Here is a 43,841-nt window from a genome sequence, read left to right on the forward strand (position 1 = left end):
ATTGCAACCCGTTTGCAATAACCTCTTGACAAAAATCGCGGTTTTTTCTCAAATTCTTTTAAAATTTAAAATTAGAATCGCATAAATATAATTTCTTATTATAAAACCGAAGCGATTAGACTCCCTACCCTACCCGGAGAAGACAGAAACTGCTATAATTTAACTAAATGAAGTCGTTATGAGTTTTAGATAAGAAAAATGACAAACCCAACCGTTGAAAACCTGGTAATTATTGGTTCTGGGCCTGCGGGCTACACTGCGGCGATTTATGCTGGACGCGCGAACTTGAAACCCGTTGTGTTTGAAGGCTATCAACTGGGGGGAATTCCGGGGGGTCAGTTAATGACCACCACAGAAGTCGAGAACTTCCCTGGTTTTCCCGAAGGCATTACCGGGCCAGAATTAATGGATCGGATCAAAGCTCAAGCTCAACGGTGGGGGGCGGAACTCTTTACCGAGGATGTGATTTCCGTTGATTTGAGTCAACGTCCCTTCACCGTTAAATCTGAAGAACGGGAACTCAAAACCCATGCTATTGTGATTGCCACAGGGGCGACGGCGAAACGGTTACATCTTCCTCATGAAGAACAATTTTGGAATGCGGGAATTTCGGCTTGTGCCATTTGTGATGGAGCCAGTCCGATTTTTAAAGGTGTAGAATTAGCGGTCATTGGGGGAGGAGATACGGCTACTGAGGAAGCGGTTTATTTAACTAAATATGCCACCCACGTTCATTTATTAGTGAGACGTCATGAACTGCGGGCGAGTAAAACCATGCAGCAAAGAGTTCTGACGCATCCTAAAATTACCGTCCATTGGAATACCGAAGTGATTGATGTTTATGGCAATGATAAATTAGGCGGGATTAAAATTAAGAATAACCAAACGGGAGAACAACAGGATTTACCTGTACAGGGGTTATTTTATGCCATTGGTCATACTCCCAATACCCAAATCTTCCAAGGACAATTAGATCTCGATGAAGTGGGATATATTGTTACCAAACATGGCACGCCTGAAACCAGCGTTGAAGGGGTTTATGCGGTTGGGGATGTGCAGGATCATGAGTTTCGTCAAGCCATTACAGCCGCCGGAAGTGGTTGCATGGGAGCGATGTTAGCTGAACGTTGGTTATCAATGAATGGGTTAGCGCAGGAAGTTCAACAAACAGAAACGGCTGAACCGGAAGCAGAAACAACCGCTTCAACCCAACCTCAAATTACCACTTCTGAAAATTTCGATATCCAAAATACCCGCCATACGGGGGGTTATGCCTTGCGGAAACTTTACCATGAAAGCGATCGCTTAATTATGGTAAAATATGCCTCACCCACCTGCGGGCCTTGTCATGCGCTTAAACCGATTTTAGATAAAGTGGTTGGCGAATTTGAGGGTAAAATTCATTATGTCGAAATTGACATTGAAGAAGATCCTGAAATTGCTCAAAGTGCAGGGGTAGTTGGGACTCCAACGGTGCAGATGTTCAAAAATAAAGGTTTAATTCAAGACCTCAAAGGAGTTAAACCCAAGAGTTTATATCGAGAATTAATTCAGGAGAATCTATAGAACCAGAAACCCGGTTTCTTCCAGAAACCCGGTTTCTAAGTTTGGATAAATTAAAATGCCATTTGCTGCATACTGCCTAATAAAGCAATAATAATTTGAGAGCCAAATTGCAACGCAAAAATCGCAATAATTGCTGAAAAATCAATTCCTCCCAAGGGGGGAATAAAAGACCGAAACAGATTGAGATAGGGGTCAGTTAATTGACTTAAAATTGAAAAGGGTGGATCATACCAATTAATGGTGGGAAACCAGCTTAATAAAATCCTGATAAATAGGATTAACATATAAATGTTCAGGAACTGTGCCAGGGTATTAGCGAGTAAACCTAAAGGAAGTGCCATAAAATTTTTTTGATGTTTAACTCAATTTGACTGAATTTGAGATAAAGGGATGACCCTTAGTGTATCACATTTCAAGAAAGGGGCAGAGGTCAAAAGCAATACTAAAACCGATTAGTCGTAAGTTTCCGAGTTACTATTGCTATTGACAGTTCCTAATTGCTGACGCACATCATCAATCGCTTGATTGAGTTGAGCAATTTTATCCTCCAAACTCAAACGAGCCGTTTCCATGTGATCTTCTGGCAATTTAGCTGACTTGACTGATTTTGCTGATGTTTCTGGCAACAGATCCACTGACTCTTGCTCCCTCATGCGGGAAGCTAATACGACCCCCAATACTCCGCCAACTAACCCTCCAAGGGTTGCACCGAGGAACAAACCACTGGTAAAGCCATCTCGATTACTCATAATTTACCACTCTGTCATAATAGCTTGATTTTATAGTAGGGAACAGGGAACAGGGAACAGGGAACAGTCAGGAAAAAAGGGATACAGATTTACTGTTGTGACAACCTAGAAATCTATTCGGTGGGGAGACGGTCGAATGTGCCAAAAGTTCGATCTCCTGCATCTCCGAGTCCTGGTACAATAAAGCCATGTTCATTCACTTCAGGATCAATAATTGCGGTATAGATTTGCAAGCTGGGATAAGCTTGACTTAATTTTTGTAACGCAGGCGGTGCGGCGACAATTGAAATAATCCGGATCAAAGCGGGGTCAAGATGACGTTGGGTGAGTTCTTTCATCACCGCCATGATGGTTACCCCTGTTGCTAACATGGGTTCACTGATAATCACCCGCGTTTGGGGATCAAATTGGGTCGGTAAATTATTCAGGTAGCAACTCGCCTCTAAGGTTTCCTCGTTGCGTATCATCCCGATATGATAAACCGAAGATAAGGGAACCACGCTTTGAATTCCTTCCATTAATGCTAAACCCGCCCGTAAAATCGGAATCACCACTAAGGGAACTTCAGGATTAACAAAGGTGGCGGTACATTCGGTTAACGGGGTTTGTACGCTGGTTTCCAGGGTTGGTAGCCAGTCTCTGGCGGCTTCGTAGGTTAACCAGCGTCCTAACTCGGTCATTGCTGTGCGAAATAAAGCCGGAGGAGTCGCTTGATCACGAGCTACTCCTAACCAATGTTTAATTAGAGGATGGGGCGGGACATAAATACGCAGTTGACTAGCCATAAGCAAAGGATTAGAAACTTTTAACTATCATCCCATAGTTCATCAAACCCTAGACAAATCGATGGGAGAACTTTAACTCTGATTTGGGTGTCCTCAGTGCCAAAGCATCAGGTTTGATCAATCGTTTCTCAGACTGGCGATATAATATTCAACAATGGCTTGGAATTAAATTATGATGAAAATTATTAAACCATTTCTGATTGTTTTTTGTGCTTTATTTTTATTGAGTGGTTGTGTTCGATATGATGTGGGAGTCAATTTTCAAGATCAAACTCACGGTCAAATTGTTCAGAAAATTCAATTAGGAGAACGATTAACCAGCTTTAATCGAGATGTTATTAATGAATGGGTGTCAACTTTAGAACGACGAGTTAAACAGTTAAAAGGCAGAACCCAGAAGCTTTCTAAACAAGAAATATTAGTGACCATTCCTTTTTATAATGGCAAGGATTTAGAAGATAAATTCAATCATTTTTTTAATCCGGCTGAATTTAACCTAAAAAAATCAAAGAAAGAAACTGAGGTAAAACTTCCTGAATTTGCTTCCCATCTTAATCTTAAACAAAATAATTGGATTTTTGCTTTACGCAATCATATTAGTTTAGAATTAGATTTGCGATCGCTGTCTCTACTCTCCACCTCAGAAAATGTATTAATCAGTTCCGGTAACTTATTAGAACTACAATTTGTGTTAACCACGCCTTGGGGAGCAACTATTGTTAATCCTGTGAATCTTTCTGAAACCTCGGAAGAACCTTCATTAGTTAAGGTAGAGTCCGATGGAAAACAAGTAATTTGGACGCTCCAACCCGGAGAAATTAATCAATTAGAAGCCATTTTCTGGGTTCCCAGTCCCATTGGAATTGGAACTCTGATGATTGTTGGGTTCACCGCTTTAGGAATGTATCTGAAGTCCAATTTTTCCCCATCGGTTAAAAAGGGTCAAGCTTCAATTCCAACAAAAGTTTAACGAGATTCAAAATCCCCAAAAAGCCTTAAAATTAAACTAGGCTTGAACGACTCATTTATTTTCCCGATTGGATAAAATTATAATGCGAGCACTCAACTTTTTGTTTATTTTTATTGTTTGTTTAGGATTAGTGTTCTTTAGTTTAGAAAATACCAATCCAGCAACGGTGCAACTGATCGAAGGCATTAAAATCCAAGCTCCCCTTTCAATTGAATTAATTATAGCCGCCGGGTTTGGTGCATTCTTAGCTTGGATTTTCAGTTTATGGTCAAGATTGCAGCGAATTTTATCCAATCGGGAAACGGCTCGTCAAATACGACAACAAGAAAAACGAATTGAAGAGTTAGAAAAAAATTTACAAAAGCAACTCAAGGACTATCAAACCTCCCTCGAAACGCAACAAAAAACCTTGATTCCGACCGTCGAAGTCTTAACCCATACTCCTGAAGTCCTCCCCAACGAGTAACCCGCCGTCGAAGGAATCGTGCAGTCACAACAGAAGGTTTTGGTTTACAATAGGTAGACATTGAGCGAACTACTGAGTGTTGTACCTTCAGTGATTTCAGGCGATTCTATCCTTTCTAGTCCTGATCCCCTCTCCAACTTTCCCCTAAGTGTGGCGACTCCTCAAGATGCCTTAACGGCTTTATCTGAGGGAATTGCACTCTTAATTGACTTGGCACAACGGGGAGAGATTGATCCTTGGGATGTTCAGGTGATTGATGTCATTGATCGTTATCTCAGTAAACTAACCCCTCCCGAAGAATCAACCTCCAGCAATAATTTTACAGAATTGTCGCAGTCGGGCCAAGCCTTTTTGTATGCCTCCATGCTCGTCTTACTGAAAGCCGATAGCTTGATGGCAACGGAAACTGACCCGAATGAAGCTTTACCCGAAGCCGAAGAATTCCTAGAATTGGAAGACGGAGGCAATGGGATTCAACGACCCCAACAACTTGAACGACAACTGCGTCGGCGCGCGGTGGCTAAAATTCCCCAGAAACGGCGAGTCACGTTGCAAGAACTGATTGAACAGTTGCAACTGATGGCGGCTACCATTGCCGCTCAAAAAGCTCGTCCTCGCCCCCGTCCGAACACTGCTAAAACTAGAGCCACAACCGCCAAGGCTATTGCAGAGTTAGCCCATCAGGAAAACCTAGTGGAAATGGCGGCGGAAGTAGAACGACTCTTGAACCTGCAAGAATCACAACACCGTCAAGAATGGTTGGAGCTTGACCAGTTATTAACCCTTTGGTTACAGAGGAAGCAACCCCAACCGCCTCCGGTGTCGGAAGAAAATCCGGTTCACTTGAGTCCGAATCATGATCGGGTGGGGGTATTTTGGGCATTGCTGTTATTATCGGCGCAATCCAAAGTTGAGCTTGCTCAAGAGGAATTTTATCAAGATCTTAAAATTCGCTCTCTGAGTGAACCATCGCCAAACTCTTAAAACCTGGTTCATTCAAGATCTCAAGAACTTCACGGATCAATCATAGTAAACCTTGATAGGCTATTAATTGATCAAGACTCTCTCATCAGATTGTCTAATCAGGCCATTTTTCTGTTAAAAAGCGTTGTCAACGCAAAACTATTACTGATTTTGATCCCTGAGTTCCATCTCATGTGATTAGTTTAAACATTGCTTAAGGTTGAGGAAGTGAATATGAAAGCTATGATTCTTGCTGCTGGAAAAGGAACTCGTGTTCGTCCGATTACTTACACAATTCCTAAACCTTTAATTCCGATCTTACAAAAACCAGTGATGGAATTCTTGGTGGAATTACTGCGAATGCACGGGTTTGATGAAATTATGGTTAATGTTAGTCATTTAGCCAATGAAATTGAAAACTATTTCCGAGATGGTCAACGGTTTGGGGTGCATATCTCCTATTCTTTTGAAGGCAGAATTGAAGATGGAAATTTAATTGGACAAGCCTTGGGTTCCGCCGGAGGGATGAAACGAATTCAAGACTTTAATCCGTTTTTTGATGATACTTTTGTGGTGTTATGTGGGGATGCTTTAATTGATTTAGACTTAACAGAAGCAGTCAAATGGCATCGAGAAAAAGGCTCTATTGCTACTATTGTGATGAAATCGGTTCCTAGGGATCAAGTTTCTAGTTATGGCGTGGTTGTCACCGACAAAACGGGTCGTGTGAAAGCGTTTCAAGAAAAACCTTCAGTCCAAGAAGCTTTGAGTACGGATATTAATACAGGGATTTATATTTTTGAACCTGAGATTTTTAAATATATTCCTTCCGGGTGTGAGTATGATATTGGTAGCCAATTATTTCCCCATTTAGTTAAAATTGATGCGCCTTTTTATGGAATTTCAATGGATTTTGAATGGGTGGATATTGGGAAAGTCCCCGATTATTGGCAAGCGATTCGCAGTGTGTTATTAGGATCTATTAAAAACGTTTCTATTCCCGGTCAACAGGTGCGTCCAGGGGTCTATACTGGATTAAATGTGGCGGTTAATTGGGATAAAGTTAATATTCAAGGCCCGGTTTATATTGGAGGGATGACTCGCATTGAAGAGGGTGCAAGTATTATTGGCCCTACTATGATCGGCCCTAACTGCTGGATTTGCAGTGATGCCTATGTAGATAATAGCGTGATTTTTGAATATTCTCGTTTAGGCCCCGGAGTCCGTTTAGTGGATAAATTAGTGTTTGGGCGCTATTGTGTAGATAAGCTTGGCGCTTCTATTGATGTGCAAGCAGCGGCCTTAGATTGGTTAATTACAGATACCCGTCAAGTGTTTAATTCTGATTCTACTGAACGACAAGCGATTGTCGATTTATTAGGTAATCCTTAATCTCCAGGGTGTCGGTGTCCGGTATTTCCGATCCGCAACCCGTCACCCTTCTCCCCGTTAATACTCAACAAAAATGGCTCATGTCTGTTTTGACTTGTAATCAATCTCGGTTAATTGTTGCTGAATCTGGCGCATCTTATCATCAAGAGCATTCGGATGATTCTGTTTTGGGTTCAGAACGATTTGTTGAAGTATTAGTGGATGTTCCTTATGGGTTTAATACAGAAGAACAAGAGGAACAAAAGTTATTTATTTATCGAGTTCCTTCAGATTTAAGGGTAAAGCCTGGAGATATTGTGAGTGTTCCCTTTGGAACTCAACAAATAGGAGGAATTGTAATTCAGTTTCTCGATCAACTGTCTCCTGATTTACCAGAACATCGAGTCAAAGCCGTTGAAGATATTATTTGTAACGGTTTCTTCCCTTCAACTTATTGGCAACTGTTACAACAGGTTTCTAATTATTATCAAACCCCTTTAATTTCAGTCATTCGGACTGCTTTACCCCCTGGATTATTAGGAAAAAGTCAACGTCGCATTCGTTTAACGTCTGAACCCATCCCCAAGGATGTTCAATTATTTTTAAATCCGGCTGCTGCTTCTCTTTTAAATCTTTTACAATCTTCAGGAACAAAAGATTTTACTTGGAAATATTTAAAACAAAATGTCATTAATGCTCAACGAGGATTGAAAGATTTATTACAGCGAAAATGGGTTGAAAGTTATTTAGAACCCCCTAGCCCCCCTCGCCCTAAATTAAAACAAGCTGTTACATTAGTTGATGATATTATCCCTTTAGATTTAACCCCTCGTCAGCAGGAAGTTTTAACCCTGGTGATTAAAGTTCTCAAGCAACAAGGAGGAGAACTTTGGTTCAATGATTTAATTAAAATTTGTAGTACCAGTTCTAGCTTATTAAAAAATTTAGCAGAAAAAGGCTGTATTATTATCACGGAAAGAGAAATTTTAAGGCAAAATCAAGGCATTTTTCAAACTCCTGATCAGCCTAAAATTTTAAATCAATATCAAACTCAATCTTTACAAACCATTAACTCTTTATCCAGTTATGCTCAAGTTTTATTACATGGGGTGACAGGTTCAGGAAAAACCGAAGTTTATTTACAAGCGATCGCACCTATTTTAAATCAAGGAAAATCCGCCTTAGTATTAGTTCCTGAAATTGGCTTAACCCCTCAATTAACCGACCGATTTCGTGCCCGTTTTGGCGATCAAGTTTTTGTTTATCATAGTGCCCTTTCCGATGGAGAACGTTACGATACCTGGCGGAATATGACTTTGGGTTTACCCCAAATTATTATCGGGACTCGTTCAGCAATATTCGCACCTTTACCGAAATTAGGATTAATTATTCTTGATGAAGAACATGATAGCAGTTTCAAACAAGATCAACCTCCTCCCTGTTATCATGCTCGAAAAGTTGCTCAATGGCGAGCGGAATTAGAAAATTGTCCCTTAATATTAGGTTCAGCAACTCCATCCTTAGAAACTTGGTTAGAAATTAAACAGAAAAATCAACAAAATCGATTTTATTTATCCCTTCCCGAACGCATTCAAGCGCGACCCCTTCCTCCGATTAAAATCGTTGATATGCGTCAAGAATTGCGTCAAGGAAACCGATCAATTTTTAGTTATGACTTACAAACTGCTTTAAATCAACTCCAAGAAACTCGTCAACAAGGAATCTTATTTATCCATCGTCGAGGACACAGTACCTTTGTTTCCTGTCGCAGTTGTGGTTATGTGATGGAATGTCCCCATTGTGATGTGTCCTTAGCATATCATCATGAACATCCGAATGCGGCGCAACTGTTAAGATGCCATTATTGTAATTATAGTCAATTGTATCCCCAGCGTTGTCCTGATTGTGACTCTCCCTATTTTAAACATTTTGGGAGTGGAACTCAACGGGTTATTGAAGAATTAAATCGCTTATTTCCTGAGTTAAAATCAATTCGATTTGATAGTGATACCACCTCTCGAAAAAATGCTCATCGTACCTTATTAACTCAATTTGCAAATAAAGAAGCAGATTTATTAGTGGGAACCCAAATGTTAACCAAAGGGTTAGATTTAGCTTCTGTTAGTTTAGTCGGAATTGTATCCGCCGATGGGTTATTACATTTATCTGATTATCGTGCGAGTGAACGCGCCTTTCAAACCTTAGTTCAAGTCGCAGGACGAGCCGGAAGAGGGAATGATCCAGGGCGAGTGATTCTACAAACCTACACCCCCGAACACCCGGTTATTCAAGCGGTACAACGTCATGATTATGAATCCTTCGTCGCCACAGAATTACAACAGCGACAGGAGTTAAATTATCCGCCTTATGGTCGTTTAATTTTATTAAGATTAAGTAGTTTTAATCAGAAAAATGTTGAAGAAACTGCCAAAAAATTAGCAGAATTATTATTAGAAAATAATCCCGATTCTAATTTTGAATTATTAGGCCCCGCTCCTGCGCCTATTCTTCGGGTTGCAAATCGTTATCGCTGGCAAATTTTAATTAAAACCTCTCAAGACTCTTCTATTATTTTACCAAAATTCTCTGAGTTTAACTCCGGTTCTGTTTATATTACCATTGATATTGATCCTTTGCATTTGTAGAGACTTTATTAAAAATTAAGCGATCGCATTCATAAAAAATGACGATAAATATGTAATGGCAGTTGAGTCCGTTTTTTAAAATCTAGGAAAGACTTATAACCTCCTCGTTGTTGACGTTCTAAAACGATAATTTTAGCGGCATTCATATTTAACCCTAATTCCACTAATTCATCCATTGATAATACATTTAATCGTCGCCAAGAATGATGAATTTCTTTATTAATATCAAACCCAAAGGTTACTAACGGTGTAATCCGTTTGATCGTTGCTTCAGGAATCCCAATTAATTCAGCAAGTTCTTCTAAACTGGTGAAATTATAGCCTTCTCGTTTCAAGTCTTCAATTTCATTCGCATAAACAATCGGTAAATCTAATCCATGAACCAAATCATGTTTAGAACAAGTATTAATATCAATTTTATCGTGATATTGAGCCACTAATTGGGTGAGATGAGACTCATGTAAATTAGATAAAGGATGGGGAAAAGTTTTAGCTAAAAATTTATTCCGCAATGCGATCGCAGTAATAATTTGACCCATCCAAACCAAGCCTGCAAAGGAGGTATCCGAGAAAATAAAAGCCGCTGCTACAAACCCTAAACCGATATAAATCCAAGGTTGAGTTTTGGTTTTATTTCCAGCATAGACAATCGCAAATCCCCCGAATACAGGTAATAAAGACCAATATAACCATTGGGGGACTTTCTGAAACCATTTAGATAGATTAGACACCTTCAAGGTCACTCCGATTGAGGTTTACAGTTCTTTTAATAATTTGCGACGTTTTTCTTCATATTCTTCTGCGGTAATTGCACCTTGATCATAAAGGCTTTTGAGTTGAGATAAACCGACGGTAATATCCTCGGCTGAACGACTTCCATTTAATGCTGAATAAGCAACACCTGGATTAAATTTAGCATTGAAGGCTTGATCCGACATTAACAATAAGCCTAAAAAATCAAAAAACGCTAAAATTGCTGGAATAAATGTCCAACAAAATAATAAATAAAGAATCCCGCCAAAATTTTCTCCTAAATAGAACTTATGAACTCCAAAACCACCTAAAAAGAAAGCGAGTATCGCGGCTGCAAATTTATTCTTCATGGGTTTTTCTCCTAAATTTTAGGCATTTAGTCTGGATTAGCGATTCAGTTTACGGTTCCGGCTTTTGGAAAGCCTAGCTATTAAAAAGTATAACAAAATGATAGAAGTTTGTGCTTCAATCACCGTTAGGTATCCTTTAACAAAAAAATTAGAATCCCAAGTCGAATTAAAATAAAAAATCAAAACCCCTACCACAGCGTAGGGAAGAAAACGAAATCGACTCCAGAACGCTCTGGTTGGCTCGGTCTTAGCAGGAGTCATGTTAAATTTCTCATCCTTGTGAGTCAGAACAAAAACTTGATAAGAATTACAAATACTCTATATGAGTTTAACACATCAAACTGGAAAGATTCCTGATCATTGAGCCTCTAATTTCCATTCTGTCTTGAGATCTATACCCTTTGTCGTCAAAACTCGTATCCTATGCTACACCATCTTTCAAAAGATTTGCTATCTTCAGAATAGACATCTCTTTAGAAGAGAATGGACAATTTGTCAAACAGTTGTTACACTTGTTAACAATACTACACAACTGATAGGAGCGAACCATGAACCAACCTGTAGAACTCTCTTTGGAACAACAATTTAACCTCAGTTCCTTCAAGCTGCAAGTGGGTCAAATGAGTCGAGAACAGGCACAGGAGTTTTTAATCAATCTCTATGAACACATGATGGTGCGAGAAAATATGTACCAACATTTTCTCAAACACCATTGGGGCTTGGAACCCAATTTTGTGCAGGAATAATACTAGAAGATGTCGCAGTCAGCGACCTCTATCTCTCACTTTTTTCCAACAGTTGGAAACAGGTTAGGGGTAATGGGGCGCAACCTGCTTCTTCGATGAAACGCTTTTTATGAAAGTTAAATCAACCCGATTCAATTAAGATTTACGTTCTAAAGTCGCTTCCATCACACTAATTAAATTCAGCGTGTGTCCTGCCATGATTCCACTTGAATAATAGTAATGGTTGGAATCAACTTTTCTCAAAGTTTCAAATCCATTCCGACGTTGACGTTCATCTCCTAAAACTCGATAACGTTGGACAATCGACTCAAGGCTAATTAATCCTTCCCCTTCGATTTTGCCTAATTGACTGTGTTGTAAAACAAAGGTATATTCTCGTTCATTACTATCTAATCGTCCCCGATACTGTAAGATAATATCCTCGTGATCGTGACCGGGAAAGACTAATTTTGTCACCATACTAAACCAGTCACTTTGATTCCATGCAACAACTGTTTTTCCTCGGACGGCAATTGGCAGTTCATTCCGATTAAGCCAACTTCCTTCTAATAACCATTGACCAGATTCCATTAAAAATGTATGAGCCACAGTGCTACCCTTATTTTCTGCACCTCACCTAAACTAAAAATTCTGAGTCCTAGAAAACTCAAAACTTTTCTCTTGTCAGATCGACTAAGCTCTACAGATTATCTCTTCAAGCGATTTGTTGTTATGGTATCACGTTGTCGTCCAGGCGGTGTGAATTTGTCCCAGTAAAACCTCAGAATTTGCTCCTGTGACCGTCGGTAAATTTCCAGGGATACCTAGCTGTCGCCAATAAGCTAAAACCGCAAAGGTAATGGCTTCTTTAAAATCAGCATTTAAGCCTATTTCTGAGGTAGAAAAAACCGGAATTGGAGCAAATAAAGTTTCTAATCGATGTTTTAAATAACGGTTATGGCTTCCTCCTCCACATAATAAAATCTGATCCGGTAGGGAAGGTAAAAATTGACAATAACTGCGATAGATTGACAGGGCTGTCAATTCCGTTAGTGTTGCTAAAACATCTGCCGGACTTAAATTGTAGGGTTCTGCTTCCGCTAAACAAAATTGTAAATAGTTTTTTCCAAATAATTCTCGCCCCGTTGATTTCGGGGGAGGTTGCTGAAAAAAATCTTGCTGTAACCACTCTTCAACTAACGGGATACAAGGAGTACCAGTGGCAGCCCACACACCATCCTGGTCGTAGGTTTGTGTCCCTTGAGAAAAATATTGTACCGCTAAATCAAGTAAGATATTTCCTGGCCCAGTGTCCCAGCCTAAAATCGGTGGGGGGAGGGGGGTGTCATTGAGGTTCGTTTGAGGCAAATAGGTGACATTACTAATTCCCCCAATATTTTGAACACAGCGATGATATTCAGGATGACGAAGAAGATAAACATCCAGAATTGGAACCAGGGGAGCACCATGACCTCCAGCCGCAATATCAGCGACTCGAAAGTTACTGACCGTTGTGATCCCGGTTAAATGGGCGATCAGTTCTCCCCGCCCCAGTTGGACACTGTAACCGAGTTGTTCTTTTTGGGGAGGGCGATGAAATACCGTTTGACCCTGAGAACCGATTAATTCCGCAGGTTCAGAGGACTGTTGCAAAGTGATGGCTGCTTGAGCAAAAGCCTGAGCGATCGCATCATCCAGGTCAGACCATTCAGCCATTGATAAAGCCATGCCACCACAGACCTGCAAAATTTGCGATCGCAACGCCTCAGAATAGGGATAAGTCGCCCCCGCCAAGAATTGCACTTTGAGATCCCGTTGACAACCTGTAATCTCAACCAAAGCCGCATCAATGCCATCAACGGAGGTTCCACTGATCAAACCGATTACACGCATAGGAAATAGGATTAACCCTCTAACGATCCAACCGCGACCACAATAACTGTAATATTGTCTCGCCCTTCCCGGTCTTTTGCCTCTTGGACTAACGCCTTCGCTGCGGCTTCACAAGCTCGAATTGATTTGAGGTTAGCGGTGATGATTGTATCTGAAAGTTCTTCGGTCAACCCATCACTACACAACAGCAACCGATCTCCCGGCTGTACATCCATCTGATCAATACTAATGTCTGAGAGATCTTCACGTCCTAAACACTGAGACAGAACATGACGCCAAGGATGAATGCGAGCTTCATCTGGGGTTAAGGCGTTGCGTTTCACCGCTTGAGCCACCCAAGTTTGATCTTCTGTAATTTGTTGTAAGGTATGTCCCCGTAAACGATATAAACGAGAATCCCCCACATTGGCAAACCAAGGGTTCTCCTCATCTTCTCGGAATAAAGCCACAACCGCCGTCGTCCCCATATCCGAGCGTTCGGGATGTTGTTGCTGATCCTGCAAAATCGCTTTGTTTGCCGCGATCAACGCATTCTTGAGTAGAGTCTGGGATTGTTCGGGACGATCCCAATGGTCAAGAATGTAATCTTTAATGGTTTGAGTGGCAATCAGACTTGCCTCTTGACCCCCTGCGTGTCCACCCATTCCATCCGCGACAATGAAAAAACGGCCATTAGGATCGATGTAGTAAGCATCTTGGTTGACGTTGCGAACCTTACCTGTATCCGTCATCCCAGCAAAAAAACGTTTCATAAACAAATATGAGTTATCCTCTAACTCCCCAAGGGGTTTCTATTTTAAATTTTCCAATATTTGCTGATCAGGATGGGTGAGAAAGGCTGCGGACGGTTAACATTCCTTAACTTTAAAAGTCAGGGTTATGTGACTATTTCCATCAAGGATTTACATCATGCGATCGAGACGGTCAATCCGTCGTAACAGTCTTAAGAAAGCAATCCCCATAGCAAACGCTAAGAAGAGTACAATCAACGCTAACCCCACCTTATCACTAATCAATAACAGTGTAGCCGATAGGGTGAAGGCACTGATCAGCACAGCGTAATTTGTGCCCATTTGGACATTACTCACCCGTCTTAATACCCGGTCAGTTTCTGCAAGACGAACCCGCATTCGGATATCCCCTTGTTCGAGTTTTTCCAGGGTATCTTCAATGCGTCCGGGTAAGCCTAACGCCGAGGAACTGACTTGCACCGCTTGGCGACCCAGTTCATTAAAAATACTATTGGCAGTATTGGGAAGATTTCCATTAGACATAAGCTGTATGGCAAACGGCTGTGCCACCTCCATAAAGTTAAATTCAGGGTCAAGTCCTTTTCCGACTCCTTCTAATGTCGAGAAGGCCCGCATCACGAAGGTAAAGGTTGCCGGAAATCGAAACGGTTGGTCATAAGCAATTTCATACAAATCATCACTGATGGCAGCAATCGATTGATTTTCAAACGGTTGATCCATAAAGTGATCTAACATATATTGAATTGACCGACGCACAGGCCCGATATCTCCGGTTGGTGCTAATGCTCCAACAGCAATTAAGGATTTCACCACCCGATCTGCATCTCGTTGGGTAATGCCAAACAGCGTTTCCATGAGTTTTTCTCGCAGATTGGACGTAATTTGTCCCATCATGCCAAAATCATAAAAAATCAGTTCGCCCCCCGGACTAACGGCAATATTACCGGGGTGGGGATCGGCATGGAAAAAGCCATGATTCAGGAGTTGTTGTAAATAAGCTTTAGCTCCCATTTGAGCCAGTTCTTTACGGTCAAGTCCTGATGCTTCCAAGGCTTCATAATTGCTAATTTTAATCCCTGGAATATATTCTAAGGTGAGGACTCTGGGAGAGGTATATTGCCAGGATACTCGCGGAACTTTGACCCAATCACAATTGCGAAAATTCCTTCGGAATGTATCGGCATTGCGACCTTCATTCAGGTAGTCAATTTCTAACCATAAAATCCGGCAACATTCATCATAAATTCCCACCCAATCTCGACCTTTTCCCCAACGGGGATGGTTTTGGAAGTAGCGAGCAATGCCTCGCAGAATCGCTAAATCAATTTCAAATAATTTTTTCAGTCCGGGGCGTTGAACTTTCACCACCACATCGGAGCCAGAATGAAGTTGAGCTTTGTGAACTTGACCTAGACTGGCTGCTGCTAAGGGAATGGGATCAAAATTTTGGAATAATTCTTGAACAGTTTTACCGAGATCTTCGACGATAATTTCTTCAGCTTGTTCATAGCTAAAGGCTGGAACTTTATCTTGAAGTTTCGAGAGTTCTTCTACATATTCAATGGGGAATAAATCGGCACGGGTGGAAAATAATTGTCCAACTTTAATAAAGGTTGGCCCTAACTCTAAAAATGTTTCTCGAACCCATATTGCTTGCGCTCGACGGCGAGCATTCTTCTTTTCTTCGGTAAAACCGCCCCAGTAACTCCATTTTTTACCATCGATCCACAACCAAGTTAACCACGTTAATACAAACGTCCAAATATCAATAAAACGTCGATTACGGGAATAATTTTTGCGATTCCAACGGTAAGCTTTTCCCCCATAATGTTTGCGGGAAGGAGTAACTATAGGCGGATTCATTCGTTGTTCCGGTTCGGAACCCCGAATGGCATGATCAGCAGGAACAGACACGACCGTTTCCAAAATGATGTTGACCCTATTCAGTGCTTGTTTGATTAAAACAGAGTTTACACGGTGCGATTACGATACCGTTGCAATTCTGAACGGAGTTCAGCCACTTCTGCTCGCAGTTCGTCAATCGTCGCTTGTAAATCTACGGGTTCACCGTTAGAAAATGCAGAGTTAAACGGGGAGGAACTATCGGTAACAACGGTTCCCGCTTCTTGAGAGGCGCGTTCCATCACCTGTTGGGTAAACTGTCGTAGATGTTCTTTCTGTTCTGCGTCAAATTTCCCCAGTTCGCTGAGGAAGTTGGCCAGACCATTTCCCAGTTGTTCGTACAGTCCTTCCGCTAAGGCACGTCCCACAAAAAACGAATTGACGGCAGGTTTACTCATAAAACTTATAGTTTTGCTAACTTCCGTAACAAATTATAACCTGCCTTTCTCATCTTCGGCTTCTATCTCGGCAGAAATACTTCTGTAGAAATCTTGTCTGCAAGGTTTCTACACAGGTGTGGAGATTTGGAGTCTGATTTCCCCTGATGGCCATCGAGGTTGTCCCTGCCTTTGTTCCCCAAAAGTTGATCCTCACCCAAAGCCCCAGAAAGGTTATGATTAACAAACTGATCCCCGATTCGGTGTTAACCGAGTAAGAAATTGTTAGCGTTAATTTGAGTCGAATTAACTCCTAATAATTGAGCCAATATTTGTTGAGTTGAAGCTAGTTTAATTAAAGTGTTGGTATTATCTTGACTGAAAGTTAACTGTTCAAAGGTTAATCCTCCTGTTAAAATAATCAAATCTTCTCCAGGGATAAAGTCAGTGATCACGTCATTTCCCTGGGTGGGAGCAATGTAGAACTGGTCTGCACCGACACCTCCGGGCAAGGTATCATCCCCATTATCTCCCGATAACAGGTCATTATCCGCACCACCGGACAGGTTATCATTGTCTTGACCTCCATACAGATTATCATTCCCTTCATTGCCTTCTAGGTTGTCATTGCCTTTGTTCCCAAAAATTTGATCCTGACCTAAACCCCCGGAGAGGTTATCATTGTCTTGACCTCCATAAAGAAGATCTTGACCCTCACCTCCATTGAGTTGATCATCATTTTGATTCCCAAATAAGGTATCATTACCTTGCTCCCCATTAATCCCATCATTACCGCTATTTCCAAAGACTATATCATCCCCAATTCCGACGCTAATCGGATCATTCCCAGCAGTTCCAAAAATTGTATCGTTTGTATTCGGGGTTGGAGTTGGAGTTGGAGTTGGGGTAATATTTGAAGATAGGGTCGCTTTATAAATTTCCCAATCGTTACTATCCCAACCTTGCCAGATGATATTATTGCCAGAAATATCATAGTTCTTGTCCTCAGAATTATTATTCGTTAACTGGAGGATACTACTGCCATCGTAAGCGTAAATTTCATAATCATTTCCATCAAAAGTCTCCCAAACAATATTATTGCCTGATATTTTCGGATACTCATCAGCCTCAGTATTATTCGTTAATTGAACGGTATTAATCCCATTATAAAGATAAATTTCATAATCAGTCCCATCCCAACCATTCCAAACGACATTATTTCCTGATATTTGGGGAGAATCATCACCCTCAGTATTATTGGTTAATTGAGTGGTATTAATTCCATTGTAAAAATAAATTTCATAATCATTTCCATCCCAACCAAACCAAACGACATTATTTCCTGATATTTCGGGTTCTAGTTCTTCAGAGTCATTATTAGTCAGTTGAATGGTATTAACCCCATTGTAAAGATAAATTTCATAATCAGTCCCATCCCAACCAGACCAAATGACATTATTACCTGATATTCTGGGATCACGTACTTCTTTATATATATTTAGTTCCTCAGAGTCATTCTTAGGCAGTTGAATGACATTAGTGCCATTGTAAAGATAAATTTCATTACCGCTTGGCCAGACAACATTATTACCGGATATTTGAGGATTGCCGTTATAATTTGTGTTATACGAATTATCACTCAATTCAATTGTGGTGCTGCCATTATATAAGTAAATACTTGAAACTCCAGATAATCCCCCGGAGTACCAGACGATATTATTACCTGAAATTTCTACATTTTCATTGCTAAAATAACTATTAGTCAAGGGAATACTATTAGCACCATCATGATAATAGATTTGATAGGCAGACCCATCCCACTGAGACCAAGCAACCTGATTTTCTGAAAGACTAGGCATCTCATCATCAGCGTTATTATTAGTCAATTGAAGCGTTGTAAAACTAGACATATTCTTACTCCTTCATTGTTAGCACTGGTTGATTTTTGGTACGACAGGCAAACAAGAAAAACCAAATTGATATCATCCCCAGGATGATCCCGTAGTCAAAAATAATAGGGAAAGTTTTACCCTATGATTAACAAGGGAAAACAGTAAAAGAGATCAGATGTGGAGATTGGATTACCTGTTATTAGTTAATCATAACATTAAAGTAATAACACAAGTTGCTAGTTACAAATCTTATGATTTTGAACCCTCCTAAGCTAATAACAAGCAACTTAGGTTAATACAGAATCAGGAATTGATCAGAATTTTGGAAATTTTGAGATAACTATAGTTTAACCCACTGAATCGGGATTAATCCCTAATGCTCTAAGTTGTTCGGCTAAACGTTCTGCCCGTTGACGCTCTGTTTCGGCCCGTTGACGTTCGGTTTCGGCTAAGGTTTGAGCTTCGAGGGCTGCTTCTGCTGGGGTGGGAATTAATTCTCCTTCTGGACTAAAATAACGTAATTGATTGTTATAAATTCCCAAATATAACCCTAATACATCACTCCACAATAAGCCGGATTCATTGCTAATAATAGGATGATAGGCTTGACCGATTAAACGAAATCCTGCTAACTCTAAATCTTCGGGAGAAAACCAGAAATATTCTGGGGTTCTAAACCGATTTTGATATAGGTTTTTCTTTTCTTGTCGATCAACTTTAGCGGTAGAATCTGAGAGTAATTCAATAATGATATCGGGATATTTTCCATCTTCTTGCCAAACAACCCACGAGCGACGGGGACGTTTTACCGTATTTTTAGCCACAAAAAAGTCGGGGCCTCTGAATTCTCGATTTCTGAGTTGTTGTTGACTGTAATAAACCGTTAAATTCGCTCCAATAAAATAATCCTCTCGTTCTCGCCAAAGCCAATCTAAACAAGAAACTAATAAAGCTAATTGTAAATAATGTAAAGAACTTTCCATCTCTGGTTCATCACTTTCGAGTTGACTGGTATCTGGCATTAAATCTGCGATTTGTTGAGCCGTTATTAGTACCATTGGGTTGATCTCCATTAAAGAGGGAACAGGGAACAGGGAATTACGAATGGGCAATAGGCAATCTTGCTATAGGCAATAGGGTTAATAATTTTGACTATTTTATATTAAGTTTAAATGATTATATTATATAGCTAATTCTCAAATGTTGGGGGTGTACTCCTCTTTTTTTTTCTGTTTCCGGTTCCTGGTTCTTTATTCCCTCCTATCATTACATTTTTTTCCAAAAATTCAATAATTTTATCCGATACATCAATTCCTGTAACCGTTTCAATTCCTTCAAGCCCTGGGGATGAATTCACCTCTAAAACCAGGGGGCCTTGATCAGAACGGATCATATCTACTCCTGCAACTTTTAATCCCATTACTTTTGCAGATTTAATAGCCATATTCCGTTCTTCTGCGGTTAATTTAACATTTTCAGCTTTTCCGCCTCGATGTAAATTAGCCCGAAATTCTCCAGGGTTACTCAAGCGTTTCATGGCTGCAACCACTTTATCTCCAATCACAAAACACCGCAAATCAGAACCATTCGCCTCTTGAATAAATTCCTGTACTAAAATATCAATATTTAACCCTTGAAATGCCTCAATTACTGATTTAGCTGATTGATAACTTTCTGCTAAAATCACTCCCATGCCTTGAGTTCCTTCTAACAGTTTAATAATTAAAGGTGTACCTCCGACTTGTTCAATTAAATGATCTATCTCTTTAATCGAAGTTGAAAATGCTGTTTTTGGTAAGTTAATGCCTTCTTTGGCTAAAACTTGCAACGCATTCAATTTATCACGGGAACGTATAATTCCTTGAGAGCCATTTAACGTCAACATTCCCATCAGTTCAAATTGACGGACAATAATCGTTCCATAAAAAGTTTTTGAGGCTCCAATTCGAGGAATAATTGCATCAAATTTGCCTAATGGTTTTCCTTCATAAATAATGGCAGGATTGTCAGAAACAATTGAAATATGACATCTTAAATAATCAATAATCTGTATCTCATGACCCCGTTGTTCCCCTGCTTGTCTCAGTCGTCTAGTCGAATACAAGGAACTATCTTGGGATAAGATCGCAATTTTCATAATAATAAAATAGTCTTAAAATTAGATTTTTTCTGTTATTTATAATCTCCTAAAAAGGATTGATGACAATCAATTAAAAACCGTCCTTTTATGGCTTGTCTTCCTAATAACATCCGAAATCCCATTGCATCTCGATTTGTTAACGTTAATTCAATTAACCATCGTTTTCCCATCAGTTCAAGATCCGTTACAATCACAGGTCTTAATTCCGTATGTCCACCCGAATTACGGATGGGACGATATTCCAGTAAGTCCGCTTCTGTACTGACCGTATTGATTGTATCGCGTTGGATGGGGTGTACTTTAAACCGAACCCGTTGTTGACCCTGAAATTCAACAATCTGAATATCAAAAGCGTGCAAACTTGATGAACGGGCACCTGTATCAATTTTGGCTTTAATTTTCCCAATTCCCAAACTCGGTAACGCCACCCACTCCCGCCATCCAATTGTTAATAAGTGCTGGTGCAAAATTAATTACCTAGTTGAGAAAGGGAACCGGGAACTGTGATTAACTGGGAACAGGGAACAGGGAATCACCCAATCTGTAAATAATGATGTTTGGGTACTGAATTACGTTTTAACCATAGTTGGTGGTCACTGTTAATTGTTAACGGTTGATGGTTTGTATTTCTTCTGTCTTCCTGTTCCCTCTGCTTTATTTTTTAGGTCGATGGGGAGAACGATAGAAGGGACGTTTAACAACCGTTGCGGGGTAAGTTTTGCCGCGAATTTCCACGTCTAAAGATTGACCGATTTTGGATAATCGGGTAGGAACATAGGCCATAGAAATGGCTTTTCCTAATGTTGGAGATAAGGTTCCACTGGTAATTTCTCCGACTTTTTCACCGTTAAATAAAACTGGATATCCGTGACGGGCAATATATCGTCCCTGCATTTCTAACCCGACTAATTTGTGAGTGACTCCAGTGTTTTTTTGTTGTTCTAAAGCGGAACGACCAATAAATTTTCCCTTGGTATCCCAATGAATAATCCAACCTAAACCCGCTTCTAAAGGAGTTGTGTTCAAATCAATATCTTGCCCATATAATGCCATTGCGGCTTCTAAACGCAGGGTATCTCTTGCTCCTAAACCACAGGGAATGACACCAGATGTGGCTAAATTTTGCCAAAGTTGAATCCCAATATTCGGATCAACCATCATTTCAAATCCGTCTTCTCCGGTGTATCCAGTACGGGCAATAAAGGCGGGTTGTCCTAAAATTGTGGTATTAAGATGACCAAAAAATTTAATGCTAGAAAGGTTATCTTCAACGAAGGGTTGTAACGTGGCTTCTGCTTGTGGCCCCTGAAGTGCTAATAACACTTGATCTTTAGATAAATCTTCTAATATTATCCCCTGATCCTCAATATGGGCACTAATCCAAGCTTTATCCCGTGAACGAGTCGCTGCATTCACAATCATGACGCCTTGGGGTAAATTCGTCACCGGATCAATGCCTTGATAATAAAAAATAATATCGTCTAAAATTCCTCCCTGAGCATTCAACAAAACGCTATATTGAGCTTCACCGGGTTGTAAACGGCTGAAATCTGAGGGAACTAGAGATTGTAACGCATCAATTAAGTGTTCTCCGCGCAGAATAAATTTACCCATGTGGGAAATATCAAACATACCCACCGCTTGACGGACGGCTTCATGTTCGCGGTTAATTCCTGTAAACTGAACCGCCATTTCCCAACCTGCGAAGGGCACCATACGGCCATTGAGTTCAACGGAGGCGTTATAAAGGGGAGTACGAGCAAGGGTCGTTGTCATAAAAGTAGGATGGGAGTGTGGAAACTCAGCGTCTTCAGACCTGAGAGGAAACACGACTCAGGGGAATAAATTTCCCGTGAATATTGGATTGGGAACCGACAAAAATTGTTTGATTTGCCGATTCCCGGTTTTTTTGGGATTTCTCCCACTCCTATTACTAGGGTAAAGTTAGCTGAGTGCTTCGCACACGCTACGCGAACGCCAATGTTATCGGTCGGTAACTATCTCAAAAGCACTATTTTACCCCTCGTAAAACTGTTTAACTTTTAAGTTCCAGAGCAATAGACTAGCTACGCATCTATTGGTGGGTTCTTGAACACTTGCCGATAACATAGTCAATGAAGACTTAGGCTGGTCAGCTATCCAAAGAGGAGGCATGAGCCCCGTCTCTTTAGAGCGGGGTGCTGACGTTGATTGTTGACGGTTAACTGTTCAGTGAAGATGGGATTTTAGATCCAGTGTTGAATGACTCCTGTTTGATCATCATACTGTGAAAACTGACGGTTATAAACCTTCTGCCCAGGGTCAAGGGTCAACTTTCAACACTAGATATTAAAATAGTTAGAACCGCTTTTATGTTGTTTTACGGGACTTATTCATGTCAGTATTGGCAGCGATCGCAGTTCTTGCAGTGTTAATTGTCGTTCATGAACTGGGGCATTTTTTAGCCGCGCGTTTACAGAATATTCATGTGAATCGGTTTTCCATTGGCTTTGGCCCGATTTTATGGAAATATCAAGGCCCAGAAACCGAGTATGCCCTTCGAGGTCTGCCGTTAGGAGGATATGTAGGATTTCCTGATGAAGATCCAGATAGTACCATTCCTAAAGATGACCCGAATTTATTGAGTAATCGTCCCGTTTTAGATCGAGCGATTGTAATTAGTGCGGGAGTGATTGCCAATTTAATTTTTGCTTATTTTTTATTGGTGACTCAAATTGGCATTATTGGGGTTCCCAATTTTAATTATCAACCGGGGGTTAAAGTTGCAGAAGTATCTCAAGATTTAAGTTCTGCTGCTAACCGGGCTGGCATCCAATCACAAGATATTATTTTGGCTGTCGATGGTCAAGAATTAGGAGCGTCTGAAACTTCGATTAAAACCTTAATTCAGGAGATTCAAGATCATCCGAATCAAGCGTTATCGATGCAAATTAAACGGCAAGATCAAGTTGTATCACTCAAGGTAACTCCTGAACTGGGAAATGATGGTAAAGGTCGCATTGGTGTGCAGTTAAGTGCGAATGGAACGATTGTTCGTCATCGCGCTAAAAACCCGATTGCAGCCTTGACGGAAGGAGCAACAGAATTTCAACGCATTATTAATTTAACGGCATCGGGTTTTGCACAACTGATTAGTAACTTTAGTGAAACCGCAGAACAGTTATCTGGCCCGGTTGGAATTGTGGCAATTGGTGCTGATATTGCCCGTTCGGATGCGGGAAATTTATTTCAATTTGCCGCCTTAATTAGTATTAACTTGGCGTTCATTAATATTCTTCCGCTTCCGGCTTTAGATGGCGGTCAATTAGCGTTTTTATTAATCGAAGCGTTACGAGGTAAACCTTTACCGGATAAAGTCCAAGAAAGTGTGATGCAAACTGGGTTAATGTTGTTGTTAGGATTGGGGATTTTCTTGATTATTCGAGATGCCGTTAATTTAACGGATTTAAGTTGGGTGCGTTCGCTCTTTCAACAGTAAAAAATTAACATGGTGACTCAGAAAAAGCGGGGGACAAAACAACGGGCTTTAGAGATTTTATTGCGACTCAAACGCCTGTATCCTGATGCAACTTGTAGCTTGAATTATGAAACTCCGGTGCAATTATTAGTCGCCACTATTTTATCGGCTCAATGTACCGATGAACGAGTTAATCAAGTCACCCCAGCTTTATTTTCTCGCTTTCCCGACGCTGAAAGTTTAGCAACCGCTAATATCACAGAACTGGAAAATTTAGTCCGGTCAACCGGGTTCTATCGTAATAAAGCTCGTCATATTCAAGCCGCCTGTCAACTGCTGGTGGAAAAATACGGGGGACAACCGCCAAAACTCATGGAACACCTTCTCGAACTCCCTGGCGTGGCTCGAAAAACCGCTAACGTGGTTTTAGGTCATGGCTATGGGATTAATATGGGGGTGACGGTGGATACCCATGTTAAACGCTTGAGTCAACGCTTGGGACTGACAACCCACACTGACCCCATTCGCATTGAACGGGATTTGATGGGGTTGATTCCCCAACCGGACTGGGAAAATTGGTCAATTCGCTTGATTTATCATGGTCGCGCTATCTGTACAGCCAGGAGTCCAGCGTGTTATAATTGTGAATTGTCTGATTTATGCCCATCTGCTCAAGGGGCAACCGTCCCCACCGCAGAAAAACGTTTAGGCTAAAGCATAAATAATCATTTAGGAGGAAAACAGCCTTCATATGGCTAAGAAAAGCATGATTGAGCGCGATAAAAAGCGCAAAAAATTAGTAGAGAAATATGCTGAAAAACGCGCTGAACTAAAAGAACAGTTTGAGCAAGCTGAGTCTCAACTGGAAAAAATGGAAATTCACCGCAAAATTCAACAACTTCCCCGCAATAGTTCTAAAACCCGCGTGAGAAACCGTTGCTGGTTAACTGGACGCCCCAGAGGCTATTATCGGGATTTTGGATTATCTCGCAACGTGATCCGCGAAATGGCGCACCAAGGGTTATTACCAGGCGTTGTCAAGTCCAGTTGGTAACAAACCGTTATCCCTCATCCCCTGTAGGGGCGAGGTTTCCTCGCCCTTAGTAGTTTGGGATTATTAATATTTATCTTCCGCAACAACGTTCAATTCCTAAACTATCTAACAATAAATCACTTACAGCATTAGCGATCGCAAATTCTCCAAAAAAGCTTTTAGAAAAATCAAAAGATTCCATTTCTGTCACAATAGCAATGACTAAGGAACCGACATCATTTTCTCCTTCCATGCGTTGACGAACATAAATTTGAGCCGCCCGTTGTGCAATGGTTTCATTGATAGCTTCAGGAATAAATTGTTCATCTAACCAGGTATGTAAATTTTGTTTTAACCATTCTCCTTCCTGTTGTAGATTCTCACTCGGAGGTAAGGTGATAGGCTTAATAGGTTCATTCATAAATGGTTGACGGTTGATGGTAAAGGATGATTCTATTCTTGCACAAGGGTGATAATAGGAGAATCTTTCCCGATATATTCTTCGGTTATTTTAGTTTTAATCAGTTCAGCAAATAAGCGATTAATCGCAGACTCAATCGGATTAGCTTCTCGTTTAAAACAAACTTGAAACGTTTTACCTTTATCATAAGTTCTGGTGGCTTTTTGATAAGTTTTTAAAGTTTTGGCTTCTACAAACACTGAAGGATTCGGACGTTTATACCAATATAATTGATAAGAATGGGTGGTTTCATTGCTTTTAAATTTCAGAATATCCTCCCCATGACCCGGAATACTGAGATAATAAAATTCTCCCCGTTGATACACTTGGAGATAACCCCAGGTTTTCTCAGTTTTGTTGAGCAGTTTCGTTAAGGTACTTTCTAACATAAAGGACGAGTTAAGATTTAGCATAGCTTAAGCAATAACAGTTAATATCTTCTTGAAATCATAGCAAAGTTTGTCACCTATGCAATATGATATTAGTGCGATTCTCGAAGGATATGCCCAAGGATACTTTTTAATGGCAAATGACGGTGAAAATAGTCTAGGATGGTATTCGAGTCGAGAACGAGCCCTCATTCCCTTAGATGAACGATTTCGTTATCCCCATTCCCTACAACGAATTTTGAATCAAAATCGCTTTACTGTTGCTATTAATCAAGATTTTAACGCCGTTGTCGAAGGCTGTGCTAATCGAGAAGAAACGTGGATATCTTCGGAATTAAAACAAATTTATAAAGCCTTAAATCAAGCAGGATTTGCCTATAGTTTTGAAACTTGGAAAGGAGATGAATTAGCTGGAGGAATATTAGGAATTGTGATTGGAGGAGCTTTTATTGGGGAATCGATGTTTTTTAGAATTCCTGATGGTTCAAAAGTGGCAATGGTTAAATTAGTTGAACGATTGAGATCTCGAAATTTTATGTTATTTGATGCTCAAATGAATAATCCCCATTTAGAACGGTTTGGGTCTTATATTATTAAAAATCGAGATTATAAAAGCCTTTTAAAAAAAGCGATTATTCAACCTTGTTCTTTGATATAATCTCTATGCTGATTAACCTAAACCTAATTTTTTTGATTCCCCATTACCCCTTCGCTATTGTTCCTTTCTCCTTGCTACCAAGTAGGATCACTATAAATATTAATGGTGATTTCAGCTTTTCCGGTGGGAACAGATGAAATACAAGCACAGATAAAATTATCTTGATCAATTTCTACTTCACAAGCATGACAAGACCCCATTAAACACCCTGTAGGAATCACAACGCCTGCACGTTCTGCTACTTCTAATAAAGGTTCGCCAGGTTGAGCTTCAACGGTTACTTGATCGGGTAAAAAATGTATTTTCATGTTAACTTTTAACGGTTTTTGACTAACTTTTTGCTGTTAACGTTGAGGAGTTGACTCCTAGAGAATTGATTTTAAATCTAAATAAGATTCTACCGTATCAGCTAAGACATCGAATAGCATTTCTCGCTGTTCTCGATAATTAGCAATTCCAGTGGGTAAAGGATTTAACCCTCTAGGTTTTCGTAGATGATTTAACCAAGTTCGCCTCCAAGGACTATTATCAAAAATGCCATGTAGATAATGACCCCAGATGGATTTTTGATGATTGACAAATCCTAAATTCGGATCATTAAATAGGGGAGAAACATCATTAGAATCTAAAAGTTGAGTTCGTCCTTGATGAATTTCATAGCCTTCAACGGGTAAACCTTCCTGGGGATAATGAGAGGAAACTAAGCGTTGACGGGATGTTTTTTGATGAGCAATAATGGTTTTGATTGGTAATAATCCTAACCCTTCATAATCTCCTGATTGTCCTTCTAAACCATAGGGATCAGAGACCATTTTTCCTAACATTTGATAACCTCCACAAATTCCCATCACCTGACCCCCGGCTGCGACATAATTTTTAATTTGATTGGCCATTCCTGATTGTTTTAAAACTTGTAAATCCGCTATCGTTGTTTTAGACCCTGGAAGAATCACAGCATCAGGATGTCCTAAAGATTCAGAAGGAGCTACATATTTTATTTTAACACTCGATTCTGAATCGAGGGGATCAAAATCCGTAAAATTAGCAATACGAGGAAAGCGGATAATGGCAATGGTTAATTCAGTTGGGGAGGAACTGGTACGACGCTCGAATAAACTTAAAGAATCTTCTGCGGGAAAGGGAGAATCAATCCAAGGAATAACCGCAACGACTGGAATTCCTGTATACTCTTCTAACCATTGAATTCCCGGTTCTAATAGGGATCGTTGTCCTCGAAATTTATTAATAATAATCCCTTTAATTAAGGCTCGTTCTTCTGGGTCTAACAGTTGCAAAGTTCCAACAACATGAGCAAAAGCACCGCCTCGATCTATATCAACGACTAATAAGGTTTTAGCATTCAAATATTTAGCAACCCGCATATTTGTTAAATCTCGGTGTTTAAGATTAATTTCGGCGGGACTTCCTGCACCTTCACATACTAAAACATCAAATTCTTGAGTTAAATATTCTAAACATTCGGTAATGGTTTGCCAACCGCGATCAAAATATTGTTCATAATAATCACTGGCTTGTACTACCCCAACAGGTCTACCTTTTAAAATCACCTGAGAGGTCATATTTCCTTGGGGTTTCAATAAAATTGGGTTCATGGTGACAGAAGGGGTAATTCCTGCCGCCCAAGCTTGCACCGCTTGAGCATAACCCATTTCAGACCCAGCCGGAGAAACATAGGAATTAAGAGCCATATTTTGCCCTTTAAAGGGTGCAACCCGCACCCTGCGACGATGTAAAATTCGGCAAATAGCCGTAACCATCATGGATTTTCCGGCGTGGGAAGTAGTTCCCACAATCATGATTGCTTTCATAGGATCACTTGAGGGAGAGAACAATATTTTAATTGCTTCCGTTATTCTGCGACGGAAGAGGAAGCCCTGATCACTCTCCTAAAATTTAAGATTGTAGAGCTAGAATGGCAATTAAGCAACTAACCTTGATGATCCGATCGTGGTCAGTTCAACAGAGGAGGAAAATTGGTTAACCACCAAAATAGTTTTTCTTCATGAGCCGAAAAACTACCTAAATAGAAAGGACTTCTAGTAACAAGAGCGGGAGAATTAGGTTGTAAATAAAAATTGGCTAAATCGGGTTGTTGAAACTGAGGGTTGGCTTCAATAAATTGCTCACCTTTGATACTATAAACAGAATCCTTTGCCCAAGTTTTCAAATCAACGGGGTAGGTTACAGCTTGTGATTGAAAAATCAAATTATGATTAATTTTAATATTTTTGCGATTAAAATCATCGGGTTTAAAATCCTGGCTATATCCAATCTGGAAATATTTATTTTCACTTAAAATATTATTCTCAATGACTAGATTTTCTAACTGTGTTGAATAAAGATAAATCCCCCCGGTCAGCCAATAGGGTTGGGGTTGGTCGAGTTGTCCATAACCATTCTTAACAATTGTATTATTATAAATATAAATATTCTTTTTGAGTCGATCTTTTCCCCAGCGAGATAATAAAATTCCCGTTGCTCGATTATTATAAACTAAATTATGATGAATTTTAATATTTTCCACCCTGGGGCCATTTTCGGCTGAAACGGCAATTCCGGTCTCACATTCTTCAACAATATTATGATCAAATTCAATATTTTTTAAGATTCCAAACCAAGAGTCAGCATAAAGCCCCTGTCGTTTTAAATGATGGGTATAATTATGATGAACTCGACCATTAGCACAAGTTTCTTTACAGTCAATTCCCTCTTTATAACTATAACAGACAAGATTATAAGCGACTTCAAAATCCTGCACGCCAGCTAAGGTAATAGCTTCATGAGGTGCTCGGTTGCTTAGAGGTAAATTGGGATAGGGGCTTCTCATATTCGGTCGATTAGCATTAATGATTGTATTCCCCATGATTTGATGTTGATAACAGTTATTCCAAATCGCAATGCCGGAAGAAAAAGTATTAATTGTGGTATTATTATAAAAGTTAATATGATGACTATCCCTGACTGTAAATCCAGCATTATGGGAATTAATAATTGTTAAATTTTGAATCAGAATATAGCTTTTATCGATAATTAAAAATGCGCCTTGATCATGGGCATAGGGTGGGGAACCTGTGGGGGGGTCAACAAATATTCCATCTGCATCAATGATAATTTGTTCTCCAGGGTATCCTTTATAAATAATCCATTGATTCTCCTGTCCTGAAAATTGAGGGCGAATGGGTTGATTAATTTGATAGGTTCCCCCTCGAATATAAACTTGATCTCCAGCTTGCAGAGTATTTGCTGCTTTTTGAAGGGTTGCCCAAGGTTGTTCTAAGGTTCCAGAATGACTATCATTTCCAGTGGGAGAAATAAAATAAATTCTGTTTTTAGCATGGGAAATTTCAGCTTGAGAAGCTTGATAAAAAATCGGCGGTAAAATTAAGGTTGTAGCCGTTGTTGTTAAGAATTTTTGGAGAAATTGGCGGCGGTTTGTATTCATCGTTTTTAAGAGAATTGGGCGAGAAGACCTCGCCCCTACAGGGAATTAATTCAGAATTGTTCGGGAGATTATTGATTTAAGGTGGCTAAAACCGTATCATGAATAATACCATTACTAACAATAATTCCTCGATTATCTAACATCTTAGGATTAGAGGCAAAATCTAAGGGTTTACCAAACATATCACTGACTCTTCCTCCGGCTTCTTCTACTACAATTGCTCCGGCTGCATGATCCCAAATATTTTCTCGATAATTGGGGGTTTTAGGAGAAGGAAGTCGCAAATATAATGCGGCTTTTCCAGAAGCAACAGCGCCATATTTAGCTTGAGAATCCATCTTAATTGCAGGAGCAACAATTCCTACTGCTTTTGCTACTGAATCCTGACGATCAATATCCCCGTGACTAGCTTCAACACTGCCAACAAACCGTAGATTTTCTGTATCATTAGCTGAGACAACTTGAATGGGAATTTCCTCACCTGTTGCTAAAATAATCATTTTTGATCCTTGTCCTCGCACCGCTACAAATAACGCCCCAGGTTCATGATTTTCTACTGGATAAGCAGGACATCCCATCACCCCAACTTTAACTTCTCCATCTTCAATTAAAGCTAAGGCAATCGCATATTGATCTTGTCTTAAAAAGCCTTTAGTGCCATCAATGGGGTCTAATGTCCAAAAGCGTTTTCCGACTTTTCCATTGCCTTTATTAATCCAATTAATCACTTGTTCTGAAGTTGCCCCAGGAATAATTTCTTGAACATATCCTGTAATTTTTTCTAAATTTTCTGCCATTTCTGGAGTTTGTAATTCCGTTGCATCTTCTTCGCCTACAACGGGATCATCGGGAAAAGCTTCTGCTAAGGCTTTACAAATAATAGCTTGGGAACCATAATCGGCAACTGTCACCGGGCTTTTATCACTTTTTTCCATAGCAGGAGGAATATTTGCACGCACTTTTTCACACAGTTTTCCGGCGGCTAATGTAGCGGTAACGGCAATTTCTTGCTCTTTCTCGTAGGACATAAAAACTCCAATAATGAGGGATAATTTTTCATTTTATCATGTTAAACAATAAAACGTTAAAGCACAATTTCCATAGGTTTTTTCTCGACAAATTTCTAGCCCACTAATGGGTTGAATTTGCCAACGATGGGGATGATGTTCAACGGCAATTTCTCCATCGGCTGAGAGTAGTTGATATTGAGCGATCGCGTCTAAGGTAGGTTGATAAAGATGACTATCATAGGGAGGATCAAAATAAATACAATCAAATTGTTGACCGGATAAGGTTTTTAATTTTCCTAAAATATCCCCTCGAATCACTTTAAATTCTTGAGAAGTATCGGCTATTTTTTGCCAATTTTCTTGAATAACCTGACAAGCTTTTCCATGTTGTTCAATGCCGATCACAACTGTCGCCCCTCGACATAAAGCTTCTGCCCCCATTGACCCACTTCCGGTACATAAATCTAACCAGCGACAGCCTGCGATTTTGCCTTGCCAAATATTAAAAAGTGCTTCTCTAACCCTTGCTAATGTAGGGCGAGTTTCTTCTCCGGGTAACGTTTTTAATAATCGATTTCCATAGATTCTTAAACTCAAAGATTATACCTCCAATGAATTAGAAACCGGGTTTCTATAAAGATCAGAAACCGGGTTTCTTATAGAAAAATTGATGTGATTACTAGGATTAACGCAGAAACCCGGTTTCTAAGCAACCAATCTATTATGCAGAAACCTGATTTATCAGTTTTGGGTGAGTTTGATTTTGAACTAATTCCACAAAATTATCGAGAATTTTTAGACCTGCTGTAGAGGATTTTTCCGGGTGAAATTGTACAGCCATAACGTTATTTTGAGCAATGGCAGCCGTGACAATTTGACTCCCGTGTTGAATGGTTGCGGCGGTTAAATCTGGATTGACTGGATCAACATAATAAGAATGAACAAAATAGACCCAAGGTTCTGAACCAATATCATGCCAAAGAGCTAAATTTGGTTGAGTTAAAGTTAATTGATTCCAACCCATGTGGGGAATTGTTAAACCGGGTTCTGATTTAAAACGTCGCACTGTTCCGGGGAATATTCCTAAGCCGGGTTCTTGACCTTCTTCTGAAGATTCAAACAGAATTTGTAAGCCTAAACAAATGCCTAAAAAGGGAATTCCTGAAGCAATAACATCTTGAATGGGTTCGACTAAATTACGCGATCGTAAATGTTGCATGGCGGGGTCAAAAGAACCGACTCCGGGTAATACAACAGCATCTGCATTTTTAATGACTGTTGCTGAGTCAGTTACTTGAGGGGTTGCACCCGCTTTTTCTAAGCCTTTACAAACGGAGTGCAAATTCCCCATATCGTAGTCGATAACCGCGATCACAGACATTGATTGGCGTCCTTATTCTGTCAGTTGAAATGATTTTGATTTTACCATATTTTTCAGGTTTATAAAATATTTTGACTGTTGTTTTTGGGTTGTCCCTAAAATGAAGGTTTAGAAACTAATAACGTTGTTGATGCCGCCCGACCAAATTCTTCGGGAGTGTATTGTAATTTAGCTTCTGAACCAGGCCACAAATATTCACCTGGAGTGACAGAACGAACTAAATAATGGAGTTGATAAACTCCGGGTTCTAAGCGATCGCTATAGGCAATCATGCGATCTTTTTCAAGGGTTTGATAGTTAATTTCCCAACTACTTTCTTGAGCTTGTACTGCCAAATTACTAATTTTAAAACTAGCATCAATGGCTTCAAATCCTGCGGGAAGAGGATCAGTAATCATCACTTGATCAACGGGATGATCCGTAATAATTTCTAACCCAATATCAAAGACTTGTGCGGGTTCAACTTTGAGCGGTTGTTGAGGAGAATTCAAATCAATGGTTTGTAAAACTTTATCCTCTTTCACAGCGCGAATCGTTCGGTTAATTCTTAACCCATTTAACCGTCCAGGTTGATTTCCTTCTAAACGATATCGATAGGCAACCCAATAATTTAATAGACCTTGATTGGAGGGTTCTAAAACTAAATTTTGTTTGCCTTTAGGTAATTCTGACATGGGTATATTTAAAGTATAACTCGAATCTTGATACCCGTTAAATTGAGTTTCTCCTAGTGTTTGATTACCTAATTTAATAGTAACCTTAAAGTTAGGAGGAGTTGCTTCTGTTTCAGCATAAGCGACTAAAGCCGTTAACGCTTGTGCGTTATCATAACTGCTTCCCCAAGTTCCCTGTTTTCGTAGATTTAATAAACTTTGCACCAGTTTATCAACGGTTTCTGATTGGGGATTTTTGCTGATCATTAAACGTAATCCTTTGGATTGAATAGCGGTCGGAGAATTTAACCAACGATAGCCTTGAGGTAAATTAAGTGTGGCAGTTCTTCCGGTGACGTAGATTTGTTTTTGCACTTGTTCAAAGAGACGATTGTACTCTGATTTCCATTGAGGAAATTGGGATAAATATTGTACAAACTTAAGCTGATTAACCGCATCCAATTGATCGAAGTTTTGTACAATATCCTCTAAATAACTACTGCGTTTTTCTCCTAGTGAATCCAATCCAATTAACGCATTTAACCGAATTTGATTTTTACAGATATTATCACTACAAAAATCATACTTTCCAGGGTTATCAACGCCTTCACTTAAATAGGTTTTCAGGGATTTAATCACCTGATCATTAACTGGAAATCCTGCCGTTTGTGCTTGAGCTAAGGCTTCTCCTGTATAAGCTGATAAGAAAGGATCAGAAAGTCTTGAACCTGGATAAGCTGCAATTCCGCCGTTTTCTTGTTGTAGTTTGCTAATCTTTGTTAAGGCGGTTTTTCCACGTTCAGATAGCTGTAAGGAGTTGAAGTTTTGATTGTATTTTTGACCCAAAATTTGCAAATTAGCCGCCGTCATTAATTCACTAATTGCAGGTTCTAAAAACGGCCATTCATCTTGACTAAAGATTTGTTCCGCAGCCGCCGCTAGTTGAGGCATTAAGGTACTCGCTAAATGAATTTCTAATCCTCCCGTATCGAAAACAACTTGTTTACTAATATTGAGAGGAATTGTAATAGAATTCGTCGTGCGTCCTGACTCAATGACCTGTTCAATAACATTAAAGGGTTTCACTGCTAAGGGGACTTCAAACCCATCAGATTTATTGTTGAATTCCGTTGTAAACTGAACTTGAGCGTTACCCGCTTGTTTGACTAATATTGGGAATCGATAGGCATTTGTTCCGGCTTCTGTTTTTGTGTTTAACGTTTGTTGATTGGCATTACCTGGAGAAAATTGAATTCCTCCATTAACGGTTCCGGTAATCTTTAAGTTACCTTTTTCTCCGGTTAGATTAGTAATGGATAATCCGGCTAAAATGCGATCGCCTGGACGAGCGAATTGAGGTAAAATTGGATTAGAAATTAATGCTTGAGTCGTTATAAATGTGGTTTCAGCCGAACCAAATTTAAGATTTCCATCGGTCGCGACTATCATCACCCGCCAGGTTGTTAAATCATCAGGAACCTTAAATTTAACTGTTGCTTTTCCTTGCTCATCAGTAATAATTGAAACGTTATAATAAGCTAAGGCTTGAAAGTCTTGACGAATTCGAGGATTAGCAGTTGCTGTTGATAAACCTCCTCCATAACCCCAACCTTTTGCTAAGGGAGATGCAGCTTGATTTAAAATGACCGCAGGACGATTATCACTCAATCGAGTTGAAATCGGTTGTTCTGCATAAACCGTTTCAACTAAATTCGGAGGACGATAATTATTCAGTTGTAACACCGCATCATTTACCACCATTACTGTTAATTGTCCACGAATCGGTTGATTTTGACTATCAGTTAAGGTGAGATTTAAAGTTTGTTCTGAACCGGGTTCTAACTTGTTTTGTTGAGGATCGACTTGTACTTTGAGATATTGATTTTCGAGATTAATATTAAACGCGGTTAACCCAATTTTTGCTAAATTTTCTAAGCTACCCGGTTCAACTTCAGAAATGGGTTTTCCTTGCCGCACTAATACCGCTTCAACGGCTGCATTCGGTAGCATTTCTGGTGTCACTTGAAACTGAATTTCCGGTGCGCCTCCTTTAACTTGCATCACCGTTTCATACAAAGGTTTATCGCGGACTACTGAAAAATATAATTCCCCAGCTTCATAGGGAGATTGAATTAAAGCTGTTGCAGTTTCTCCGGGTTTATAAGTCGTTTTATTCAATTTAATTTCTAAACGATTTTCATCAATTTTTCCCCAGTCTACGACTTGATTTCCTGTCACCCAAATTTGCAAATCGGTGGCGGTAATTTCATCGGTTGCACCCTTAAAATTCGCTCGAATGCGATAGGAACCGGACTCAGAGGGAGTTAAAGAAACCGTTTGTTCTTTAGCACCGGACGTTACCTCAATTTGATCAACGGTTTGATATTGGATTTGATTTTTATTCGTTTGTGCGCCTTCAACGACCCGTGTAACGCGGCTATAATCCATTTTTTGCAATTGCAAATTTACCCCAATATTTTCTAAAGGTTTTCCTTGATTATCGGTGACAATTAGATCAATGGTTAAAGGTTTTCCGGCTTCTCCAATAAACGGGGTTTTTAACCCAATTAAACGGTTACTGGGAAGGGCAATAAATGATTGAGAATTAGCAACGGATAAATTAGAAATATCCGTCACTTCTACATCGACTCGATAGGTCATTGGATAAGGTAAATCCTGAGCAACGGTAACAGTTTTACTTCCTTGACCCTGTGCATCTAACGGTTGATTTTCTTGTAATACGCTATCAGAAACATTAGGTTTTTCTTCTGGCCAAAACCATTGACGACCGAAGGAATAATTCTCCCATCCTTTAGGAATAAAATCTGTTGCTGTTCGGGTGACATAATATTGAGCAGAACTTTCAGCAACCGGAGCACCAAACAGATATTCACTCTTGGCGTTAACTGTAATAGTATCTCCAATTTGAGCAAATTCTTGATTCAAATTCAAGTCTACTTTAAAATTAGGGGGTTTAAATTCAGCCACTCGGAAGTTCCCAGAAATTTCTACCCCATTTTTATCTTTTGCTCGAACAATATAGTTTCCTAATAGCTGATTTTCTGCTAAGGGTAATTCGTTATAAAATGTTGCAAATTCATTGGTTTTATATTCTCCTAATTCTTGATTTTCTCCCTGGGGATTTTCTAACGTTACCGTATAGGTTTGATTTTTATTAGGTTTTAAGTTGCCATTTTCGAGGGAATAAGCTACAGCCGTTAAAGCAACTTTTTCTCCTGGTTTATAGAGTTGACGATCTGAAAAAATAACGCCTCGTGATAAAATTTGTTGGTCTTCCCAATTGGCAAAAATTCCATATTCATACGCTCCACTATAGGAAAATGTTCGAGTAAAAGCCCAATCTTTGCCTTCTTTAGCAATCACTAATAATTCTGGGGGTTCCGCAAAACGTTTCCCCTTCATACATTGCTCTAACTGTTGAGCATTTAAGACTAACATTCCCTGATTATCGGTTATTCCTGTTGCACAAGCTTTCGGCTGAGGGTAAGATTTAGCATCAATTTGAGAGAGATAAATATCAACGTTTACGCCTTCAGCAACAGAGCCATTATCTAAGTGATGAACTCGGACTAATCCTGACTCTGGAAACCATTGAGCAAAGACTCCTAAATTAGTTAACTGTACCAGTCCAAAAAATTGAGGTTCACTCCATTTTTGTTGACCTTCTTGTTGATATTTAGTGGTTTTTGCGGTTACTCCATAAGCTAAAAGTCCCGTATTTCCCCCTAATTTTTCTCGTAAATTAATTGAGGTTTCTTGAACTTTATTGTTTGAAGTGGAAACCGTTACGGTTTTCCATTTTTCTACGGGAAGCAATAAATTTTTACCTTCGGTTCTGGGGTAAGCACTATCGGTATAAACTAAGTCGGTCGGTTGAACAACTTGATCATTAACTTTATATTGAGATTCGGGTAAATTTAAGGTAGAAATATTGAGTTGTAAATTTTGTTGAGAGGGGAAAATATTTAATCCTGATGGAACAAAAATATCAGGGGTTAAATCTCCGGTTTTATGAGTAATAGTAACGGGTTTTCCTAATTTCTGATTAAATCGATCTTCGAGGTCTGCACTAAGGGTAATGGTATAATTAGTTTGGGGTTCTAATGCCCAAGGATTTATACTAATCATATCACTATTATCATAGGCTTGGATGGCTTTAATATCAGCTTTAGGGGCAGGTTTAATCGTAATATTTTTTAAGGCTGATTCGGCTAGAATTCCATTATTAAATTTTAATTGTGGGTTTCCGGTTAAAAACCGTCCTGATGTTCCTTGTATACTGGCTTTACCCAGAAGTTCTAAACTAATAAATTTTAACGGGTCATAGGTTTTAATAATGCTAGAAATCTCTACTTGAGTTTCTAAATTTCCGTAAGCTGGACGTAACCCAGGCGTAATTTTAAATTGATATTGGGTTGCGGTTTGTAAGGGTTGTTTGGGAGTAACCCAATATTCCCAAGTTTGAATAGCCGGATTAAATTCAGCGTCACTTTCAATGGGGGTTTTATTATCTCCAATTTCTGCAATTTTAACGTCAATGGGAATAACTTGATTCGTTTTTAAAGAAATCAGTTGTAAATGTTCTTTTAAATTGTTTAAATCTAATTCTACGTTAGAATTAAATTTAAGTTGAGGATTTAACCCCAGGGGATTATCGGGAGAACCCGGTTGCTCTTTACTACCGGGTAAATTTGATAATTCAATCGGTTTAGTAGCAAATGTCCAGGCAATATCCTGGTCTAATTGATGTTGGTTTAAATCGGATAATCCTTTTTTAACCGTGAGTTGTAACCTTGTGGCTAAGGGTAAGGCTTTATCGGCTTGAAATCCGACCATTTTAGGAGTTAAAAATCGAAATTCTCCGGGTATTTTAGGCGTAATTTCAAAGTTGTTCAAAAGTTTTTTCTGTTGAGAACTGCCTAAGTTTTCAACTGGAATTAAGGGATCTTTAAAAATAACATGAATTTGGCTTAATTCTGGAGTTTCTCCTAACGGACTAATCGCTTCAATCCAATTCGGAAGTTGAGGTTTGGGTAAGTCAGCCACCATCGGAATGACTTCACTTACGGGAGAATTGCTGAGGATTCGACATCCCACTAATGTTAAGATAAATAAAAACAGGAAGATTAACCGCCGCCGAAACAGACGAGATTGAGTAAAATTTCTCATGGTCTTTTATTAAAATACTTTCTTTTGTAATAACAAATATTTTAACTAAAATTCCCGAAAATTCCAGAAGATTTAATTTTAGTTGATCTTTGTGGTTCACGGGGAGAAGAAAATTAAATTTTGGGCAAGATTGGTTACAAAAGTTAACAACAAAAAGATGAGTTTGTTCAGGGGAAAGGTTGATTTTCAAGACATTTATGTTAAATTAAACCCTAAAGTTTTAAGATTGAGATTAATATGGAAACCAATATTTTGACTTTACCCCCCCTTTTAACATTAAAACTCGATTTAACTGGGGAACAATTTTGGCAATTGTGTCAAGACAATCAAGATTTTCAATTTGAACGCACGGCGACAGGAGAGATCATTATTATGCCACCAACGGGAGGAAATACCGGGAAACGAAATGCTGATTTACTGTTTCAACTTCTAGCCTGGAAACGTCAGAATAATTTAGGTGAAGTGTTTGACTCAAATACGGGTTTTACTCTTCCTAATGGTGCTGACCGTTCTCCTGATGCTTCCTGGGTCAGTCGGGAACGTTGGGAAGCGTTAACTCCTGAACAACAGGAGAAATTTATTCCCTTGTGTCCTGATTTTGTAGTGGAGTTAATGTCTCCTAGTGATCGTTTAGAAAAAACTCGTCAAAAAATGCAAGAATATCAAGAAAATGGGGCAAGATTAGGATGGTTAATTAATCGGAAACAGCAACAAATTGAAATCTATCGCTTGAACCAAGGGGTAGAAATTTTAGATCATCCTAACGAAATTTCAGGAGAAGATGTTTTACCGGGTTTTGTGTTAGATTTAACTACGATTTGGTAACTTTTGAAAGTGTTTAAGCCGATTTCCTCCTCAGCCAGAAACCAGAATCATCGGTGACACAGAGGGTACTCACCAACCGTCAACTGCCAATTATCAACCCTCAAGACTATTCAGAAACGTCAATTAATGATATCCTATGTCTATTAGAATTTTCTGTTTAGGTTAAGGTAGGGCAATTATGCAAGTTAATGATCTGGGTTTTGTAGCCAGCCTTTTGTTTGTGCTAGTTCCGGCTGTTTTCCTGTTGATTCTGTATATTCAAACCCAAAGCCGGGAAGGAAAAGAAGGTTAATTTGATTTTTTCCTAAATTTTGATTAAATTTCCATGTAAAAAAGCGCCCTTATAATCATGTAAGGCGCTTTTTTTATGATTTCGTGACTAGAAGAAATTAGGCGCTAGTTGTCCGCGCTAACAAGACAGGACAATTAGCATAAACCCGAATATAATCGGAGAGAGAAGATCCCAAAAGTCGGTCTAAGTCTAAGAAACTCTTGGCAACATTCGGGCGACGATCTGGGGAACCTAACATTAATAAATCGGGGCTGACCTCTTCTGCAAGTCGACATAATTCCGGCCCAGGTTTACCAATTCCACTGACACAACGATAGCTAATTCCCATGCGTTTTACAGCTTCAATCGCAGGTGCTAAAACCGGGTCGTTTTGAGCATTTGCACTGAAATCTTCACTTGATTTACCGGATAAATCTTTGTTAATGTGAACTAAAATCAGTTGAGATCCTGGGATATCTTTGGTGAAAGAAATTGCCAACTGTAAACATTGTTGGGACGATTCCGAACCATCAACCGCTACCATAATTTTACGGAGTTTTTTAACATAAGTATCGTCCTTGACTAATAACATGGGACGACTGGTTAATTGAAACACATATTGACTGACGGAGTTTTCCAGAATAGCTTGAATGCGTCCTAGACCCCGTGAACCCATAATAATTAAATCTGCATCTTCCTCATCAGCCACTTGACAGACAATATCTTTGGGATCACCTTGTTTAAGTCGAGGATTAATTTGGCTGGGGTCAAGGTGAATCGATTTAATCGCTTCCGCCAGAATTTTTCCCCCCTCCTCTAACTTTTCAGACATGGTATCTGAACTAATTTGAGGCGGAACAACGTGCAGAACAGTCACAGATGCAGTTTTGAAGGACGGGATATCCAACAGCATATTCAACATTTCTTCACACAATCCCCGTCCCGCAACAGCAACTAGAATTTTTTTTATCATCTGTATTTCCTTGGATTAAAATAAATGATTTGTCAGTGGTCAGATTGACTCCGACTCGGATTAAAAAGGTTCTATACCTAGAATAAACCTGACCGTTGACAGATAATTTATAGAAATGTTGCGTTCTTAATCTATTTGTAAAGTGTTTGAAACAAATCCTTTCCCTCAGTCCCACTCCTCAACCGACACTCCCTGGGAAAAGCCTTGGTTTGAGTATAAGGTGCAGGCTTTCCCCCATCATACCGACTATGGTGGCATTGTTTGGCATGGGACATATATCTCTTGGATGGAAGAAGCACGGGTAGAACAGTTACGTTTGACGGGATTGGACTATCATACTTTAGTAGAAATGGGGTGCGAATTACCTGTTGTCGATTTGAATATTCGCTATCATCAAGCCGTGAAAATGGGGATGCCGGTTGTTGTTAAAAGCCGCATCCTTCCCGTCAAGGGTGTGCGACTGATTTTTGAATATCGCATTGAATCCTTAGACGGTCAATACCATTATCTCTCGGCGCAAGTGACCTTAGTTGCGATTAATCGAGAAACTGGAAAAATTATGCGTCGTTTTCCTCCAGTATTACAAGCATCTTTAGCTCAACTGGTTCATGAACTTAAGCTATAATTTATTCATGGTTTTTTTCTCCTAAAATCCTAGCCAATCTTAACCTTTTATCCCCGTTTTCCCAGCCATCAACCCCTTTCTCTTCCCCTGTTGAATGCCACAAGAGCAACTTACCCTTATTCTTTATAATAACCCGGTATCTTGATATGGATTTAAGCTCCCATCGATTTATTACTTATTTTGACGCCCCGGAAGCTCAAAAAATTTCTGATTTAGCTATTATTGAACAGTTTACAGACCAATCTATTATTTTTGAAGAAGGGGAAGATCCGAGTTTTTTATATTTAGTTTTAGAAGGTCAAGTTGAGTTTCAGAAACAAACGGCTTTAAATCAGTATCAAACCGTTGCAAACGCTAAAACTAATGACTTTTTTGGAGAATTTGGAGTTTTAGATGGACAACCTCGCAGTGCGAGAGCGGTGGCAGCAGGAAAAGTGAAATTAGCTAAACTTTCTCGCTCTCATTTGATGGAAATTTTAAGCAATACCCAAGGTAAAGTCATTCTGAATTTATTCAGTTATATTATTAACCATTTGCGGATTACGACCAATCAATATGTCCATCAATTGGTACATAAAGAAAAAATGGAATTAGTCGGGGAGATGGTGAATACCATTCTCCATGATTTTAGAAGTCCCTTTACTGGAATTCAATTATCTAGTACCATGCTTAAGGAAATGCACCCCGATGAAGAAACCGAAGAATGGTGTGATTTAATTGCGATGCAAATTCAACGAATGTTAGGCATGGCAGAGGAGGTTTTAGAATTTGCAAAAGGCAGCACGGTTTTGTATCGCCGACCTGTTAATGTTGCTAAAATGTTAGGACATTTTGAAAAATTAAATCGAGTTTATTTTCAATCCACACAAGTTGAATTTTCGGTGAATGTTGCCGATAATTGTGTCATTTGTGTTGATGAAAATAAGCTGATTCGAGTGTTCCAAAATTTAGTGGGAAATTCTGTAGAAGCCTTTGAAAAACCTGGGGGAAAAATTTCCATCACCGCCACGAAATCTCCCGGTTGGATCACCATTACCATTGCTGATAATGGCCCTGGAATTCCTGAAGCCATTCGAGAGCATTTATTTGATGCTTTTGTCACCTATGGAAAACGCAGTGGCACCGGATTAGGAACCGCAATTGCTAAATCAATTATTGATGCTCATGGCGGTAAAATAGAGTTTAAATCGGTTTCTGAGCAAGGAACAACGTTTTATATTCAGTTGCCAGAAACTCAATTAGAGGAAATGCAGCAAGAAGTTGCTGAAGAAGTCAAATTGAACTAAAATTAATGATGAACCCTTAAATCAGGATTGGAATTGTCCAGAAAATATAATTTAAAGTCTACAGCATTTTAATGTTCTGTTCCCTTTCAAATAACCTAGAACTTGGTTATTTCTGAAATGCCCATTCCCACCTGATTTTCTATTGCTCATTTCCTATTTTTTTCCTTTGAATCTAATTCGTCCTCTCCCCCAAGATGTTGTTCATTTAATTGCTGCGAGTGAAGTTATTGACTCCTTAGCGGCTGTAGTTCGAGAATTAGTTGAAAATGCCTTAGATGCCCAGGCAACTCGGATTACCATATCGGTATGGCCGGAATTGTGGCGGGTACAAGTGGCAGATAATGGCTTAGGAATGGATTTAGACAATTTAAAACAAGCAGCAGCAGCCCATAGTACCAGTAAAATTAATACTATTACTGATTTATTTCAAATTAAAAGTTTAGGATTTCGCGGAGAAGCCTTACAAAGTTTAGCGCAATTATCCGATTTAGAAATTATCAGCCGTCCTAGTGTTTCATCCTTGTCTAGTTATGGTTGGCGAGTGAATTATAATCATCAAGGAAAAGCCATTAAAACCGAAACTATTGCCATTGCTTCGGGAACGGTTGTTACGGTTTCTAATTTATTTGAAACTTGGCAAACCCGCCGTCAATCTTTGCCTGCTTCCGCCCAACAATTACGAAGTATTCAGTTAGTCATTCAGGAAATTGCCTTATGTCATCCTCACGTCACTTGGCAACTGCGTCAAGGTCATACTCCTTGGTTTCAAATTAGTCCTGGGAACAATGCTCAACAGATTTTACCTCAAATTCTTAAAACGATTCGAGTTAGTGATTTATTTTATTTAAAAATCCCAATTGAAGAGTTAGAAATTAATCAACAAAACCTAGAATTAATATTAGGATTACCGGATCGATGCCATCGCAGGAAACCCGATTGGGTGAAGGTCGCAATGAATGGTCGGATGGTGCGATCGCCTGAATTAGAACAAACTTTATTAACGGCTTTAGCGCGAACTTGTCCCCGCGATCGCTATCCCATTTGTTTTGTTCATGCTCACCTATCTCCTGAACAAATCGACTGGAACCGAAACCCTGATAAAAGTGAAGTTTATCTGCAAAATTTAAACGAATTACAAGCCCAAATTAGCCAAGGGATTGACCAGGCATTACGGTTAAATTTTGAACGAATTTCTTTACCGGAAACTCGAATTCATCAGTTACTTAAAGTTTCCGAAGACAAGGGAACCTATAAAATTAATGCTTCAATACAACCCGATACTGAAACTTCTGCAAATTTATCTAAAAATGAATTGGGAATGATTGAAATTAAAGCGATCGCTCAAGTTCTTAATACTTATATTGTAGCCGAACATTCCACCGGATTATGGTTAATTGAACAACATATTGCCCATGAACGGGTATTATATGAACAAATCTGCACTCAATGGCGATTAGTTCCCCTCGAACCCGGTATTATTTTACAATCCCTAACGACAACACAATTAGAACAATTACAGCGTTTAGGATTAGAAATTGATCCGTTTGGTGAAGGAGTTTGGGTTGTTAGAAATGCGCCAGAATTATTAGCAAAACGCAGTGATTGTTTAGACGCATTAGTTGAACTTAGTCTAGGTGGAGATTTACAAGCCGCACAAGTAGCAACCGCCTGTCGGAGTGCGATTAAAAATGGAACACCCATGACTTTAATCGAAATGCAAACCTTATTAGATCAATGGATTAAAACCCGAAATCCTCGCACCTGTCCCCATGGTCGCCCCATTGTTTTACAATTAGAAGAATCCTCCCTATCTCGCTTTTTTCGACGTCATTGGGTGATTGGAAAAAGTCATGGAATTTAATAATAAG

At 39.5% G+C, this 43,841-nt stretch carries 41 protein-coding genes; 16 read left to right on the forward strand and 25 right to left on the reverse strand.

The genetic code is table 11. The annotated features are described in order from the left end of the window. Positions 1–198 precede the first annotated feature (198 nt). Positions 199–1,566, forward strand: coding sequence for a thioredoxin-disulfide reductase (trxB, locus tag ACKPEB_RS22585; protein WP_408967277.1), 1,368 nt, complete (start codon positions 199–201; stop codon positions 1,564–1,566). Between the two features lie 50 nt (positions 1,567–1,616). On the opposite strand, the gene ACKPEB_RS22590 is transcribed toward trxB, so the two are convergent. From ACKPEB_RS22590 to upp, 3 genes are all read right to left on the reverse strand, one after another. Beyond that, complete coding sequence (locus ACKPEB_RS22590) at positions 1,617–1,907, reverse strand: YggT family protein (protein ID WP_408967278.1); 291 nt, start codon at positions 1,905–1,907, stop codon at positions 1,617–1,619. Between the two features lie 111 nt (positions 1,908–2,018). Beyond that, positions 2,019–2,315 (reverse strand): hypothetical protein, encoded by a 297-nt coding sequence (locus ACKPEB_RS22595; RefSeq protein WP_408967279.1) that lies wholly within the window; start codon positions 2,313–2,315, stop codon positions 2,019–2,021. Positions 2,316–2,428: 113 nt separating this feature from the next. After that, on the reverse strand, positions 2,429–3,100 hold the full coding sequence (gene upp / locus ACKPEB_RS22600) for a uracil phosphoribosyltransferase (RefSeq protein WP_408967280.1): 672 nt from the start codon (positions 3,098–3,100) through the stop codon (positions 2,429–2,431). 172 nt (positions 3,101–3,272) lie between these two features. Between upp and ACKPEB_RS22605 the strand changes: the two genes are divergently transcribed. From ACKPEB_RS22605 to priA, 5 genes are all read left to right on the forward strand, one after another. Continuing rightward, positions 3,273–4,070, forward strand: a complete 798-nt coding sequence (locus ACKPEB_RS22605) for a DUF3153 domain-containing protein (RefSeq protein WP_408967281.1) — start codon at positions 3,273–3,275, stop codon at positions 4,068–4,070. Positions 4,071–4,152: 82 nt separating this feature from the next. Continuing rightward, complete coding sequence (locus ACKPEB_RS22610; protein WP_408967282.1) at positions 4,153–4,536, forward strand: lipopolysaccharide assembly protein LapA domain-containing protein; 384 nt, start codon at positions 4,153–4,155, stop codon at positions 4,534–4,536. A 150-nt stretch (positions 4,537–4,686) separates the two neighbouring features. Continuing rightward, the gene (locus tag ACKPEB_RS22615) at positions 4,687–5,520 is read left to right on the forward strand and encodes a segregation/condensation protein A (RefSeq protein WP_408967315.1); all 834 of its coding nucleotides are present in this window, start codon (positions 4,687–4,689) and stop codon (positions 5,518–5,520) included. A gap of 213 nt (positions 5,521–5,733) precedes the next feature. Continuing rightward, the gene (locus ACKPEB_RS22620) at positions 5,734–6,891 is read left to right on the forward strand and encodes a sugar phosphate nucleotidyltransferase (protein ID WP_408967283.1); all 1,158 of its coding nucleotides are present in this window, start codon (positions 5,734–5,736) and stop codon (positions 6,889–6,891) included. A gap of 80 nt (positions 6,892–6,971) precedes the next feature. Beyond that, the gene (priA, locus tag ACKPEB_RS22625) at positions 6,972–9,515 is read left to right on the forward strand and encodes a primosomal protein N' (protein WP_408967284.1); all 2,544 of its coding nucleotides are present in this window, start codon (positions 6,972–6,974) and stop codon (positions 9,513–9,515) included. Between the two features lie 29 nt (positions 9,516–9,544). On the opposite strand, the gene ACKPEB_RS22630 is transcribed toward priA, so the two are convergent. Beyond that, positions 9,545–10,246, reverse strand: a complete 702-nt coding sequence (locus tag ACKPEB_RS22630) for a helix-hairpin-helix domain-containing protein (protein ID WP_408967285.1) — start codon at positions 10,244–10,246, stop codon at positions 9,545–9,547. Between the two features lie 24 nt (positions 10,247–10,270). Continuing rightward, positions 10,271–10,618, reverse strand: coding sequence for an NINE protein (locus ACKPEB_RS22635; protein ID WP_408967286.1), 348 nt, complete (start codon positions 10,616–10,618; stop codon positions 10,271–10,273). Positions 10,619–11,166: 548 nt separating this feature from the next. On the opposite strand from ACKPEB_RS22635, the gene ACKPEB_RS22640 reads away from it, so the two are divergent. After that, positions 11,167–11,364, forward strand: coding sequence for an NblA/ycf18 family protein (locus ACKPEB_RS22640; RefSeq protein ID WP_408967287.1), 198 nt, complete (start codon positions 11,167–11,169; stop codon positions 11,362–11,364). Positions 11,365–11,499: 135 nt separating this feature from the next. On the opposite strand, the gene ACKPEB_RS22645 is transcribed toward ACKPEB_RS22640, so the two are convergent. From ACKPEB_RS22645 to gcvT, 10 genes are all read right to left on the reverse strand, one after another. Beyond that, positions 11,500–11,952 (reverse strand): hypothetical protein, encoded by a 453-nt coding sequence (locus tag ACKPEB_RS22645; protein ID WP_408967288.1) that lies wholly within the window; start codon positions 11,950–11,952, stop codon positions 11,500–11,502. Positions 11,953–12,081: 129 nt separating this feature from the next. Then, positions 12,082–13,236: an anhydro-N-acetylmuramic acid kinase gene (locus tag ACKPEB_RS22650; protein WP_408967289.1), complete on the reverse strand. Its 1,155-nt coding sequence runs from the start codon at positions 13,234–13,236 to the stop codon at positions 12,082–12,084. 11 nt (positions 13,237–13,247) lie between these two features. Beyond that, positions 13,248–13,988 carry a PP2C family protein-serine/threonine phosphatase gene (locus ACKPEB_RS22655; RefSeq protein WP_408967290.1) on the reverse strand — a complete coding sequence of 247 codons (741 nt, stop codon included), beginning with the start codon at positions 13,986–13,988 and terminating at the stop codon, positions 13,248–13,250. A gap of 150 nt (positions 13,989–14,138) precedes the next feature. Beyond that, complete coding sequence (locus ACKPEB_RS22660) at positions 14,139–15,851, reverse strand: ABC1 kinase family protein (protein WP_408967316.1); 1,713 nt, start codon at positions 15,849–15,851, stop codon at positions 14,139–14,141. 107 nt (positions 15,852–15,958) lie between these two features. Beyond that, positions 15,959–16,288: a DUF6825 family protein gene (locus ACKPEB_RS22665; RefSeq protein ID WP_408967291.1), complete on the reverse strand. Its 330-nt coding sequence runs from the start codon at positions 16,286–16,288 to the stop codon at positions 15,959–15,961. Between the two features lie 245 nt (positions 16,289–16,533). Further along, a complete protein-coding gene (locus tag ACKPEB_RS22670) occupies positions 16,534–18,177 on the reverse strand; it encodes a hypothetical protein (protein ID WP_408967292.1) in 1,644 nt (547 codons plus the stop codon). 329 nt (positions 18,178–18,506) lie between these two features. Beyond that, positions 18,507–19,217: a Uma2 family endonuclease gene (locus ACKPEB_RS22675; protein WP_408967293.1), complete on the reverse strand. Its 711-nt coding sequence runs from the start codon at positions 19,215–19,217 to the stop codon at positions 18,507–18,509. A gap of 131 nt (positions 19,218–19,348) precedes the next feature. Then, positions 19,349–20,296 (reverse strand): 30S ribosomal protein S6--L-glutamate ligase, encoded by a 948-nt coding sequence (rimK, locus tag ACKPEB_RS22680; protein WP_408967294.1) that lies wholly within the window; start codon positions 20,294–20,296, stop codon positions 19,349–19,351. 35 nt (positions 20,297–20,331) lie between these two features. Next, positions 20,332–20,766, reverse strand: coding sequence for an ATP-dependent zinc protease (locus ACKPEB_RS22685; RefSeq protein ID WP_408967295.1), 435 nt, complete (start codon positions 20,764–20,766; stop codon positions 20,332–20,334). Positions 20,767–20,953: 187 nt separating this feature from the next. Further along, positions 20,954–22,075, reverse strand: a complete 1,122-nt coding sequence (gene gcvT, locus ACKPEB_RS22690; RefSeq protein WP_408967296.1) for a glycine cleavage system aminomethyltransferase GcvT — start codon at positions 22,073–22,075, stop codon at positions 20,954–20,956. A gap of 598 nt (positions 22,076–22,673) precedes the next feature. On the opposite strand from gcvT, the gene rseP reads away from it, so the two are divergent. The 3 genes from rseP to rpsN are packed head-to-tail and all read left to right on the forward strand — an operon-like array spanning position 22,674 to position 24,810. Beyond that, positions 22,674–23,777: an RIP metalloprotease RseP gene (gene rseP, locus ACKPEB_RS22695; protein WP_408967297.1), complete on the forward strand. Its 1,104-nt coding sequence runs from the start codon at positions 22,674–22,676 to the stop codon at positions 23,775–23,777. 9 nt (positions 23,778–23,786) lie between these two features. Then, positions 23,787–24,470, forward strand: coding sequence for an endonuclease III (gene nth / locus ACKPEB_RS22700; RefSeq protein WP_408967298.1), 684 nt, complete (start codon positions 23,787–23,789; stop codon positions 24,468–24,470). Positions 24,471–24,507: 37 nt separating this feature from the next. Continuing rightward, entirely contained in the window at positions 24,508–24,810 is a 303-nt protein-coding gene (rpsN, locus tag ACKPEB_RS22705; protein ID WP_072721335.1) for a 30S ribosomal protein S14, read from the forward strand. Between the two features lie 70 nt (positions 24,811–24,880). Here the strand turns inward: rpsN and ACKPEB_RS22710 are convergent, their stop codons facing one another. Next, positions 24,881–25,210 (reverse strand): hypothetical protein, encoded by a 330-nt coding sequence (locus ACKPEB_RS22710; protein ID WP_408967299.1) that lies wholly within the window; start codon positions 25,208–25,210, stop codon positions 24,881–24,883. A 32-nt stretch (positions 25,211–25,242) separates the two neighbouring features. Further along, a complete protein-coding gene (locus ACKPEB_RS22715) occupies positions 25,243–25,662 on the reverse strand; it encodes a hypothetical protein (RefSeq protein ID WP_408967300.1) in 420 nt (139 codons plus the stop codon). 55 nt (positions 25,663–25,717) lie between these two features. Between ACKPEB_RS22715 and aat the strand changes: the two genes are divergently transcribed. Next, complete coding sequence (gene aat / locus ACKPEB_RS22720) at positions 25,718–26,296, forward strand: leucyl/phenylalanyl-tRNA--protein transferase (protein WP_408967301.1); 579 nt, start codon at positions 25,718–25,720, stop codon at positions 26,294–26,296. Positions 26,297–26,370: 74 nt separating this feature from the next. On the opposite strand, the gene ACKPEB_RS22725 is transcribed toward aat, so the two are convergent. From ACKPEB_RS22725 to ACKPEB_RS22755, 7 genes are all read right to left on the reverse strand, one after another. Then, entirely contained in the window at positions 26,371–26,604 is a 234-nt protein-coding gene (locus ACKPEB_RS22725; protein ID WP_408967302.1) for a 2Fe-2S iron-sulfur cluster-binding protein, read from the reverse strand. Positions 26,605–26,661: 57 nt separating this feature from the next. Further along, positions 26,662–28,125 carry a cobyric acid synthase CobQ gene (gene cobQ, locus ACKPEB_RS22730; RefSeq protein WP_408967303.1) on the reverse strand — a complete coding sequence of 488 codons (1,464 nt, stop codon included), beginning with the start codon at positions 28,123–28,125 and terminating at the stop codon, positions 26,662–26,664. Positions 28,126–28,268: 143 nt separating this feature from the next. Further along, positions 28,269–29,759 carry a right-handed parallel beta-helix repeat-containing protein gene (locus ACKPEB_RS22735; RefSeq protein ID WP_408967304.1) on the reverse strand — a complete coding sequence of 497 codons (1,491 nt, stop codon included), beginning with the start codon at positions 29,757–29,759 and terminating at the stop codon, positions 28,269–28,271. 68 nt (positions 29,760–29,827) lie between these two features. Next, positions 29,828–30,787 (reverse strand): 3'(2'),5'-bisphosphate nucleotidase, encoded by a 960-nt coding sequence (locus ACKPEB_RS22740; RefSeq protein ID WP_408967305.1) that lies wholly within the window; start codon positions 30,785–30,787, stop codon positions 29,828–29,830. A 36-nt stretch (positions 30,788–30,823) separates the two neighbouring features. Further along, positions 30,824–31,366, reverse strand: coding sequence for a 16S rRNA (guanine(966)-N(2))-methyltransferase RsmD (rsmD, locus tag ACKPEB_RS22745; protein WP_408967306.1), 543 nt, complete (start codon positions 31,364–31,366; stop codon positions 30,824–30,826). 124 nt (positions 31,367–31,490) lie between these two features. Next, positions 31,491–32,150, reverse strand: a complete 660-nt coding sequence (hisH, locus tag ACKPEB_RS22750; RefSeq protein ID WP_408967307.1) for an imidazole glycerol phosphate synthase subunit HisH — start codon at positions 32,148–32,150, stop codon at positions 31,491–31,493. A gap of 95 nt (positions 32,151–32,245) precedes the next feature. Then, the gene (locus ACKPEB_RS22755; RefSeq protein WP_408967308.1) at positions 32,246–37,993 is read right to left on the reverse strand and encodes an alpha-2-macroglobulin family protein; all 5,748 of its coding nucleotides are present in this window, start codon (positions 37,991–37,993) and stop codon (positions 32,246–32,248) included. A gap of 237 nt (positions 37,994–38,230) precedes the next feature. On the opposite strand from ACKPEB_RS22755, the gene ACKPEB_RS22760 reads away from it, so the two are divergent. Further along, a complete protein-coding gene (locus ACKPEB_RS22760; protein WP_408967309.1) occupies positions 38,231–38,818 on the forward strand; it encodes a Uma2 family endonuclease in 588 nt (195 codons plus the stop codon). Between the two features lie 178 nt (positions 38,819–38,996). Beyond that, positions 38,997–39,110 carry a photosystem II reaction center protein PsbM gene (gene psbM / locus ACKPEB_RS22765; RefSeq protein WP_408967310.1) on the forward strand — a complete coding sequence of 38 codons (114 nt, stop codon included), beginning with the start codon at positions 38,997–38,999 and terminating at the stop codon, positions 39,108–39,110. A gap of 97 nt (positions 39,111–39,207) precedes the next feature. Here psbM and ACKPEB_RS22770 read toward each other — a convergent pair whose 3' ends face one another. Next, complete coding sequence (locus tag ACKPEB_RS22770) at positions 39,208–40,062, reverse strand: universal stress protein (RefSeq protein WP_408967311.1); 855 nt, start codon at positions 40,060–40,062, stop codon at positions 39,208–39,210. A gap of 220 nt (positions 40,063–40,282) precedes the next feature. On the opposite strand from ACKPEB_RS22770, the gene ACKPEB_RS22775 reads away from it, so the two are divergent. The 3 genes from ACKPEB_RS22775 (at position 40,283) to mutL (ending at position 43,834) form a co-directional block, all read left to right on the forward strand. Then, complete coding sequence (locus ACKPEB_RS22775) at positions 40,283–40,687, forward strand: acyl-CoA thioesterase (protein WP_408967312.1); 405 nt, start codon at positions 40,283–40,285, stop codon at positions 40,685–40,687. Between the two features lie 146 nt (positions 40,688–40,833). Beyond that, positions 40,834–41,973 (forward strand): ATP-binding protein, encoded by a 1,140-nt coding sequence (locus ACKPEB_RS22780; protein WP_408967313.1) that lies wholly within the window; start codon positions 40,834–40,836, stop codon positions 41,971–41,973. Positions 41,974–42,139: 166 nt separating this feature from the next. Then, a complete protein-coding gene (gene mutL, locus ACKPEB_RS22785; protein ID WP_408967314.1) occupies positions 42,140–43,834 on the forward strand; it encodes a DNA mismatch repair endonuclease MutL in 1,695 nt (564 codons plus the stop codon). The last annotated feature ends 7 nt before the right edge of the window (positions 43,835–43,841 follow it).

It is taken from the genome of Planktothrix sp. (assembly GCF_046067725.1).
Taxonomy (GTDB): Bacteria; Cyanobacteriota; Cyanobacteriia; order Cyanobacteriales; family Microcoleaceae; genus Planktothrix.

Bases quoted from the DNA above. Each gene is read 5' to 3' on its own strand.
- aat (WP_408967301.1), top strand. From the start codon at position 25,718: ATGCAATATGATATTAGTGCGATTCTCGAAGGATATGCCCAAGGATAC.
- ACKPEB_RS22635 (WP_408967286.1), bottom strand. From the start codon at position 10,618: ATGAAGAATAAATTTGCAGCCGCGATACTCGCTTTCTTTTTAGGTGGT.
- nth (WP_408967298.1), top strand. From the start codon at position 23,787: ATGGTGACTCAGAAAAAGCGGGGGACAAAACAACGGGCTTTAGAGATT.
- gcvT (WP_408967296.1), bottom strand. From the start codon at position 22,075: ATGACAACGACCCTTGCTCGTACTCCCCTTTATAACGCCTCCGTTGAA.
- ACKPEB_RS22650 (WP_408967289.1), bottom strand. From the start codon at position 13,236: ATGCGTGTAATCGGTTTGATCAGTGGAACCTCCGTTGATGGCATTGAT.
- ACKPEB_RS22710 (WP_408967299.1), bottom strand. From the start codon at position 25,210: ATGAATGAACCTATTAAGCCTATCACCTTACCTCCGAGTGAGAATCTA.
- ACKPEB_RS22755 (WP_408967308.1), bottom strand. From the start codon at position 37,993: ATGAGAAATTTTACTCAATCTCGTCTGTTTCGGCGGCGGTTAATCTTC.
- ACKPEB_RS22660 (WP_408967316.1), bottom strand. From the start codon at position 15,851: ATGAATCCGCCTATAGTTACTCCTTCCCGCAAACATTATGGGGGAAAA.
- ACKPEB_RS22605 (WP_408967281.1), top strand. From the start codon at position 3,273: ATGATGAAAATTATTAAACCATTTCTGATTGTTTTTTGTGCTTTATTT.
- ACKPEB_RS22770 (WP_408967311.1), bottom strand. From the start codon at position 40,062: ATGATAAAAAAAATTCTAGTTGCTGTTGCGGGACGGGGATTGTGTGAA.
- rseP (WP_408967297.1), top strand. From the start codon at position 22,674: ATGTCAGTATTGGCAGCGATCGCAGTTCTTGCAGTGTTAATTGTCGTT.
- ACKPEB_RS22655 (WP_408967290.1), bottom strand. From the start codon at position 13,988: ATGAAACGTTTTTTTGCTGGGATGACGGATACAGGTAAGGTTCGCAAC.
- psbM (WP_408967310.1), top strand. From the start codon at position 38,997: ATGCAAGTTAATGATCTGGGTTTTGTAGCCAGCCTTTTGTTTGTGCTA.
- rpsN (WP_072721335.1), top strand. From the start codon at position 24,508: ATGGCTAAGAAAAGCATGATTGAGCGCGATAAAAAGCGCAAAAAATTA.
- trxB (WP_408967277.1), top strand. From the start codon at position 199: ATGACAAACCCAACCGTTGAAAACCTGGTAATTATTGGTTCTGGGCCT.
- ACKPEB_RS22675 (WP_408967293.1), bottom strand. From the start codon at position 19,217: ATGGTACTAATAACGGCTCAACAAATCGCAGATTTAATGCCAGATACC.
- ACKPEB_RS22760 (WP_408967309.1), top strand. From the start codon at position 38,231: ATGGAAACCAATATTTTGACTTTACCCCCCCTTTTAACATTAAAACTC.
- ACKPEB_RS22620 (WP_408967283.1), top strand. From the start codon at position 5,734: ATGAAAGCTATGATTCTTGCTGCTGGAAAAGGAACTCGTGTTCGTCCG.
- ACKPEB_RS22715 (WP_408967300.1), bottom strand. From the start codon at position 25,662: ATGCTAAATCTTAACTCGTCCTTTATGTTAGAAAGTACCTTAACGAAA.
- ACKPEB_RS22640 (WP_408967287.1), top strand. From the start codon at position 11,167: ATGAACCAACCTGTAGAACTCTCTTTGGAACAACAATTTAACCTCAGT.
- ACKPEB_RS22595 (WP_408967279.1), bottom strand. From the start codon at position 2,315: ATGAGTAATCGAGATGGCTTTACCAGTGGTTTGTTCCTCGGTGCAACC.
- hisH (WP_408967307.1), bottom strand. From the start codon at position 32,150: ATGTCTGTGATCGCGGTTATCGACTACGATATGGGGAATTTGCACTCC.
- ACKPEB_RS22725 (WP_408967302.1), bottom strand. From the start codon at position 26,604: ATGAAAATACATTTTTTACCCGATCAAGTAACCGTTGAAGCTCAACCT.
- ACKPEB_RS22780 (WP_408967313.1), top strand. From the start codon at position 40,834: ATGGATTTAAGCTCCCATCGATTTATTACTTATTTTGACGCCCCGGAA.
- ACKPEB_RS22590 (WP_408967278.1), bottom strand. From the start codon at position 1,907: ATGGCACTTCCTTTAGGTTTACTCGCTAATACCCTGGCACAGTTCCTG.
- upp (WP_408967280.1), bottom strand. From the start codon at position 3,100: ATGGCTAGTCAACTGCGTATTTATGTCCCGCCCCATCCTCTAATTAAA.
- cobQ (WP_408967303.1), bottom strand. From the start codon at position 28,125: ATGAAAGCAATCATGATTGTGGGAACTACTTCCCACGCCGGAAAATCC.
- ACKPEB_RS22670 (WP_408967292.1), bottom strand. From the start codon at position 18,177: ATGTCTAGTTTTACAACGCTTCAATTGACTAATAATAACGCTGATGAT.
- priA (WP_408967284.1), top strand. From the start codon at position 6,972: ATGTCTGTTTTGACTTGTAATCAATCTCGGTTAATTGTTGCTGAATCT.
- ACKPEB_RS22735 (WP_408967304.1), bottom strand. From the start codon at position 29,759: ATGAATACAAACCGCCGCCAATTTCTCCAAAAATTCTTAACAACAACG.
- ACKPEB_RS22740 (WP_408967305.1), bottom strand. From the start codon at position 30,787: ATGTCCTACGAGAAAGAGCAAGAAATTGCCGTTACCGCTACATTAGCC.
- ACKPEB_RS22610 (WP_408967282.1), top strand. From the start codon at position 4,153: ATGCGAGCACTCAACTTTTTGTTTATTTTTATTGTTTGTTTAGGATTA.
- ACKPEB_RS22665 (WP_408967291.1), bottom strand. From the start codon at position 16,288: ATGAGTAAACCTGCCGTCAATTCGTTTTTTGTGGGACGTGCCTTAGCG.
- rimK (WP_408967294.1), bottom strand. From the start codon at position 20,296: ATGAAAATTGCGATCTTATCCCAAGATAGTTCCTTGTATTCGACTAGA.